Origin of the sequence: Burkholderia sp. Ac-20384 (assembly GCF_017104605.1) — a bacterium.
GTDB classification, from domain to species: domain Bacteria; phylum Pseudomonadota; class Gammaproteobacteria; order Burkholderiales; family Burkholderiaceae; genus Burkholderia; species Burkholderia lata.
The window spans coordinates 1-48,328 of the sequence record NZ_JAAGPE010000045.1 but is presented as its reverse complement, the minus strand read 5'-3'; the positions used below and the strand labels follow the sequence as shown (position 1 = coordinate 48,328).

Annotated in this window: 45 protein-coding genes and 1 pseudogene; 33 read left to right on the top strand and 13 right to left on the bottom strand. The window is 65.8% G+C overall.

Features of this window, described 5'->3' with window-relative positions:
• A partial coding sequence (locus G3O00_RS11630; RefSeq protein ID WP_206143041.1) for a lipase secretion chaperone occupies positions 1-850 on the top strand: 850 nt, incomplete at its 5' end.
• A 36-nt stretch (positions 851-886) separates the two neighbouring features.
• Here the strand turns inward: G3O00_RS11630 and G3O00_RS11625 are convergent.
• The gene (locus G3O00_RS11625) at positions 887-2,410 is read right to left on the bottom strand and encodes a PLP-dependent aminotransferase family protein (RefSeq protein WP_206143040.1); all 1,524 of its coding nucleotides are present in this window, start codon (positions 2,408-2,410) and stop codon (positions 887-889) included.
• Between the two features lie 108 nt (positions 2,411-2,518).
• Between G3O00_RS11625 and G3O00_RS11620 the strand changes: the two genes are divergently transcribed.
• The 6 genes from G3O00_RS11620 (at position 2,519) to G3O00_RS11595 (ending at position 9,649) form a co-directional block, all read left to right on the top strand.
• Positions 2,519-3,625 (top strand): ABC transporter ATP-binding protein, encoded by a 1,107-nt coding sequence (locus tag G3O00_RS11620; protein ID WP_011355764.1) that lies wholly within the window; start codon positions 2,519-2,521, stop codon positions 3,623-3,625.
• A 77-nt stretch (positions 3,626-3,702) separates the two neighbouring features.
• Entirely contained in the window at positions 3,703-4,749 is a 1,047-nt protein-coding gene (locus G3O00_RS11615; protein WP_206143039.1) for an ABC transporter substrate-binding protein, read from the top strand.
• Between the two features lie 93 nt (positions 4,750-4,842).
• Entirely contained in the window at positions 4,843-6,117 is a 1,275-nt protein-coding gene (locus tag G3O00_RS11610; RefSeq protein WP_346778966.1) for an ABC transporter permease, read from the top strand.
• Positions 6,118-6,154: 37 nt separating this feature from the next.
• Positions 6,155-6,991, top strand: a complete 837-nt coding sequence (locus tag G3O00_RS11605) for an ABC transporter permease (RefSeq protein ID WP_011355761.1) — start codon at positions 6,155-6,157, stop codon at positions 6,989-6,991.
• A 221-nt stretch (positions 6,992-7,212) separates the two neighbouring features.
• Entirely contained in the window at positions 7,213-8,631 is a 1,419-nt protein-coding gene (locus G3O00_RS11600) for an MFS transporter (protein ID WP_206143038.1), read from the top strand.
• A gap of 85 nt (positions 8,632-8,716) precedes the next feature.
• Positions 8,717-9,649: a LysR family transcriptional regulator gene (locus G3O00_RS11595; RefSeq protein WP_206143037.1), complete on the top strand. Its 933-nt coding sequence runs from the start codon at positions 8,717-8,719 to the stop codon at positions 9,647-9,649.
• A gap of 14 nt (positions 9,650-9,663) precedes the next feature.
• Here G3O00_RS11595 and G3O00_RS11590 read toward each other — a convergent pair whose 3' ends face one another.
• Both G3O00_RS11590 and G3O00_RS11585 read right to left on the bottom strand, forming a co-directional pair.
• Positions 9,664-11,055, bottom strand: coding sequence for an MFS transporter (locus G3O00_RS11590; protein ID WP_206143036.1), 1,392 nt, complete (start codon positions 11,053-11,055; stop codon positions 9,664-9,666).
• A gap of 187 nt (positions 11,056-11,242) precedes the next feature.
• Complete coding sequence (locus G3O00_RS11585; RefSeq protein ID WP_206143035.1) at positions 11,243-12,976, bottom strand: S53 family peptidase; 1,734 nt, start codon at positions 12,974-12,976, stop codon at positions 11,243-11,245.
• A 642-nt stretch (positions 12,977-13,618) separates the two neighbouring features.
• Here G3O00_RS11585 and G3O00_RS11580 point away from each other — a divergent pair.
• From G3O00_RS11580 to G3O00_RS11570, 3 genes are read left to right on the top strand one after another with little or no spacing between them, the layout of a single operon-like run.
• Complete coding sequence (locus tag G3O00_RS11580; protein ID WP_041493622.1) at positions 13,619-13,942, top strand: metalloregulator ArsR/SmtB family transcription factor; 324 nt, start codon at positions 13,619-13,621, stop codon at positions 13,940-13,942.
• A complete protein-coding gene (locus G3O00_RS11575; RefSeq protein WP_011355754.1) occupies positions 13,942-14,373 on the top strand; it encodes an SRPBCC domain-containing protein in 432 nt (143 codons plus the stop codon). Before G3O00_RS11580 ends, G3O00_RS11575 begins: the two co-directional genes overlap by 1 nt.
• Positions 14,370-14,804: a DUF1801 domain-containing protein gene (locus tag G3O00_RS11570; RefSeq protein WP_206143034.1), complete on the top strand. Its 435-nt coding sequence runs from the start codon at positions 14,370-14,372 to the stop codon at positions 14,802-14,804. Before G3O00_RS11575 ends, G3O00_RS11570 begins: the two co-directional genes overlap by 4 nt.
• Before the next feature lie 104 nt (positions 14,805-14,908).
• Here the strand turns inward: G3O00_RS11570 and acnA are convergent, their stop codons facing one another.
• From acnA to G3O00_RS11545, 5 genes are all read right to left on the bottom strand, one after another.
• Positions 14,909-17,626, bottom strand: a complete 2,718-nt coding sequence (gene acnA / locus G3O00_RS11565) for an aconitate hydratase AcnA (RefSeq protein WP_174930549.1) — start codon at positions 17,624-17,626, stop codon at positions 14,909-14,911.
• 52 nt (positions 17,627-17,678) lie between these two features.
• A complete protein-coding gene (locus G3O00_RS11560) occupies positions 17,679-19,130 on the bottom strand; it encodes a bifunctional 2-methylcitrate dehydratase/aconitate hydratase (protein WP_206143033.1) in 1,452 nt (483 codons plus the stop codon).
• 22 nt (positions 19,131-19,152) lie between these two features.
• A complete protein-coding gene (locus tag G3O00_RS11555) occupies positions 19,153-19,668 on the bottom strand; it encodes a hypothetical protein (RefSeq protein ID WP_011355750.1) in 516 nt (171 codons plus the stop codon).
• 230 nt (positions 19,669-19,898) lie between these two features.
• Positions 19,899-20,906, bottom strand: a complete 1,008-nt coding sequence (locus G3O00_RS11550) for an aldolase/citrate lyase family protein (RefSeq protein WP_206143043.1) — start codon at positions 20,904-20,906, stop codon at positions 19,899-19,901.
• A gap of 184 nt (positions 20,907-21,090) precedes the next feature.
• The gene (locus tag G3O00_RS11545) at positions 21,091-22,077 is read right to left on the bottom strand and encodes a malate dehydrogenase (RefSeq protein ID WP_206143032.1); all 987 of its coding nucleotides are present in this window, start codon (positions 22,075-22,077) and stop codon (positions 21,091-21,093) included.
• Between the two features lie 288 nt (positions 22,078-22,365).
• On the opposite strand from G3O00_RS11545, the gene G3O00_RS11540 reads away from it, so the two are divergent.
• The 7 genes from G3O00_RS11540 (at position 22,366) to gltA (ending at position 28,290) form a co-directional block, all read left to right on the top strand.
• Positions 22,366-23,190 carry a GntR family transcriptional regulator gene (locus G3O00_RS11540; RefSeq protein ID WP_174930611.1) on the top strand — a complete coding sequence of 275 codons (825 nt, stop codon included), beginning with the start codon at positions 22,366-22,368 and terminating at the stop codon, positions 23,188-23,190.
• Positions 23,191-23,360: 170 nt separating this feature from the next.
• On the top strand, positions 23,361-23,777 hold the full coding sequence (gene sdhC, locus G3O00_RS11535; RefSeq protein ID WP_011355746.1) for a succinate dehydrogenase, cytochrome b556 subunit: 417 nt from the start codon (positions 23,361-23,363) through the stop codon (positions 23,775-23,777).
• A 4-nt stretch (positions 23,778-23,781) separates the two neighbouring features.
• Positions 23,782-24,150: a succinate dehydrogenase, hydrophobic membrane anchor protein gene (gene sdhD, locus G3O00_RS11530; protein WP_011355745.1), complete on the top strand. Its 369-nt coding sequence runs from the start codon at positions 23,782-23,784 to the stop codon at positions 24,148-24,150.
• A gap of 3 nt (positions 24,151-24,153) precedes the next feature.
• A complete protein-coding gene (sdhA, locus tag G3O00_RS11525; protein WP_011355744.1) occupies positions 24,154-25,932 on the top strand; it encodes a succinate dehydrogenase flavoprotein subunit in 1,779 nt (592 codons plus the stop codon).
• Between the two features lie 21 nt (positions 25,933-25,953).
• On the top strand, positions 25,954-26,655 hold the full coding sequence (locus tag G3O00_RS11520; protein ID WP_011355743.1) for a succinate dehydrogenase iron-sulfur subunit: 702 nt from the start codon (positions 25,954-25,956) through the stop codon (positions 26,653-26,655).
• Between the two features lie 7 nt (positions 26,656-26,662).
• Positions 26,663-26,935 (top strand): succinate dehydrogenase assembly factor 2, encoded by a 273-nt coding sequence (locus tag G3O00_RS11515; protein ID WP_011355742.1) that lies wholly within the window; start codon positions 26,663-26,665, stop codon positions 26,933-26,935.
• A 53-nt stretch (positions 26,936-26,988) separates the two neighbouring features.
• On the top strand, positions 26,989-28,290 hold the full coding sequence (gene gltA, locus G3O00_RS11510) for a citrate synthase (protein WP_011355741.1): 1,302 nt from the start codon (positions 26,989-26,991) through the stop codon (positions 28,288-28,290).
• Positions 28,291-28,379: 89 nt separating this feature from the next.
• On the opposite strand, the gene G3O00_RS11505 is transcribed toward gltA, so the two are convergent.
• The gene (locus G3O00_RS11505) at positions 28,380-29,357 is read right to left on the bottom strand and encodes an AraC family transcriptional regulator (RefSeq protein ID WP_206143031.1); all 978 of its coding nucleotides are present in this window, start codon (positions 29,355-29,357) and stop codon (positions 28,380-28,382) included.
• Positions 29,358-29,429: 72 nt separating this feature from the next.
• Between G3O00_RS11505 and G3O00_RS11500 the strand changes: the two genes are divergently transcribed.
• The 5 genes from G3O00_RS11500 (at position 29,430) to G3O00_RS11480 (ending at position 34,346) form a co-directional block, all read left to right on the top strand.
• Positions 29,430-29,819 (top strand): VOC family protein, encoded by a 390-nt coding sequence (locus G3O00_RS11500; RefSeq protein ID WP_206143030.1) that lies wholly within the window; start codon positions 29,430-29,432, stop codon positions 29,817-29,819.
• A 110-nt stretch (positions 29,820-29,929) separates the two neighbouring features.
• Entirely contained in the window at positions 29,930-31,180 is a 1,251-nt protein-coding gene (locus tag G3O00_RS11495) for a DUF1479 domain-containing protein (RefSeq protein ID WP_206143029.1), read from the top strand.
• 209 nt (positions 31,181-31,389) lie between these two features.
• Positions 31,390-32,148 (top strand): arginine deiminase family protein, encoded by a 759-nt coding sequence (locus tag G3O00_RS11490; protein ID WP_174930544.1) that lies wholly within the window; start codon positions 31,390-31,392, stop codon positions 32,146-32,148.
• 98 nt (positions 32,149-32,246) lie between these two features.
• The gene (locus tag G3O00_RS11485; protein WP_011355736.1) at positions 32,247-32,711 is read left to right on the top strand and encodes an Lrp/AsnC family transcriptional regulator; all 465 of its coding nucleotides are present in this window, start codon (positions 32,247-32,249) and stop codon (positions 32,709-32,711) included.
• Between the two features lie 102 nt (positions 32,712-32,813).
• Entirely contained in the window at positions 32,814-34,346 is a 1,533-nt protein-coding gene (locus tag G3O00_RS11480) for an amino acid permease (RefSeq protein ID WP_206143028.1), read from the top strand.
• A 98-nt stretch (positions 34,347-34,444) separates the two neighbouring features.
• On the opposite strand, the gene G3O00_RS11475 is transcribed toward G3O00_RS11480, so the two are convergent.
• Positions 34,445-35,359, bottom strand: coding sequence for a LysR family transcriptional regulator (locus G3O00_RS11475; protein ID WP_206143027.1), 915 nt, complete (start codon positions 35,357-35,359; stop codon positions 34,445-34,447).
• 215 nt (positions 35,360-35,574) lie between these two features.
• On the opposite strand from G3O00_RS11475, the gene G3O00_RS11470 reads away from it, so the two are divergent.
• Both G3O00_RS11470 and G3O00_RS11465 read left to right on the top strand, forming a co-directional pair.
• Positions 35,575-36,960, top strand: coding sequence for an MFS transporter (locus G3O00_RS11470; RefSeq protein WP_206143026.1), 1,386 nt, complete (start codon positions 35,575-35,577; stop codon positions 36,958-36,960).
• A 15-nt stretch (positions 36,961-36,975) separates the two neighbouring features.
• Positions 36,976-37,374 carry a DUF4440 domain-containing protein gene (locus G3O00_RS11465; protein ID WP_206143025.1) on the top strand — a complete coding sequence of 133 codons (399 nt, stop codon included), beginning with the start codon at positions 36,976-36,978 and terminating at the stop codon, positions 37,372-37,374.
• A gap of 50 nt (positions 37,375-37,424) precedes the next feature.
• On the opposite strand, the gene G3O00_RS11460 is transcribed toward G3O00_RS11465, so the two are convergent.
• Entirely contained in the window at positions 37,425-38,150 is a 726-nt protein-coding gene (locus tag G3O00_RS11460; RefSeq protein ID WP_206143024.1) for a glutathione S-transferase, read from the bottom strand.
• A gap of 119 nt (positions 38,151-38,269) precedes the next feature.
• Positions 38,270-38,593 carry a cupin domain-containing protein gene (locus G3O00_RS11455; protein ID WP_206143023.1) on the bottom strand — a complete coding sequence of 108 codons (324 nt, stop codon included), beginning with the start codon at positions 38,591-38,593 and terminating at the stop codon, positions 38,270-38,272.
• Positions 38,594-38,993: 400 nt separating this feature from the next.
• Here G3O00_RS11455 and G3O00_RS11450 point away from each other — a divergent pair, with 400 nt between their 5' ends.
• The 8 genes from G3O00_RS11450 to asd all read left to right on the top strand — a co-directional run bounded on the left by G3O00_RS11450 (position 38,994) and on the right by asd (position 45,673).
• On the top strand, positions 38,994-39,815 hold the full coding sequence (locus G3O00_RS11450) for a hypothetical protein (RefSeq protein ID WP_206143022.1): 822 nt from the start codon (positions 38,994-38,996) through the stop codon (positions 39,813-39,815).
• A gap of 32 nt (positions 39,816-39,847) precedes the next feature.
• Entirely contained in the window at positions 39,848-40,606 is a 759-nt protein-coding gene (locus G3O00_RS11445) for a Tat pathway signal protein (protein ID WP_206143042.1), read from the top strand.
• 221 nt (positions 40,607-40,827) lie between these two features.
• Complete coding sequence (gene leuC / locus G3O00_RS11440; protein WP_174930537.1) at positions 40,828-42,237, top strand: 3-isopropylmalate dehydratase large subunit; 1,410 nt, start codon at positions 40,828-40,830, stop codon at positions 42,235-42,237.
• Between the two features lie 3 nt (positions 42,238-42,240).
• Positions 42,241-42,387 carry an entericidin A/B family lipoprotein gene (locus tag G3O00_RS11435; protein WP_041493348.1) on the top strand — a complete coding sequence of 49 codons (147 nt, stop codon included), beginning with the start codon at positions 42,241-42,243 and terminating at the stop codon, positions 42,385-42,387.
• A gap of 67 nt (positions 42,388-42,454) precedes the next feature.
• The gene (gene leuD / locus G3O00_RS11430; protein ID WP_011355726.1) at positions 42,455-43,105 is read left to right on the top strand and encodes a 3-isopropylmalate dehydratase small subunit; all 651 of its coding nucleotides are present in this window, start codon (positions 42,455-42,457) and stop codon (positions 43,103-43,105) included.
• Between the two features lie 79 nt (positions 43,106-43,184).
• Complete coding sequence (gene leuB / locus G3O00_RS11425) at positions 43,185-44,252, top strand: 3-isopropylmalate dehydrogenase (protein WP_011355725.1); 1,068 nt, start codon at positions 43,185-43,187, stop codon at positions 44,250-44,252.
• Between the two features lie 98 nt (positions 44,253-44,350).
• A complete protein-coding gene (locus G3O00_RS44120) occupies positions 44,351-44,470 on the top strand; it encodes a hypothetical protein (protein ID WP_041493347.1) in 120 nt (39 codons plus the stop codon).
• An 81-nt stretch (positions 44,471-44,551) separates the two neighbouring features.
• Positions 44,552-45,673, top strand: a complete 1,122-nt coding sequence (gene asd / locus G3O00_RS11420; protein WP_175011822.1) for an aspartate-semialdehyde dehydrogenase — start codon at positions 44,552-44,554, stop codon at positions 45,671-45,673.
• Positions 45,674-45,777: 104 nt separating this feature from the next.
• Here asd and flgE read toward each other — a convergent pair whose 3' ends face one another.
• Positions 45,778-47,022: a flagellar hook protein FlgE gene (gene flgE / locus G3O00_RS11415; RefSeq protein ID WP_206143021.1), complete on the bottom strand. Its 1,245-nt coding sequence runs from the start codon at positions 47,020-47,022 to the stop codon at positions 45,778-45,780.
• Between the two features lie 846 nt (positions 47,023-47,868).
• Here flgE and G3O00_RS11410 point away from each other — a divergent pair.
• Positions 47,869-48,328, top strand: a pseudogene (locus G3O00_RS11410) (pilus assembly protein FimV); the annotation flags it as partial.

Here is a 48,328-nt window from a genome sequence, read left to right as displayed (position 1 = left end):
CGCCCTGCCGGCAAGCGCGGGCCTGCCGCCGTCGCTCGCCGGCTCCAGCGCGCCCCGGTTGCCGCTCGATGCCGGCGGCCATCTCGCGAAGTCGCGCGCAGTGCGCGACTTTTTCGACTACTGCCTGACCGCGCAGAGCGACCTGAGTGCGGCCGCGCTCGATGCGTTCGTCGTGCGCGAGATTGCCGCGCAACTCGACGGCACAGTCGCGCAGGTCGAGGCGCTCGACGTATGGCACCGCTATCGCGCGTATCTCGACGCACTTGCGAAGCTGCGCGATGCCGGCGCGGTCGACAAGTCCGATCTCGGCGCGCTGCAGCTCGCGCTCGACCAGCGCGCGTCGATCGCCTACCGTACGCTCGGCGACTGGAGCCAGCCGTTCTTCGGGGCGGAGCAGTGGCGGCAGCGCTACGACCTCGCGCGGCTGAAGATCACGCGGGATCCCACGCTGACGGATGCGCAGAAGGCCGAGCGGCTCGCAGCGCTCGAACAGCAGATGCCGGCCGACGAACGCGCTGCGCAGCAGCGTATCGACAAACAGCGGGCGGCGATCGACCAGATCGCGCAATTGCAGAAGAGCGGGGCGACGCCCGATGCGATGCGCGCACAACTGACGCAGACGCTCGGCCCCGAAGCCGCCGCGCGGGTCGCACAGATGCAGCAGGACGACGCATCGTGGCAGAGCCGCTACACGGACTACACGGCGCAACGGGTGCAGATCGAGTCGGCGGGCCTGTCGCCGCAGGATCGCGAGGCGCAGATCGCCGCGCTGCGTCAACGCGTGTTCACGAAGCCCGGCGAAGCCGTGCGCGCGGCATCGCTCGATCGCGGGGCGGGCAGCGCGCGGTAAGGTGGCCAGCGCGGGCGGCGCGGCGCATGCCCGCCGCTATGCCGCGCGCGTGAGGTCCCGCGGCAGGTGTTGCTCGATCGTATTCGCGAGCGTGTCGAACGCGGGCCCGATGCCTTCGTGCGCAACGCACGCATAGCCGAGCAGCAGGCCGCGCCGCGCGGTGTCGAGGCTGCTGTAGTAACTGGTGAGCGGGCGCACGATCACGCCCGCATCGAACGCGCTCTGCGTGACCGCGCGATCGTCGCAGGCATCGGGCAGGCCGAGCACGAGATGCAGGCCTGCCTCGTCGCCCATCACGGGCAGCGCGTCGCCGAAGCGCGCGCGGATCGCGTCGATCATCAGTTGCCGGCGCTCGCCGTACAGCGTGCGCATCCGCCTGACGTGCGAAGTCAGGTGGCCATCCATGATGAATTCGGCAAGCACGGCCTGCTGCATCAGCTGGCCTTCCCGATACAGCTCCGACAGCCCGGTGCGGAACGTGTCGACCAGATGCTCGGGCACGACCATGTAGCCCATCCGGAGCCCCGGGAACAGCATCTTGCCGAGGCTGCCGACATAGATCACGCGGCCGCCGTCGTCGAGCCCCTGCAGTGACGCGAGCGGGCGGCTGCCGTAGCGGAATTCGCTGTCGTAGTCGTCCTCGATGATCCAGCAGCGGTGCTGGCGCGCATATTCGAGCAACATCCGGCGTCGCGCGAGGCTCATCACCATCCCGAGCGGGTACTGATGCGACGGCGTGACGAGCACGAGCCGCGGCGGATGCTGCATGTCGCTGGCGCGCGGGTCGAGCCCTTCCTGGTCGACGGGCACCGGCGTCAGCGTGAGCCCGGTCGCCTGCAATACGCTGCGCACGCCCCAATAGCACGGCTCCTCGACCCAGGCGCGATCGCCGATGTCGGACAGCAGCCGCACCGCGAGATCGATCGACTGGTGGATGCCCGTCGTGATGATGACCTGGTCCGGCGAGCATTTGACCGAGCGCGCGACGCGCAGGTAATCGGCAAGCGCGCGCCGCAACGGCCGGTAGCCGCCGCCCGGCGCGTAGGTCAACAGCTCGGGGTTCGCTTCCTTCCACAGCCGCGCCTGCAGGCGGCTCCACGTCCGGCTCGGGAATTCCGACACGTCCGGCACGCCCGGCATGAACGCCCCCCACTGGCGCCGCGATACGCCCGCATGTTCGATCAGTTGCCGGCCGCGCATCGACAGGCCGCCCTGCACGTCCGGTAGCGGCGGTTCATCGGCGCTCGACACGGGCGATGTAGCGCCCGGTACGTGGATCACGGCGGCGTCCGGCCGTGTGTCGGCCACATAGGTGCCGCTGCCGGTGGTCGTCAGCACGTAGCCTTCGGCCGTCAGCTGGTCATACACGTGCAGCACGGTATTGCGCGCGATCGACAGGTCGGCCGCCAGCGTGCGCGAACTCGGCAGCTTGGTACCTGGCCCCAATTCGCCGGTCAGGATGGCCTGCTGCATCTGCTGCAGCAACTGGCGGTACATCGGCTCCGGCGAGCTGCGGTCGAGGCGGGCGGAGAGCCAGTCGGCGAGGATCACGGTATCCAAAGTGGTCCTACTTGGAATATTGAAATGGTTCCCTAGTATAGAACCGTGCGCGCCGTATAGTGGCTCGCATCTCAAAATCAATTGTCGCGAAGCAAGGGGACAGCCACGATGAAGTCCGATGATGTGATCGTCAGCTTTCGCGGCGTGCGGAAGACCTACGACGGCGAAACGCTGGTCGTCAAATCGCTCGACCTCGATATCCACCGCGGGGAATTCCTGACGCTGCTCGGGCCGTCGGGCTCGGGCAAGACCACCTGCCTGATGATGCTGGCCGGCTTCGAATTCCCGACCGGCGGCGAGATCCGCCTCGACGGCGAGCTGCTGAACAACGTGCCGCCGCACAAGCGCAACATCGGCATGGTGTTCCAGAACTACGCGCTGTTTCCGCACCTGACGGTCGAGCAGAACGTCGCGTATCCGCTGACCGTGCGCAAGCTGCCGGCCGGCGAGCGCGCGGAACGCGTCGCGCATGCGCTGAAGATGGTGCAGATGGAGCGCTTCGCGAAACGCTACCCGGCCCAGTTGTCGGGCGGCCAGCAGCAGCGCATCGCGCTGGCGCGCGCGCTCGTGTTCGAGCCGAAGCTGGTGCTGATGGACGAGCCGCTCGGCGCGCTCGACAAGCAACTGCGCGAACACATGCAGTACGAACTGAAGGCGCTGCACGAAAAGCTCGGCGTGACTTTCGTGTACGTGACGCACGACCAGGGCGAGGCGCTGACGATGTCCGATCGCGTTGCCGTGTTCGACAAGGGCATCGTGCAGCAGCTCGACACCGTCGACCGCCTGTACGAATCGCCCTGCAACGAATTCGTCGCGAACTTCATCGGCGACAGCAACCGGCTGCGCGGCACCATCGCGCGCGTCGACGGCGAATTCTGCGAATTCCGGCTCGACGACGGCACGAAGCTCGTCGGCCGCCGCATCGGCGATGCGGCCGAGGGGGCGCCGGCCGTCGCGTGCATCCGCCCCGAACGCATGAGCCTCGCCGCGCACGGCGCGAACGGGCACGCGAACGGCTCGGCCGCCAACCGGTTGAGCGGCGAGGCGCGCAGCCTCATCTATTTCGGCGATCACGTGCGCATGCGCTGCGCGCTGCCCGGCCAGGACGAATGCTTCGTGAAGGTGCCGCTCGGCACCGGCGCGATCGATGCATTCTCGCCCGGCGCACCGGTCGCGCTCGCATTTGCACCCGAACACCTGCGCGTGTTCGCTTGAGCAGGGTTTTCCCGATTTTCCGTAGCACGTCGTCAACAACAACTGCCCACTTCCACCACGAGAGGAGAGGAACCACCATGAACCGAGCAAGCTTTACCGCACGGCGCACCGCGCTGGCACTGGCGCTCGCCGTCGTCGGCGCATCGGCATCGGCTGCCGAACTCACGGTCGTCAACTTCGGCGGCGCGAACGGCGACGCACAGAAGGCCGCGTTCAACCAGCCGTTCGAGAAGGCGACCGGCAACAAGGTCACGGCCGTCGAATACAACGGCGAGCAGGCGAAAGTGAAGGCGATGGTCGAGGCGAAGCACGTCAACTGGGACGTGGTCGAAGTCGAATCGGGCGACCTGAACCGCGGCTGCGACGAAGGGCTGTACGAGAAGCTCGACTGGTCGAAGATCGCGAAGAAGTCCGACCTGATTCCGGAATCGCCGCAGGTGTGCGGCGTCGGCTTCTTCGTGTGGTCGACGGCGCTGTCGTACAACGCGGACAAGCTGAAGTCGGCACCGACCGGCTGGGCCGATTTCTGGAACGTGAAGAAATTCCCCGGCAAGCGTGGCATGCGCAAGGGCGCGCGCTATAACCTCGAATTCGCGCTGATGGCCGACGGCGTCGCGCCGAAGGATGTGTACAAGGTGCTCGGCACGAAGGCTGGCCAGGACCGCGCGTTCAAGAAGCTCGACGAGCTGAAGCCGAACATCCAGTGGTGGGAAGCGGGCGCGCAGCCGCCGCAGTTCCTCGTCGCCGGCGACGTCGTGATGTCGACCGCGTACAACGGCCGCATCGACGCAGCACAGAAGGAAGGCAAGAACCTGAAGGTCGTGTGGAACGGCAGCATCTACGACCTCGACTACTGGGCGATTCCGAAGGGTTCGCCGAACAAGGCGCTGGCCGAGCAGTACATCGCGTACACGCTGACGCCGAAGCCGCAGCAGGGCTACGCGCAGCACATTGCGTACGGCCCGGCGAACATCGCGGCGATCAAGGCGCTCGACGCGAAGACGCTCGCGAACCTGCCGAACTCGCCGGCCAACGGCAAGAACGCGGTGCTGGAAGACATCGGCTTCTGGACCGACCACAGCGACGAGCTCGAGCAGCGCTTCACTGCGTGGGCGACGAAGTAACCGCCGTTCAGGTGTCCTGATGCAACCGGCCGCGCGACACGTCGATCGTGTCGCGCGGCATTCCGCCGGAACGTGCCCGGCCGGAGAGAAACGTTGAATACGATGACGATCGCGCCTTCCTCGCCGTCGAACGCCGCACTCAAGCGCGAGCTGAAGGCCGCCGAGGCCCGCAAGCGCACGATGGCACTGTTGCTGGTCGCGCCGCTCGCGATTTTCCTGCTGCTGATTTTCGTCGTGCCAATCGGCACGCTGCTCACGCGCGCGGTGCAGAACCCGGAGATCGCGACCGCGTTGCCGAACACGGTCAGGGCGCTGTCGGGCTGGGACCGCAAGACACCGCCGGCCGACGCCGCGTATGTCGCACTCGCGGCCGACATGACGAAGGTGGCCGACAGCGAGGCGATGGGTGCGCTCGCGCGACGGCTGAACACCGAGATTCCCGGCTATCGCTCGCTCGTCGCGAAGACGGCGCGCGCGATGCCGCTGAAGGGCGAGGGCGGGGCTGGCGACGCGGCGCTGACGCCCGCGCAGACGCGCGAAAAAATCGTCGAACTCGATTCGCGCTGGGGCGACGTCGCGTACTGGCAGTCGATCGCGAAGAACGGCAGCCAGGTGTCGCCGTTCTACCTGCTCGCCGCGCTCGACCACAAGCAGGACGGCTTCGGCCACATCGTGCCGGCCGATCCCGACCAGTCGATCTATCTCGCGATCTTCGGCCGCACGTTCGTGATCGGCGTCGCCGTCACGCTGTTCGCGCTGCTGCTCGGCTATCCGCTCGCGTACTGGATCTCGACGCTGTCGGAGCGTCGTGCAAACCTCGTGATGATCCTCGTGCTGATTCCGTTCTGGACGTCGGTGCTCGTGCGGGTCGCCGCGTGGATCGTGCTGCTGCAGAGCGAAGGGCTCGTCAACAAGGCGCTGATCGGCAGCGGGCTGATCTCGCATCCGCTGACGCTGCTGTTCAACCGCGTCGGCGTGTACATCTCGATGACGCACATCCTGCTGCCGTTCATGATCCTGCCGCTCTACAGCGTGATGAAGTCGATCCCGCCGACCTACCAGCGTGCGGCCGTGTCGCTCGGCAGCCATCCGTTCGCCGCGTTCTGGCGCGTATACGTGCCGCAGACCTACCCGGGCGTCGGCGCGGGCGCGCTGCTCGTGTTCATCCTCGCGATCGGCTACTACATCACGCCCGCGCTGCTCGGCGGGCCGAACGACCAGATGGTCAGCTACTACGTCGCGTACTTCACGAACGTGACGATCAACTGGGGCATGGCGTGTGCGCTCGGCGGGTTGCTGCTCGCGGCAACGCTGGTGCTGTACGCGGTGTACGGGCGCTTCACGCGCACCAACGTGAGCCTCGGTTGAGCGCCGCGCACTACGAAACGGGAAGGGGATTCGGATCATGAAACTCGCCAGGCCGCTGTTTGCGCCGCACATGTCGTTCGTCGAGCGCGCGTGGTACGTCGCGCTGCGCGTGCTCGTCGTACTGACGCTGCTGTACCTGATCCTGCCGGTGCTCGCGATCGTGCCGTTGTCGTTTTCGTCGAGCACGTTCCTCGTCTATCCGATCCCGGGCTTCTCGACGCGCTGGTACGAGAACCTGATTGCATCGGACGAGTGGCGGATGGCCGCGAAGAACAGCTTCATCGTCGCCCCGTCGGCGACCGTCGTCGCAACCGTGCTCGGCACGCTCGCCGCGATCGGTCTCACGAAGGCCGATTTCCGCGGCAAGGGGCTGCTGATGGCCGTGCTGCTGTCGCCGATGATCGTGCCGGTCGTCGTGGTCGGCGTCGGCATGTACCTGTTCTTCGCGCCGCTCGGGCTCGCGAACACCTACACGGGGCTGATTGCCGCGCACGCGGCGCTCGGCGTGCCGTTCGTCGTGACGACGGTTGCCGCGACATTGCAGGGCTTCAACCAGAACCTCGTGCGCGCGAGCCTGTCGCTCGGCGCGAATCCGGTGTCGACGTTCTTCCGCGTGACGCTGCCGGTGATCGCGCCGGGTGTGATGTCGGGCGCGCTGTTCGCGTTTGCGACGTCGTTCGACGAAGTCGTCGTCACGCTGTTTCTCGCGGGCGCCGACCAGACGACGCTGCCGCGCCAGATGTTCACGGGCATCCGCGAGAACATCAGCCCGACGATCGCTGCGCTCGCAACGATCCTGATCATCTTCTCGACGAGCCTGCTGCTTGCGCTCGAATGGCTGCGCGGACGCAATGCGCGGCGCGCGGTGACCTGACGCGGGGCGCCTGCCTGTTGCACCTGCGTGGCCGCGCGTCCTGCACGGCCACGCATTTTCTTTCATTTTGCTGACTGACGAAGCGGCCGCCTGCACGTTCGATGCGGCTCTGCAACAATACGGGGCGCGGCGGCGCGCGTTCCATGCGGTGCGACCGGAACGCCGCCGCGAGTCCAATCCGCGACGTGGCGCAACGCGTCGCTCGTCAGCCGAGCCTCATCTTGTCCGAATTCGCTTCCCCCGCCGGCGCCCATGAGCCGGCCGTCAACTGGCGCGCGATGTCCGCCGTGCTGCTGGCCGTCGCGCTCGCGACGCTCGACACCGCGATCGCGAACACCGCGCTGCCCGCGATCGCCACCGACCTGCATGCATCGCCGGCCGCGTCCGTATGGATCATCAACGCGTACCAGCTCGCGATGGTCGCGACGCTGCTGCCGTTCGCGTCGCTCGGCGATATCGTCGGCCACAAGCGCGTGTATATCGCCGGGCTCGCGGTGTTCACGCTTGCGTCGCTCGGCTGTTCGCTCGCGTCGACGCTGCCGATGCTGACGGCCGCGCGGATCGTGCAGGGCTTCGGCGCGAGCGCGATCATGAGCGTCAACGTCGCGCTGATCCGCGGCCTGTTCCCCGCGCACCGGCTCGGGCGCGGCGTCGGCTTCAACGCGCTCGTGGTCGGCGTGTCGTTCGCGGTGGGGCCGACCATCGCGTCGCTGATCCTGTCGGTCGCCGCATGGCCGTGGCTGTTCGCGGTGAACGTGCCGCTCGGCGTGTTCGCGCTTGCAGTGGCGATTCCGTCGCTGCCGCAGACGGCACGCGGCAAGCATGCGTTCGATCCGGTTGCGGCATTGTTCAACGTGATCACGTTCGCGTCGCTGATCTTCGCGCTCGGCGAATTCGCGCAGCGCGGGCCGCTTTCCATCGTGTTCGCGGCGGCCGCGGTCGCGCTCACATTCGGCTGGCTGCTGATCCGCCGCCAGGCCGGGCACCCCGCGCCGATGCTGCCGGTCGACCTGTTTCGCCGGCCCGTGTTCACGCTCTCCGCGCTGACCGCCGTGTGCGCGTTCGCTGCACAGGGGCTCGCGTTCGTATCGCTGCCGTTCTATTTCGAAACCGTCCTGCATCGCAACGCGGTCGAGACGGGGTTCCTGATGACGCCGTGGTCGGTGATCGTCGCGCTTGCCGCGCCGATCGCGGGGCGCTTGTCGGATCGCTATCCGCCGGGCCTGCTCGGCGCGATCGGTCTTGCCTTGCTGAGCGCGGGCATGGTGTCGCTCGCCGCGTTGCCGGCGGCGCCGGGCGTCATCGACATCGGCTGGCGGATGATGCTGTGCGGCGCGGGCTTCGGTTTCTTCCAGTCGCCGAACCTGAAGGCGCTGATGTCGAGTGCGCCGCCCGAGCGCAGCGGCGGCGCGAGCGGGATCATCGCGACTGCGCGGCTGATCGGGCAGGCGACGGGCGCGGCGCTCGTCGCGCTGTCGTTCGGGATCGCGGGACGCCACGGGCCGACACTCGCGCTGATGCTGGGCGCGGGCTTCGCCGGAGCCGCAAGTGTCGCGAGCGGGTTGCGGCTCTTTGCGCCGTCGCATCGGGCTGGCGTGCCGGCCGCGTCGGAGCGCGTGAGCGAGCGCGCGACGGAGTAGCGGGCGGGGCGCGGCATGCCGTCGTCATTGACCGAACGCACGGCTCGGTGCAACGTGGACGTTCACATCGAATTCGCGAGCCCCTATGAATCTGCGCAGCGTTGACCTGAATCTGCTGGTTGCACTCGATGCGTTGCTGACCGAGAAGCACGTGACGCGTGCCGCGACGAAGGTGGGGTTGAGTCAATCGGCGATGAGCAGCGCGCTGGGACGTTTGCGAATCCTGATGCGCGACGAGTTGCTGATACGCAATGCAACCGGCATGGAGCCGACGCCGCGTGCGCTGGAACTGGAAGAGCCGCTGAGGCAACTGCTGCGCCAGGCGGAGCGGCTCCTCGAGTCGGATGGCGCGTTCGATCCGGCAACGACGGCCGGGCACTTCCGGCTGAGAATGTCCGACGTGCTCGAGTACCTGCTGATGCCGCCATTGCTCGCGCAGCTCGAGCAGGAAGCGCCGGGCGTGACGCTCGACGTGGTGCACCTGTCGCCGGGGCAGACCGTGACCGCGCTCGAAGCCGACGATATCGACGTCGCGGTGAGCATGGATCTGGAGCATGCGGGCGCGGTGCAGGCGATGCCGCTGTTCGACGACCGCATGGTCTGCGTGATGGCGCGGGACCATCCGTGTGCTGCTGAAGCATTGACGCTCGACCTGTTTCTTTCGCTGCCGCATCTCAAGGTGTCCATCAGTTCGACCGACGGGCGTTATGTCGACGCAAAGCTCGCCGGGATGCGCCGCGCGCGGAACGTGGTGCTGAATGTGCCGCACTGGCTGGTCGTACCGCATCTGTTGCGCCATTCGTCGATGGTCGCGGTGATGTCCGCGCGCCTGGCCGAACGTTTCGCGGCAGACGGGCTGGTGCTCAAGGCGCTCCCGTTCGAGTCAGCGGGGTTCCATTGGTCGATGTATTGGCACCGGCGCCACGACAGCGTGCCGGCGCAGACCTGGCTGAGAGAGAAGATTCGCGAGGCGGCAAAGCCGATGCGGTTGCCCGACGCGCAGCGCACGGCGGGCTGAACGCAGTCGATGCATCATGGGTGTCGCCAGCGTGGCAATTGCCGAAGGCAGCTGATCGCTGTACCCGTCAGCGCAAAGGCGCTGCCGATCCACAACGCGGCGATCGGGCCGCTTGGCCCGGAGACGTGAAAGGACAGGGCGACCAACGCTGCACCGAGCGTCTGTCCGAGCAGGCGGGCCGTCGCGACGATGCCGCTGGCGCCGCCGCTGCGCTCGGCCGGCGCACTGCCCATCAGCGCCTTGAGGTTCGGTGCCTGGAAGAAGCCGAACCCGGCGCCGCACATCATCATGCGCCACACGATATCGAGCGTCGAAGGCGCGGGCGGCAGCATGGCCAGCGACGCCATGCCGATGCACAGGATGAAGAGGCCGACGGTGCCGAGGATACCCGCCGGGTATCGGTCGGCCAGTCGTCCGGCAACGGGTGCCATGATGGCCACCACGACAGGCCACGGCGTCATGAGGAAGCCGGTGTCGACCTGACTGTTGCCGAGGCCGGCTTGCAGGAAGAACGGCAGCGACACGAACGCGAGGCCTTGCGTCGCAAACGAGCAGACCGACGTGGCGGCAGAAAGGGAGAAGACCGGCCGCCGAAACAGGTCGGCGGCGAGCAGCGGAGCGGGGTGATGTGCCTGGCGCTTCAGCAGCGCGTAGCCGAACCCTGCCGCGACGATCCATTCAGCCATGACCGTCGGCGACAAGCCATCATGCGACACCGTCCCCAGTCCGAGTATCAGTAATGCGAAGCAACCGGCGCACAGCAGTGCGGCGATGACGTCGAAGTCATGCCGGGCGCGATCGGTGATCGGCAGCGTGCGGACGGCCAATGCGACGGAAAGCAGCCCAATGGGAACGTTGATCAGGAACAGCCAATGCCATGACGTGATCGAGAGAATGGCCGACGCAACGGTCGGCCCCACGGTGAACGAAACGGCGACGACGATTGCATTCAATCCGACACCCCGCCCGAGCAACCGGGCCGGATAGGCGAAACGAATCAACGCGGTGTTGACGCTCATGATCGCGGCCGCGCCGATGCCTTGCAACGCACGTGCGGCGGCAAGCGCGGCAAGGGACCCGGCGACGCCACACGCAAGCGAGCTTGCGGTGAACAGGACCAGCCCGGCGATATAAATGCGCCGATGGCCCACGATCTCGCCGAGCGACGCAAACGGCAGCAAGGTCGCGACCATCGCAAGCTGATACGCATTGACGACCCAGATCACCGACGCAGGATCGGCACCGATGCTTCTGCCGATGGTCGGCAGCGCGGTATTGGTGATGGCCGTATCGAGGTTGGCCATTGCGACCGCGAGCGAGAGGGCGATCAACGCCGCGATTCGCTGTCGCGTCGGCAGGCCGTCGTGAACGGGCGGGCTGAGGGAGGGCAGGTTGGTGGTCGACATCGCGGGCAGCACGGGTTGTGTGAATGCCCACTGTCGCATCCGTTCGGAAATTGATCCAACGGATGTTTGTCATGTCGATATTGACGCGGTGGATAGTGGTGACGCCGCGCATCGAGCGGGGCTCTTGCTGCTGTTCGTCAGCCGGCGCGCGGCCCACCACCGCTGCGCGCCGGCCTTCACGCTTCGCTTAGAACCCGCCCGACTTGATCAGCTGGTTGAGGTTCGCGATGTTCAGGCTGCCGAAGCCGGTCGTGTAATCCCAGCCGGTGCCTGCGTTATAGCCATACCCCTGATAGCCGTTGTTCCCCGACACCACGTCGTAGCGCACGAGCGACGGGTTCGACGGAATGTCGGCGTAGAACTTGCCGGCCGGGAAGCCGAGGCCCGTGCCGTTCGCTGCGAGCAGACGCGCCCAGAGGCCCGTGAAGATCGGCGCGGCGAGGCTCGTGCCGCCGATCTGCTGCAACTGGCCGTAGTTGTAGATGTACGCCCCCGTGCTTTGCGCGGCGTCGAACGACACGTCCGGCAGCTGGCGGTTGCTGCCCGACTGCCAAGACGGCGCGGGCAGGATCGTGCTGACGCCGCCGCCCGTCGCCCACAGCTTGCCGTTGCCGTCGAGCCCTTCGTTCCACACCGTTTCATTCGAGAACGCGCCCGACGACGACGTGTAGAGCGTCGTGCCGCCGATCGCGACCACGTGCGGCGACGAGGCCGGCCACGACACCGTGTAGTTCGAGCCGTCCGGATAGCCGCGGTTGTTGCACTCGTACACGCCTTCGTCGCCCGACGAGACCGAGAACGTCTGGCCTTGCGCTGCGGCGGTCGTGAAGATCTGTTCCTCTGCGTCGATCGTGCCGTCCGCGTTCGCGTCGGTCTCGCACCAGCCGAGCGACACGTTGATCACCTTCGCGGTGTTGTCCGACACGGCCTGGTTGAACGCCTGCGTGAGGCCCGTGTTGCCGCTGGCGTTGAGGTCGGCCATATAGAACACGAGCTTGCCGACCTGGCCGCCGGCCGAGCCGACGATCGACTGGCTGTCGAGATCCCACTCGCCCTGGCCGTCCTGGTCGTCGGTGTAGGTGCCGCCCGAGCCGTTGGTCTGGACGGTCTGCGTCGAGACGGTGCCGTAACCGTTGCTCGACGTGAACTGCTTCAGGTCCGTCAGCGTCTGCGACACGCCGCCGATCGTGATGATGCCGACGGTGACACCGGCCGCGGTCGGCACGCCGGTCGCGTTGTAGAGGCCCGGGAATTCTTTCGGATAGTGGCCGGTCGCCGTGCCGGCCGCGAGCGCCTGCGGCTTCGCCACGTTTCCGATGCGCAGCAGCGGCCGCGCGTGTGCGACGCTCTGCAGCCCGAGCACCGAGCCGACGACGTCGCCGAGTGCGCGCGGCACCTGTGCGGTCGACGTGTTCGCGAAGCCCGAGCGGCCCGCGTATTCGAAGTGCACGAGCGACGTGTTGAATGCGGTCTTCACGGTGCCGGCCGTGCCGCGTGCGGATACCAGCAACCGGTTCGGTGCGACCTCGACGTTCACGAAGCCGCTCTTGTGCAGATAGTCGACGACCGACTTCACCTGCGCTTCGGTCGGCGCGTAGCTGGCGAGGAACTGCGCATGCGTGAGGTACTGGTGGTAATGCGCGCTGCCCGGCCGGTTCACGTCGCGCGCCAGTTGCTTGAGTTGCGCGGCATTGCGCAGCTTCAGGCTGACGACGACGTTGGTTGTTTCGCCGGCCGCAAGTTCGAGCGACGGCGCCGCGCTGCGCGCCATCAACTGCGGGCCGGTCAGAAAGGCCTTCGTATGGGTGTCGACCCAGTCCGTCGCCGCATGCGCCGCAGCGGCGGCGAACACGAGCGGTGCCACGCACGCAAGGCGGCGGGGCGACGGCAGGGGCAGGGCAAACCAGGCGTTCCTTTTCATCGGGAGTCCTTTTTAGGAGAGACGACGTTGCTGGAGCCCTCGACCCTTGTGGGATCGCGAGCGGTGACGAGCGTAGGGCGTCACCGCCGTTCAGGTAGCTGCCATTTTCCATAGCTGTCAGTTCTGACATCGGCGCGTGCGCGCGCACGCGTTGCGTCATCCGCGCAAGCGATCGCGGCAGGGGCGATCGGAACCGGTTCGCGATACAACGGCGCGCAAGGCGCGACGTTCGCACGCGCGAGTCGCTCGTCGCGGCGTCGGAACGTGCGTGATCGCGAAGCGGATCGATGCATGAACGCATCGCGCGAGACCGGTCGTTGCCGCGTGCTGCGTCGCACTATGTGGTCAAACGAAGCGACGCGGCAGGTACGGGTTCGGGTGTGCACAAAAAAGGGGGGGGTCGATCGCAAACGTTTCCCGAACTGTGGAACGGCGCTTGCGACAGTCTTGCGGGCTGCTTTCGGATCGCATGCTGCAGTCGCAAATTAGAGGAAATGCTCGAATCCCGCGGCGTGTGCGCGCCGACGCGGCGGACGGCGGGCCCGCGCAAGATCGCACGACGTCGTTCGTGAAATTCCGCCTTGACGCGCGTCGAGCAGCGGATATGCTTCGATTCATAACCATCGGGTTATGGATTTGAACATGCAGAACGCACACGACATGCTTTTCAGGACACTTGCCGATCCCACGCGCCGCGCGCTCTTCGAGCGGCTGTGCGCGGACGGCGAGCTGACGGTTGCCGCGCTGACGGCCCATGCGGGCGTTTCGCAGCCTGCCGTCTCGAAGCATCTGGGCGTCCTGAAGCAGGCCGGGCTCGTGAGCGATCGTCACGAAGGCCGGCAGACGCACTACAGCGCGCAGCCTCAAGCGCTGGCCCCGTTGATCGACTGGACGAGCCAGATGGCCGGCTTCTGGCAGAACCGGTTCGATGCCCTCGAAGATCTTCTGAAAAGGATGGACCAATAATGAACCAGGCCACCACCGAAACGCGCTCCGTCGTCGTCGACCGGGAGCTGCCTCATCCGCCGGAGAAGATCTGGCGCGCGCTCACGCAACCGCACCTGATCGAGGCGTGGCTGATGAAGAGCGATTTCGAGCCCGTCGCGGGCCGCGCCTTCAGCTTCCGCGCCGACTGGGGCTCGGTCGACTGCACGGTCCTGACGATCGAGCCGCCGCATGCGTTGTCCTATACGTGGGCCGCGTACGGTCTCGAAAGCGTCGTCACGTGGACGCTCACGCCGACGCCTGCCGGCACGCACCTGCGGATGGAGCAGGTCGGCTTCCGTACGGATCAGGAGCAGGCGTACCGCGGGGCGCAGCACGGCTGGGTGCGGTTCTTCGACTCGCTCGAACAGGTGCTGGCTCGCCCGGACGAAGGCACGGAGGCCCGCGCATGAGCACAACCGACCTCACGCCGTCGGAGCGCATCGACGCGCTGATCGCCGGCATCGACGACTGGCGCGGCAAGACCTTCGCCGACCTGCGCCAGACGATCCTCGACGCGCAAGCGGGCATCGTCGAGGAATGGAAATGGATGGGCAGCCCCGTATGGTCGTGCGACGGGATGATCGCGGTGGCGAACGCGCACAAGGGCAAGGTGAAGGTGACCTTCATGCACGGCGCGCAGCTGCCCGATCCCGACAAGCTGTTCAACGACGGCCTCGACGGCAATGCGCGGCGCGCGATCGATTTCTTCGAAGGCGACAAGCTCGACAAGCGGGCGCTGAAGAACCTCGTCCGCGCGGCGATCGACTACAACCGCACGCATCTGAAGAAGAACGCGCGGCCCGGCGCGGGTGCGAAGCCGCGCAGCAGCAAGGCCGCATGATGCGCGCCTGACGCGCGGGCAAAAAAATGCCCGACACGAGGTCGGGCATCCAAATCGGCCGCAACCGCCGCGAGGCGGCTGCGGCACCTGCAAAAGCCGCGCGCTTACGCTGCGAGCAGCGAGCGCAGCACGAACGGCAGGATACCGCCGTGCTTGTAGTAGTCGACTTCGATCGGCGTATCGATGCGCAGCAGCACCTGCACGCGCTGCGACTCACCGTTCTTGCGGTTGATCACCAGCGTGACGTCCTGCTGCGGCTTGAAGTCGTCGCCGAGGCCTTCGATGTCATACGTTTCGTCGCCGGTGATGCCGAGCGACTGGATGCTGTCCGAGCCCTTGAACTGCAGCGGCAGCACGCCCATGCCGACCAGGTTCGAGCGGTGGATGCGCTCGAAGCTGCGTGCGATCACGGCCTTCACGCCGAGCAGTTGCGTGCCCTTCGCGGCCCAGTCGCGCGACGAGCCCGTGCCGTACTCTTCGCCCGCGAACACGACCGTCGGCGTATCGGCGCCGACATACTGCATGGCCGCGTCGTAGATCGACTGCTGTTCGCCGCTCGGCTGGTGGATCGTCAGGCCGCCTTCGACGCGCGTGCCGTCTGCCTTCGCCGGGATCATCAGGTTCTTGATCCGGACGTTCGCGAACGTGCCGCGCATCATCACGTCGTGGTTGCCGCGGCGCGAGCCGTAGCTGTTGAAGTCGGCCTTCTGCACGCCGTTTTCCTTCAGCCACTTGCCTGCCGGCGAATCTTCCTTGATCGAGCCTGCCGGGCTGATGTGGTCGGTCGTGACCGAGTCACCGAAGATGCCCAGTGCGCGTGCGCCCTTGACCGTCGGGATCGACGCAGCCGGTTCCATCGAGAAGTCGTTGCCGAAGAACGGCGGCTCCGCGATGTAGGTCGACTTCGGCCAGTCGTAGACCTGGCCCGATTCGCCCTCGATCTTGCTCCAGAGGTCGCCCTTCTTGGTCAGCTTCGAGTAGTTGTCCTCGAACTTCTTCGGGTCGAGCGCGAACTTGAGCAGCGCGTGGATTTCTTCGCTCGTCGGCCAGATGTCGCCGAGGTAGATGTCGCGGCCGCCCTTGCCCTTGCCGACCGGTTCGGTCATCAGGTCGCGCGTGATGTTGCCGGCGATCGCGTAGGCGACGACCAGCGGCGGCGACGCGAGGAAGTTCGCGCGGATGTTCGGGTGGATACGCGCTTCGAAGTTACGGTTGCCCGACAGCACGGCTGCCGCGACGATGTCGTTCTTCGTGATCGCTTCGTTCAGCTCCGGCGTGAGGTCGCCCGCGTTGCCGATACAGGTCGTGCAGCCGTAGGCCGCGACTTCGAAGCCGAGCTTCGACAGGTAGGGCAGCAGGCCCGTCTTCGTCAGGTACTCGGTGACGATGCGCGATCCCGGCGCGAGCGAGGTCTTGATCTTCGGATCGACCGTGAGGCCGGCCTCGACCGCTTTCTTCGCGAGCAGGCCTGCAGCCAGCAGCACGCTCGGGTTCGACGTGTTCGTGCACGACGTGATCGCGGCGATCAGCACGTCGCCGTTCTTCACGTCGACGCCGTTGCTCGTCGTGTATTGCGTGGCCAGGTCGTCCGCCTTCTTCGCGAAGCCGTTGTCTGCCACCGGCTTCGAGAACAGGTCGGTGAACGTCGACTTGACGTTGCCGATCTCGATGCGGTCCTGCGGGCGCTTCGGGCCGGCCAGCGACGGTGCGACCGTCGCCAGGTCGAGCGTCACGACCTTCGTGTAGTCGATGTCGCCGGCCTTCGGGATGCCGAACAGCTTCTGCGCCTTGAAGTAGTTTTCGAACGCGGCGATTTCTGCCTTCGTGCGGCCCGTGCCTTCGAAGTAGTCGATCGTCTTTTCGTCGACCGGGAAGAAGCCCATCGTCGCGCCGTATTCCGGCGCCATGTTGCCGATCGTCGCGCGATCCGGCAGCGACAGCGACTTCGTGCCTTCGCCGAAGAATTCGACGAACTTGCCGACGACCTTCTCCTTGCGCAGCATTTCGGTGATCGTCAGCACCAGGTCGGTGGCTGTCACGCCTTCGCGCAGCTTGCCCTTCAGCTCGACGCCGACGACGTCCGGCGTCAGGAAGTACACCGGCTGGCCGAGCATGCCGGCTTCCGCCTCGATGCCGCCCACGCCCCAGCCGACCACGCCGATGCCGTTGATCATCGTCGTGTGGCTGTCGGTGCCGACCAGCGTATCCGGGTAGTACACGGTGTCGCCGCCGTCCGCCTTCTTGTGGACGCCGCGCGCGAGGTACTCGAGGTTCACCTGGTGGACGATGCCGACGCCCGGCGGCACGACCTTGAACGTGTCGAATGCCTGCATGCCCCACTTCATGAACTGGTAGCGCTCGTTGTTGCGCTGGAATTCCAGTTTCATGTTCAGGTCGAGCGCGTCCTTCTGGCGGAAGTAATCGATCTGCACCGAGTGATCGACGACGAGATCGACCGGGACCAGCGGCTCGATCTTCTTCGGGTTCTTGCCCGTACGCTCGGCGACGCCGCGCATGGCCGCGATGTCGGCGAGCAGCGGCACGCCCGTGAAATCCTGCAGCACGACGCGCGACACCACGAACGGAATCTCGTCGACGCGCTTCTCGGTCGGCTTCCAGTTCGCGAGCTGCTCGATGTGCGCTTCGGTGATTTTCTTGCCGTCGTAGTTGCGCAGCACGGACTCGAGCACGATACGGATCGACACCGGCAGGCGTTCGATCTTCGTCTTCAGTTCCTTGCCGAGCTGCGGCAGCGAGTAGAACTTGCCTTTGCCGGAACCGCTGTCGAATTCCTTGAGGGTCTTGTGGAGATTGTGGGCCATGGTGATTTTCCTGGGTTTAAGGCTAGGAAACAAAGTGTCCTGTAGATGACGGCTATATCACATACAGATCGACGTACTCATCGACCGGCATTGCTTCGAGCTTTGCCTGGTCCAGCGACACGTCGAGAATCGCTTGTTGCTGCTTTGCCGGGAAGCGGCGGGCAAGGTTGGTCCTGAACTTCTCGACCAGGAGCGGGACGCCTTCGGCCCGGCGCCGCCGGTGACCGAGCGGGTATTCGACCGCCACCTCGGCAAGCGTCGACCCGTCCGCGAACTCGATCGTCAGTGCATTCGCGATCGAGCGCTTGTCCGGGTCGTGGTAATCCTTCGTGAACTGCGGATCCTCGACGCACACGGTTTTCGCGCGCAGCGCGTCGATGCGGGGATCGGCGGCGGCCGAATCTTCGTAGTCGGCCGCGGTCAGCCGGCCAAACAGCAGCGGCACGGCGACCATGTACTGGATGCAGTGGTCGCGGTCGGCCGGATTGGCGAGCGGGCCCTGCTTGTCGATGATGCGGATCGCGGCCGCGTGCGTGCGGATCGTGATCCGGCTGATGTCGTCGGTCGTGCGGCCCGCGGCGGCGAGCTGCGCGTGCAGCTGCAGCGCGGCCTCGGCGGCCGTTTGCGCGTGGAATTCGGCGGGGAACGCGATCTTGAACAGCACGTTTTCCATCACGTACGTGCCATACGGGCGCTGGAAGCGGAACGGCTTGCCGTCGAACAGCACGTCGTAGAAGCCCCAGGTTTTTGCGGTGAGCGCCGACGGGTAGCCCATTTCACCCGTTTTCGCGATCAGCGCGAGGCGCACCGCGCGGGACGTGGCGTCGCCCGCCGCCCATGATTTGCGCGAGCCGGTATTCGGCGCGTGGCGGTAGGTGCGCAGCGCCTGGCCGTCGACGAACGCGTTGGACACCGCGTTGATCAGCTCGTCGCGCGTGAGCCCGAGCAGCCGGCCGACGACGGCCGTCGATGCGACCTTAACGAGCAGCACGTGGTCGAGCCCGACCGCATTGAACGAATTCTCGAGAGCGAGGCAGCCCTGGATCTCGTGGGCCTGGATCATCGCGACCAGCACGTCGCGCATCGTGAGCGGCTTCCGGCCGGCCGCGACGGCCGTGCGGGAAAGCCAGTCGGCCGTCGCCAGGATCCCGCCGAGATTGTCGGACGGATGACCCCATTCGGCGGCGAGCCAGGTGTCGTTGAAGTCCAGCCAGCGGATCATCGCGCCGATGCCGAAGGCGGCCTGGACGGGATCGAGCTGGAAGGACGTGCCGGGCACCTTCGCGCCGTTCGGCACGATCGTGCCCGGCACGACGGGGCCAAGCAGCTTGGTGCAGGCAGGGTAGGACAGCGCCTCGAGTCCACATCCGAGCGTGTCGATCAGGCAATGACGCGCCGTCTCCAGCGCGAGCGCGCTGTCGATGCCGGCATTCAGCACGTAGTCGACGATATCGACGAGTACCGTATCCGGAGCAGGGCGGACGTTGGAGACCGGGGCGGACATCGAGGGGCCGATGGGAACGCGCTTAGTTCGTTGCCGGCTTCAGCTCGTTCGACTGCGTCGGTGCCGGCGTGCCTTGCGTCATTTCCGGCGTCACGCATTCGTCCGCGAGGCGTTCGCCGCCGTTTGCGTCGGAGAACAGCATCGCCTTGGTCGGGATCACGATCAGCTTGAAGCCTGCTGCCGGATCGTAGAACGTGTCGGCACCCGTCGTCGTGGCCTGACGCGGCAGCTTGTAGTTCTTCTTCGCCCAGTGAACCGTGACGACCTGGTCGCGCTTCATGTCGCCGGCGAGGTCGAACGACAGACCTTCCTTGCAGGACCACTTGACCGCGCCGTCCGGTACCGGATCAACCTTCGCTGCGGCACGTGCCTGTGCCTTCTTGCTGCGCGGGATGATGCGCTTGGCCGGCGCCGGGCGCTTGGCCGTTGCCTTCTTCGCGGTCGTCGTGGTCGTACCCTGGGCAAACGCGCTCGGAGCCGACACCAGCATCGTGGCGGACAAGGCGCCGATGGCGGTAGCGATCAGGAGTTTCTTCATGGAGTCAGAACCTTTCGATAATCAGTTGACAAGGGCCGGCAATCGAAACTGCCGGCCGGTTTGAAACTGCACGCGCCCCGAAAGCGCGCAGCGGCCGCTATTTTCACCTATTTGGCCGCGCATATATCAGGTTTTCGGGCTCCGTTACGTTTTTTGTCGTTTCGCAAACCTCTATCCGGTTCGCGCCTCGTCGAATGCATGAAACTCGTGTATCGGCCGGCGGCGCGCGCTTACGGCGCGCTGCCCGCGGCGGCCGGGCCGAACAGCGGCGCGGCCTCGGCCGGTAAGGGCTGGCCGGTGGCCCGCGCGCGGCGCAGCACCGACCAGTAATACCGGTAACTCGCGCGATCGTGCAGCGTATCACCGTGGCGCGTCGGGCCCCAGTCGGCGGCCTGCGCGGCCAGCAGGATCTCGGCGGCCAGCGCGACCTCGTCGGTGCGCGGCGCGAATGCGTCGACGATCGGGCGGATCTGTGCGGGGTGGATACTCCACATCCGCGTGAAGGCGAATTCGTCGCGCGCGCGGCGTGCATCGGCGGCGACGACGCTCATGTCGCGCACCTCGGTCGTCACGTTGTGCGACGGCGTCTTGCCGTGCGCGTGGCAGGCCGCGGCGATTTCCAGCTTCGCGCGGCGCACGAGCGGGTGCTCGAACTGGCCGGGCGAGCGCATCGCGGAATCGGGAATCGCGCCGTGGTGCGCGGAGACGAAATCCATCAGCCCGAAGCTCAGCGTGCCGACCGTCGGCAGCGCGGCGAGGGCGGCCGCGTGCGCGAGCGCGCCGTGCGTCTCGACCAGCACGTCGACCGGAATCGGCTGCGCGATGCCCAGCTCGCGGCGCGTGCCTTCGATGAACGCGGTCATTTCGGCGGCGTCGGCGGCACTCGCGATCTTCGGGAGCGTAATGTAGGCGGGGGCGCGCGCCGCACGCAGCACGATGCGTACGTCGTCGCGCCAGTGCGGGTGGGAAAAGTCGTGGATGCGGACGCCGACGCGGCCGAAGCGGTTCTCGTCGCTGCCGAGGAGGTCGGTGACGAGTGCCGCATGCGCGGCTTCCTGGCCGACGGCCGCGCCGTCTTCGCAGTCGAGCGTGATGTCGAACACGGGGCCCAGCTCGGCCTGCAGCGCGAGCGACTTGCGCATCAGCTTTTCGCTGCCCGCGTAGTGATCACAGCAGGGCAGGATCGCGGGCGGGGACGCCCCGTCGTACAACACTTGTGCGGGAGTGAGCGCGGCCATCTCGTCTACGTCAGGGAAGCGGGTCAACGTGGAGAAAATCGGATTCGGGCGCGTTCTGGGCCGGTGCGCGGCAAGCGCGGGGCGGCAAAACGTGCGCGGATCGGATCGGGCGGCCGGGCCGGCGGCATGCCGGCCCGGGCCGAAACCGGGCTGCCCGAGGGTAGCCCGGCAATACGCGTGATGCTTAGTTCTTCAGCAGGTGGGCGACGCCATCGCGCTCTTCGAGCAGCTCGGCCAGCGTACCGTCCATCTTCTCGCGCGAGAACGCGTCGATTTCCAGGCCTTCGATGCGCTTGTACTCGCCGTTTTCGCAAACGACCGGCACGCCGTAGATGATGTCTTCGGGGATGCCGTACGAGCCGTCCGACGGGATGCCCATCGTGACCCACTTGCCGTTCGTGCCGAGGACCCAGTCACGCACGTGGTCGATCGCTGCGTTCGCTGCCGACGCTGCCGACGACAGGCCGCGCGCTTCGATGATCGCCGCGCCGCGCTTGCCGACGGTCGGGATGAACGTGTCGCGGTTCCACGCGTCGTCGTTGATCAGCTTCAGCAGCGATTCGCCTTCGGCGGTCGCGAAGCGGAAGTCGGGGTACATCGTCGGCGAGTGGTTGCCCCACACGGCGAGCTTCTCGATCGAGGCGACCGGCTTGCCCGACTTCGCGGCGAGCTGCGACAGCGCGCGGTTGTGGTCGAGGCGCAGCATGGCCGTGAAGTTCTTCTTCGGCAGATCCGGTGCCGACTTCATCGCGATGTAGGCGTTCGTGTTCGCCGGGTTGCCGACGACCAGCACCTTCACGTCGCGGCTGGCGACTTCGTTCAGCGCAGCGCCCTGAACCGTGAAGATTTCGGCGTTTGCCGACAGCAGGTCCTTGCGCTCCATGCCCTTCGAGCGCGGACGTGCGCCGACCAGCAGTGCGACGTCGGCATCCTTGAATGCGACCTTCGGATCATCGGTGATCACGACGCCCGACAGCAGCGGGAACGCGCAATCGTCGAGTTCCATCACGACGCCTTTGACGGCACCTTGGGCTTGCGGGAGGTCGAGCAGTTGCAGGATGACCGGCTGGTCCTTGCCGAGCAGGTCGCCGTTCGCGATGCGGAACAGCAGGGAGTAAGCGATTTGACCTGCGGCGCCGGTGACGGCAACACGCTTTGCGGGCTTAGCCATTGAAAATCTCCAGGACGGGTGAAGCGTTGGACACTCGCGAAAACGCCATTCTATGCGCGTTGTGCGGAGTGTTGCATTGAAGCAGGGCGGAGGACTCGCGATGGCAGACGCGGTGAACCTGGAGACGGCCGTGGCACGTAGCCGGGGACGCGCTTTTGCACCCGCGAACCCTTGCTCGACCCGGAGTGTAGGAGCCGTCTCGCTCAAAGTCAAACGGTATCATATGTCTTATATAAGACAGATGTTTTGCGGAAATTGAGTGGACTTAAAAGTGCGGTTTGTGATGAAATGCGCGCCATGACATCGAACCAGGCGAATACCGCGAATCAGACCGGCGCAGGCGGCCCAGGGCAGCCGGGCGCGAGCGATCCCGCATCTTCGCCTGCGGTTGCGCCGTCGCCGACGTTCAGCCCGTTATACCAGCAGATTAAGTCATTAATCACGCAAAGTCTCGAAACCGGTGAGTGGAAGCCGGGCGAGATCATCCCGAGCGAAGTGGAGCTCGCGGCCCGGTACAAGGTCAGCCAGGGCACCGTCCGCAAGGCGATCGACGAGCTGGCTGCCGAAAATCTCGTGGTCCGGCGGCAGGGCAAGGGCACTTTTGTTGCGACGCACAATGAAGATCGCGCGCAGTTCCGCTTCCTGCGGCTGCTGGCCGATGACGGTGCCGAGCATCCGCACGTGAGCCGCCTGCTCGAATGCCGGCGCCTGCGCGCGCCGGCCGAGATCGCGCGGCAGCTCGACCTGAAGCCGGCCGATCCCGTCGTGCAGGTGCGCCGCCTGCTGGAGTTCGAGAACGAAGTGACCGTGCTCGACGAGATCTGGCTGCCGGGCGCGATGTTCCGCGGGCTCACGTTCGAGCGGTTGAGCGAGTACAAGGGGCCGCTCTACGCGATGTTCGAGACGGAGTTCGGCACGCGGATGATCCGCGCGACGGAGAAGATCCGCGCGGTGGCGGCAGAGCCGGCGGTGGCCGACCTGCTGCACGTGCCGGCAGGTTTTCCTTTGCTGTCGGTCGAGCGCGTGTCCTATACATACGGAGACCGGCCGGTGGAAGTGCGTCGCGGCTGGTATGTCACAACCGGGTACTACTATCAGAATGACTTGAGTTGACGGTGTATCGGCTCAAGCCGAGTGCGTTCGCGATCCCCACGTTCGCGAAGCACGTTTCGGGCCGCCTTTGTTCTTGTTCGCGCAACTATCCAGAGCAGACTTTCGCTGCAGCGCGATATAAAAAGGCGCTAAAATCGCGGATTAGTGTGACAACATAGTAGGGGTCTAGCATGACTGATGCAGTAAGAAAGCCGAGACCGGAATACCGGAACATCGGATTCGGCGATATCACGATGAAATATCGCATGCCGCTGGCAGCGATATTGTCGATTCTCCATCGAGTCAGCGGCGCGCTGCTGTTCTTGTTCCTGCCGTTCCTGCTGTTCCTCTTCGACCAGAGTCTCACGTCCGAACTCAGCTTCGAAGGCTTCAAGCAATTCCTCTCCAACATCATCGTCAAGCTGATCGTCCTCGCACTGTCGTGGGCCTTCTTCCACCATTTCTGCGCCGGCATTCGCCACCTGCTGATGGACGTCAACCACGACGCCGTCACGAAGGAAGGCGGCAAGCGGACGGCAGTCGTCGTCTTTGTCGTCTCGATCGCCCTGACGATCGCCATGGCACTCAAACTGTTCGGAGCATTCTAAGAAAATGGCAGCCAATAACCGAATCGGCTCGAAGCGCCTCGTCGTCGGCGCTCACTACGGCCTGCGCGACTGGCTTGCGCAGCGCATCACCGCCACGATCATGGCGGTCTACACGGTCATTCTGCTCGTCCTGTTCTTCGGCGCGCACGATTTCTCGTACGAAGGCTGGGCATCGATCTTCGCCGCGCAATGGATGAAGCTCGCCACCTTCGTGATGCTGCTTTCCCTCTTCTACCACGCATGGGTCGGCGTGCGCGACATCTGGATGGACTACGTGAAGCCCGTCGGTGTGCGCCTGCTGCTGCAATCGCTGACCATCGTCTGGCTGCTCGCATGTGCGGGCTATGCCGCGCAGATTCTCTGGAGAGTGTAAAGAATGGCTGCAATCAAATCTAACCTCCCGCGTCGCAAGTTCGACGTGGTGATCGTCGGCGCGGGCGGCTCCGGCTTGCGCGCAGCGCTGCAACTGTCGCGCGCGGGCCTGTCGGTCGGCGTGCTGTCGAAGGTGTTCCCGACGCGTTCGCACACGGTGGCCGCGCAGGGCGGTATCGGTGCGTCGCTCGGCAACATGAGCGAAGACAACTGGCACTTCCACTTCTACGACACGATCAAGGGCTCCGACTGGCTCGGCGACCAGGACGCGATCGAATTCATGTGCCGTGAAGCGCCGAACGTCGTGTACGAACTCGAGCACTTCGGCATGCCGTTCGACCGTAACGCGGACGGCACGATCTACCAGCGTCCGTTCGGCGGCCACACCGCGAACTACGGCGAGAAGCCGGTCCAGCGCGCATGCGCGGCCGCCGACCGTACCGGTCACGCGCTGCTACACACGCTGTACCAGCAGAACGTCGAAGCGAAGACGCAGTTCTTCGTCGAATGGATGGCGCTCGACCTGATCCGCGACGCGGAAGGCGACGTGCTCGGCGTGACGGCCCTCGAGATGGAGACGGGTGACGTCTACATCATGGAAGGCAAGACCACGCTGTTCGCGACGGGCGGCGCAGGCCGGATCTTCGCGGCATCGACCAACGCGTTCATCAACACCGGCGACGGCCTCGGCATGGCTGCGCGTTCGGGCATCGCGCTGCAGGACATGGAGTTCTGGCAGTTCCACCCGACCGGCGTGGCCGGCGCGGGCGTGCTGATCACCGAAGGCGTGCGCGGCGAAGGCGGTATCCTGCGCAATGCGAACGGCGAGCGTTTCATGGAGCGCTACGCGCCGACGCTGAAGGATCTGGCGCCGCGTGACTTCGTGTCGCGTTCGATGGACCAGGAAATCAAGGAAGGTCGTGGCGTGGGTCCGAACAAGGATCACGTGCTGCTCGACCTGTCGCACATCGGCGCCGAGACGATCATGAAGCGTCTGCCGTCGATCCGCGAAATCGCGCTGAAGTTCGCGAACGTCGACGCGATCAAGGAACCGATCCCGGTCGTCCCGACGATCCACTACCAGATGGGCGGCATCCCGACCAACATCCACGGTCAGGTCGTCGGCACGACGCGCGGCGGTCACAAGGATCCGGTCAACGGCTTCTACGCAGTGGGCGAATGCTCGTGCGTGTCCGTGCACGGCGCGAACCGCCTCGGCACGAACTCGCTGCTGGACCTCGTGGTGTTCGGCCGTGCGGCCGGCAACCACATCGTCGAGCACGTGAAGAACCAGAAGGAACACAAGCCGCTGCCGGCCGATGCAGGCGAATTCTCGCTGGCACGCCTGGCGAAGCTCGACAAGTCGACCTCGGGTGAATACACGCAGGACGTCGCGAACGACATCCGCGCAACGATGCAGAAGCATGCAGGCGTGTTCCGCACGTCGAAACTGCTGAAGGAAGGCGTCGACGAGATGGCCGGCCTGGCGGCGCGCGTGCAAAACATCCACCTGAAGGACAAGTCGAAGGTGTTCAACACCGCGCGCGTCGAAGCGCTCGAGCTGGAGAACCTGATCGAAGTTGCTCGCGCAACGATGGTGTCGGCAGAAGCACGCAAGGAAAGCCGCGGCGCACACGCCCACAGCGACTACGAACACCGCGACGACGAGAACTGGCTGCGCCACACGCTGTGGTACAGCGAAGGCGATCGCCTCGACTACAAGCCGGTTCAAATGAAGCCGCTGACGGTCGAATCCGTGCCGCCGAAGCCGCGCACGTTCTAAGCCGAGTCAAAGGAATCCGAAATGGCAAAACGCATTTTTGAAGTCTACCGCTACGATCCGGACAAGGACGCAGCGCCGCGCATGCAGACGTACGAGCTGGAGCTCGAGCACGAGCGCATGCTGCTCGACGCACTGGTCAAACTGAAGGCCGTGGACGAGACGCTGTCGTTCCGCCGTTCGTGCCGTGAAGGCGTGTGCGGTTCGGACGCGATGAACATCAACGGCAAGAACGGTCTCGCGTGTCTCACGAACCTGAACGACCTGCCGCAGAAGATCGTGCTGCGTCCGCTGCCGGGCCTGCCCGTCGTGCGTGACCTGATCGTCGACATGACGCACTTCTTCAACCAGTACCACTCGATCAAGCCGTACCTGATCAACGACGCGCCGCCGCCGGAGAAGGAACGTCTCCAGTCGCCGGAAGAGCGCGACGAGCTCGACGGCGTGTACGAGTGCATTCTGTGCGCGAGCTGCTCGACGTCGTGCCCGAGCTTCTGGTGGAACCCGGACAAGTTCGTCGGCCCGGCCGGCCTGCTGCAGGCTTACCGCTTCATCGCGGATAGCCGCGACACCGCCACCGGCGAGCGTCTCGACAACCTGGAAGACCCGTACCGTCTGTTCCGTTGCCACACGATCATGAACTGCGTCGACGTTTGCCCGAAGGGCCTGAACCCGACGAAGGCGATCGGCAAGATCAAGGAACTGATGGTCCGCCGCGCGGTTTAAGGTCGGCATGAGCGACGATTCGCATCAATCCGACCCGCACCGTCGCGCGCGCCTTCGCTGGCGCGCGCGGCGGGGTCTGCTGGAGAACGACATCATTTTCGAGCGTTTCTTCAGCAGATACGAGCATGACCTCACCGATGCAGACGTAGGCGCGTTGTCGCGCCTGCTCGATCTGAGCGACAACGACCTGATGGACTTGCTCCTCGCGCGCAAGGAACCAGAAGGCGACCTAGACAGCCCGGACATTCACCGGCTGTTGGAGATGCTGCGCAACGTGTAACGCGTTACGCCCGTTATCGAATCCCGTTTCTTTATTTCGATTGAGGATGTGCCATGACTCCGTCTGATGTTAAAGCCACGCTATCGTTCAGCGACAACTCGCCGAGCGTCGAACTGCCGATCTACAAGGGCACGATGGGCCCGGACGTAATCGACATCCGCAAGCTGTACGGCCAGACCGGCAAGTTCACGTACGACCCGGGCTTCATGTCGACGGCAGCTTGTAATTCGGCGATCACGTACATCGACGGCGACAAGGGCGAGCTGCTGTACCGCGGCTACCCGATCGACAACCTCGCGCAAAACGCGGACTTCCTCGAAAGCTGCTACCTGCTGCTGAAGGGCGAGCTGCCGAACGCCGCGCAGAAGAAGGAATTCGTCGACACCGTCACGAAGCACACGATGGTGCACGAGCAGATGCACTTCTTCTTCCGTGGCTTCCGTCGCGACGCGCACCCGATGGCGATCCTGGTCGCTGCAGTCGGCGCGCTGTCGGCGTTCTACCACGACTCGCTCGACATCAACGATCCGCGTCACCGTGAAGTGTCGGCGATCCGCATGATCGCGAAGCTGCCGACGCTCGTCGCAATGGCGTACAAGTACAGCATCGGCCAGCCGTTCGTGTACCCGAAGAACTCGCTGTCGTACAGCGCGAACTTCATGCACATGATGTTCTCGAACCCGTGCGAAGAGTACAAGGTCAACGACGTGCTCGTTCGCGCACTCGACCGTATCCTGATCCTGCACGCAGACCACGAGCAGAACGCATCGACGTCGACCGTCCGTCTGGCCGGCTCGTCGGGCGCGAACCCGTTCGCCTGTATCGCTGCCGGTATCGCCTGTCTGTGGGGCCCGGCGCACGGTGGTGCGAACGAAGCCGCGCTGAACATGCTCGAGCAGATCGGTTCGCCGGACAACATCCCCGAATTCATCAAGCAGGTGAAGGACAAGAATTCGGGCGTGAAGCTGATGGGCTTCGGTCACCGCGTGTACAAGAACTACGACCCGCGTGCGAAGCTGATGCGCGAAACGTGCTACGAAGTGCTGAACGAACTGGGCCTGCACGACGACCCGCTGTTCAAGCTCGCGATGCAGCTCGAGAAGATCGCGCTGGAAGACGAATACTTCGTGTCGCGCAAGCTGTACCCGAACGTCGACTTCTACTCGGGCATCGTCCAGCGCGCGCTGGGCATCCCGACGTCGATGTTCACGTGTATCTTCGCGATGGCACGTACGGTCGGCTGGATCGCACAGTGGAACGAAATGATCGGCGATCCGGAACAGAAGATCGGCCGTCCGCGTCAGCTGTTCATCGGCGATACGCCGCGCGAAGCGAAGCCGCTCAACGCACGTTAAGTCGTGCGCCGCGCGAACGGCCGGCAGGCTGCTCGCGTGGGCGATCGCAACGCCACGACACCCCGACGGGTCACCCCGTCGGGGTGTTTTCATTTGTGCGGCCGCGGTTCGTTCGGGACGGTGCGACGTTCCAGCGATGGCGGGCGCGTGTCGAGTGCAGGTGCGTCGCCGTCGGGCGCGTGGCCGTGCTGCACGAAGAACTGCCGGTATGCGCCGGGTGTCATCCCGCGCGCGGCGAGGAACTGGCGGTTGAAGTTCGCGGCATTCGGAATGCCGCAGCGCGCGGCCACGGTCGCGATCGGCCAGTCGGTGCCGACGAGATGGCGACACGCGTGCGCGAGCCGCAGCCGCTGCACGTAGCGGCCGACACTTTCGCCGAGATGCCGGACGAACAGGCGCTGCAAAGTGCGTTCGGACATATGCGCAGCGTCGGCGAGCGCGTCGATGCGCAGCGGTTCGTGGAAGTGCCGGTCGATCGCGTCGAGCACGCGGTCGAGTCGTTCGGCTTCCGGTGCGGCCACGTTGGCGCGCGGTGTCGTGCCGTCGGCCCGGTCGTACGCGTGCGCGGTGGCGAGCGGTTCGCCGCCGGCTTCCGCGAGATCGGCGAGCGTGTCGAGCGCGGCCGCGAGCCGTGTGCGTGCCGACGGATCGAGCAACTGCGGCAACCGCGCGCGCATCGCGCGGGCCGTGTCCGTATTGAAGCGCAGGCCCGGTGCGGCACGTCTCAGCAGCGAGCGCAGCGGCGCGTATTCGGGGCAACAGTCGGCCAGACGCCGCGCCCAGTCGCCGTCGAACCAGATGACAAGCGCGACTTCGGGGGCATCGCGATCGATGCGTGCGTTCGACGACCAGGTGTGCGGCAGGTTGGGCGGCACGAGCACCAGGTCGTCGTCCGCGTAGTGCGCGACGTGATCGCCGATGAAGCGCCGGCCACGGCTGTTGAGCGTCAGCGTCAGTTCGTACTCGGGATGGCGATGCCACTCGAACGGGATGCGCGCGAGCTGGCGGTGATAGACGCGGATCGAACAGCCGGGGGCGAACGTCACGTGTTCGTACTGCGGCTTCATCGCGGCCTCCGGGTGAGGGCAGGCATCGCGCCGTGGCATGATCGTGAGCGATCACGACGACGGAGCGATGCCATGTTTTCACATGTTTGCGTGGGTGTGACCGACACCGCGCGCGCCTTCGATTTCTACGCGCCGCTGTTTGCGGAACTCGGGCTGCGCCTGAAATTCCGCGAACCGGACGGCTGGTCGGGCTGGATGCCGGCCGACACCGACCGGCCGTTGTTCTTCTTCGGCCAGCCGCTCGACGGCCGCGCGCCCGAACCGGGCAATGGCCACACGATCGCGTTCGTTGCGCCGACCCGTGCGCACGTCGATCGCTGCCACACGCTTGCGCTGCGTCACGGCGGCACCTGCGAAGGGCCGCCGGGCCTGCGGCCGGACTATCACCGCGACTACTACGGCGCCTATTTCCGCGATCCGGACGGCAACAAGCTGTGCGTGGTCTGCCATCGTCCGGAGTGACACACGGTTGTCAGAATTGTATCGATAGTTGACCGGATAGTGGTGATGACGACCGGGTATCGGCCGTACGCTGACAGCACATCACGACACCTGTCAGCGAGGAGACCACGATGCAACTGACGATTGACGACCTGCCTGCCGCCATTCTCGACACGAAAAGGGCACTGCGCGCCGACCTGCCCAATTACGCGGTCACGTTTCGCGAACTGGAGGGCGATATCGCGCGCCAGGTCGACGCGATCCGGCGTGCGCATGCGCAGGGCCATGACGTGATTCCGGTGGTACCGTTCGCGGACATCGCGGGCGGAGCCGTCGATCCGCAAGCGATTGCTGCGATCCGCACGCATGGCGCGGTCGTGATCCGTGGCGTATTCGATGCGCAGCAGGCGCGCGACTGGAACGACGAGATCGGCGCCTACCTGGACGCGAACCGCTTCGCCGAACGGTTGCACGCACGTGCCGAGGACCGCTATTTCGGCAATCTCGCGTCGGGCAAGCCGCAGATCTACGGTGTCTACTGGTCGAAGCCGCAGGTAGCTGCGCGCCAGTCGCCCGCACTGACCCAGGCGCGCGTGTTCCTGAACCGCCTGTGGCGGCATGCGGACGGCGGGCGCACGCACTTCGATCCCGACCAGGTGCCGGCCTACGCGGACCGGATTCGTCGCCGCCCGCCGGGCTCGACGTCGCTCGGGCTGTCGCCGCACGTCGATGGCGGTTCCGTCGAACGCTGGCTCGGTGCGAATTTTCGCCAGGTCTACCGACACGTGCTGGCCGGCCGCTGGCGCGATTACGACCCGTTCGATGCGGCGTTCCGGCCGGACGTCGAGGAGATTCCGTCGCCGGCCGTGTGCTCGATGTTCCGCACGTTCCAGGGCTGGACCGCGCTGACGCCGCAGGGGCCCGGCGACGGCACGCTGCAGTTGATCCCGGTCGCGAACGCGATGGCCTACGTCGTGCTGCGTGCGCTGCAGGACGACGTGGCCGACGACGACCTGTGCGGTGCGCGTCCGGGCCGCGCGCTGTCGATCCGGCCCGAATGGCACGCGCTGCTGCTCGACGCGCTGGTGCCGATCCCGCACATGGAGCCGGGCGACGCGGTGTTCTGGCACGGCGACGTCGTGCACGCGGTCGAGGATGCGCACCGCGGCAGCGGCGACAGCAACGTGATGTACATCGCGGCTGCGCCCGGTTGCGCGAAGAACGACGCATACCTGCAGCGCCAGCGGGCCGCGTTCCAGCGTGGCGAGAGCCCGCCCGATTTCCCGGCCGATCATTTCGAGGTCGAATTCGACGGGCGCGGCGGGGAGGGTGATCTCACGGCGCTCGGCCGTTCGCAGATGGGGTTCGGGGCGGGCGTGTAGCCGGCGTAACGCATGCGAACGCGGCCGTTCGCCAGGCGATGAACGGCCGTCTGCCGAAACCGCTGCGTGCCGTGCGCAATTCGACGTAATCGGCTGTCTGCGCAGCCGAAATCGACGCGAATTGCGCAATTTGGCTTCCGATAATGGTCCAGACACAACGCCGCTGCCCCGTGCGTCGCACGGGTGTGGCGCTGACCATGGAGGAGTCGATGCAATTCACGCAAGCGATCGTTCGCCGCCCCGCGCCGTCCTGTGGCGCGGGCCTGACCACCGCCGAACTCGGCGCGCCCGATTACGACAAGACGCTCACGCAGTTCCACGCTTACTGCGAAGCGCTGCGCACGCTCGGCGTCGAGCTGACCGAACTGCCGCCGCTGGACGCGTTCCCCGATTCGCACTTCGTCGAGGACACCGCGGTCGTGACGCCGGAATTCGCGGTGATCACGCGCCCGGGGGCACCCGCACGGCGTGGCGAGACGGTGCATATCGAAGCGGCGCTGGCCGCGCATCGCGACCTGCTGCCGATGCAGGACGGCCGTCTCGACGGCGGTGACGTGATGCAGGTCGGCAAGCGCTTCTACATCGGCCTGACGGGCCGTACCGATGCCGAAGGCATCGCCGCATTCGACTCGCTGGTGTCGCGCTACGGCTATTCGGTCGTCGCGGTGCCGGTGGGTGCCGGCCTGCATCTCAAGTCGGTCGTCAACGCGCTCGGCGACGACACGCTGCTCGTGACCGAAGCGCTGGCCGCGCATCCGGCATTCGCCGACTATCGCCGGATCGCGATTTCGGCCGCCGATGAATACGCGGGCAACACGCTGCGCGTGAACGGCACGTTGATCACGCCGGCCGGCTACCCGCGCGTGCACGATGCGATCGCGTCGCTCGGGCTGCCGCTGCACGTGATCGATACGAGCGAGTTCCGCAAGATGGACGGCGGCCTGACCTGCCTGTCGCTGCGGTTCTAGCCGATTGGCGCGCGGCCGCTTCGGCCGGATAATGTGGCCCCCGCGCGGAACAGGAGACGTTTCGCGCACCAGCCACGACCCGACCGGAGCGAACGCCGATGACCGACAAGAAGATGCAGCTCGACAAGATCGATCTCCGGATCCTCGACATCCTGCGCACCGACGGGCGGATTTCCTACCGGAAGCTGTCGGAGCTCGTGAACCTCACGCCGCGGCCGTGCCAGGCGCGCGTGGAGCGGCTCGAGGCGCTCGGTGTGATCGAAGGGTACCGCGCGGTGATCAAGGCGCCGCGCGCGACCAAGCCGATCGTCGTGATCGCGCAGATCACGCTGGCTGACCACGGTCGTTCGCAGGCGCCGTTCGAGGACGAAATGCGTGCGAATCCGGCCGTGCTCGATTGCTGGCTCGTCAGCGGCACGTTCGATTTTCTCGTGCGGCTCGCGTGCGAGGATCTCGACGAGTACCGGCGGATCGCGAACGTGTGGCTGGAAAGCCCGCGGTTCCGGATCGAGAAGATCGTGACGACGGCCGAACTGCAGGCGATCAAGCGCAGCGTCGTGTGATGCGGCCGGCCGGGAAGGGCCGGTTTCGACGCGAATGACCCGGCCTGACGATTTGCATTCCGAATCAAATCGCCAGGCCAGAATCCAATCAGGGTGAACACTATGGATGCATTGCAAGCGGCAGCGGAGACGGCCGCACCGTCCGGAACGGCGCTGAAGCGCCGACTGCAGGGCCGCCACATTGCGATGATCGCGATCGGCGGCTCGATCGGCACGGGGCTGTTCGTCGCGTCGGGGGCGTCGGTCGCGCAGGCGGGGCCGGGCGGAGCGATCGCCGCGTATATCGCGATCGGGCTGATGGTGTACTTCGTCGTCACGGGCCTCGGCGAAATGGCCGCGCTGATGCCGGTATCGGGCTCGTTTGCGATCTACGGCGAGAAGTACGTCGACGAAGGCTTCGGCGTCGCGCTCGGCTGGACCTACTGGTACAGCTGGGCCGTGACGATCGCGATCGAGCTGGTCGCCGCGCAGATCGTGATGCGCTACTGGTTTCCAACCATACCCGGCATCTGGTGGGGGGCGGGCTTCCTCGTGCTGATCTTCCTGCTGAACACGCTGTCGGTGCGCGGCTTCGGCGAATCGGAATACTGGTTCTCGCTGATCAAGGTCGTCACCGTGGTCGCGTTCATCGCAGCCGGGCTGCTGATCGCGGCCGGCCTGATCGGGAACGGGCATCCGGTCGGCTTGCGCAACTTCACGACGGGTGACGCGCCGTTCGTCGGCGGTGTGCACGCGATGATGAGCGTTGCGCTGATCGCGGGCTTCTCGTTTCTCGGCACCGAGCTGGTCGGGATCACCGCCGGTGAATCGGAAAACCCGCGCAAGACGATCCCGCGCGCGGTGAAGCAGATCTTCTGGCGGATCATGCTGTTCTACGTGTTCGCGATCTTCGTGATCGGCCTGCTGGTGCCGTACACCGACCCGAACCTGCTGAAGAGCGACGTGACCGACATCGGCGTGAGCCCGTTCACGCTGGTGTTCAGCCATGCGGGTTTCCGGCTCGCGGCCGGCGCAATGAATCTCGTGATCCTGACGGCCGTGCTGTCGGCCGGCAATTCCGGCACCTACGCGGCCACGCGGATGCTGTACAACCTCGCGGCGGAAGGGCGCGCGCCGGCGATGTTCGCGACGCTGTCGCCGGGCGGCGTGCCGCGCAATGCGCTGTACGCGACGATGGCCGTCGGCGGGCTGTGCTTCCTCACGTCGCTGACCAACAACCAGAGCATCTATCTGTGGCTGCTGAATACGGTCGGTATCACGGGCTTCATCGCGTGGCTCGGCATCGCCGTTTGCCATTACCGGTTCCGCAAGGGGTTCCTGAAGCAGGGCTACCGGCTCGATCAACTGCCGTACCGCGCGAAATGGTTTCCGTTCGGGCCGCTGTTCGCGATCGCGATCTGCATCGTGATCTCGCTCGGGCAGGATTGCCAGGCGTTCTTCGCGGCCCGCATCGACTGGATGGAGGTGCTGTCGATCTACGTGTGGATTCCGCTGTTCGTCGCGATCTGGTGGGCGTATCGCCGTGCGCGCAAGAGCCGGCTCGTGCGCTACGAGGAGATGGACATCGGGCCGTGGCTGACGCGTTCGGTCGAGGCCGTCGATGCGACGGTCACGCAGCACGGGCAGCCGCACTGATTGCCGGATACCGAAAGCGCGGTAACAGGAGCCGGCACGTTTCGTACGGCCGGCTCCGATGCGTGTCGCTGGCGTGCGGTGACGCACGCAAACCGCACTTAGCGCCCGTGCTGCAACTGCGCCTTCATGAAATCCACCCACGCGCGCACTTTCTGCGGCACGTGTCGCGTCGCGACGTACAGCGCGTAGACGTTCTGCTGCGGAAACCGGTACGCGGGCAGTGCATCGACCAGTGCGCCGCTGTCGAGATCGTCGCGCACCAGCCATTCCGGCAGTAGCGCGACGCCGCTGCCCTGGCGCGCCAGTTCGCTCAACACCGATGCGTTGTCGACGACGACGTGAGGCTTCGTCGCCGGTCGAAATGCATGTTCGTTGCCTGCGCGATCGGTGAGCGTCCATTCGGCGATTCGCTCGAGCCGGCTGTGGCCGAGCTGGGGCAGGCGGGCCAGGTCGCCGGGCGACGCCGGCGGCGGGAGCCCGGCCTTGGCAGGCAGGTCGGGCGCCATCACGGCGAGCACGTCATAGGTGGCAAGGCAGGCGCCGCGATAGGGCAGGTCGCGAAAATGCTCGTGGCGTCCGAGCCGGATCGCGACGTCGAAGCGGTCGCGCACGAGATCGGCCTGCGACGTATGGGTTTCGAGCCGCACGCGCAACGCGGGATGCCGCGCGGTGAACGCATGCAGCATCGGTGCGAGGACGCGCGCTGCATATTCGACCGTCGACGTCACGCGCAGGATGCCCTGCATTCCGCCGTGCTCGCCGCGCGCTTCGTCGATCGCGCCTTCGGCTTCTTCAAGCACGCGCAGGCAGCGCTGGTAGAAGCGCTCGCCGGCGTCGGTCAGTTCGACGCGCCGGGTCGTCCGGGTGAGCAGCGTGACGCCGAGCTCGGCTTCGAGTTGCTTCACGTTGAAACTGACGGCTGCCCGCGCCTGGTTCAGCGCGGTTGCGGCGGCCGTGAACGAACCGGCCTCGACCACGGCACGGAAGACGGCGAAACGATCGAGGCTCACCATGGTTGGGGCGTGGGTCCTGTCTAAGCGTTGGATCGCTCGAAGGGTACCCGAATGTGCGGCACGCGTGCGGCGTGCGGTGCGTTGCAATGGACGCGCGGCGTTGCGGCGGCCTGGACCGATTGTCAAAAAATTTCGACGGGACTCGTCGAATCCGGCCGCTTACCGATGTGCGTGCCGGCTTCTACACTGCGGCGTTTCATGATGTTCCCGCCGCCATGCCCGACCGCTCCAGAATCGCCGCCGTCTACCTGCTCGGCTTCGCGATCGATCTCGCGAACATGTTCATGCTGAACGCCGCGTATCCGGCGCTGCAGCGCGAACTGCATGCGTCGGTCGCGCAGCTTGCGTGGGTCGGCAACATGTACGTGCTCGGCCTGACCGTCGTGATTCCGTTCGGCACGTGGCTCGCGCGCCGCTGCGGTGAGCGGCGCGTGTTCGCCGCATCGTTGCTGCTGTTCGGGCTCGGCAGTGCCGGCGTCGGCGCGTCACCGTCGATCGAAGCGCTGCTCGCGTGGCGGCTGGTTCAGGGGCTCGGCGGCGGATTGCTGATTCCGGTCGGGCAGACGATGGCCTATCGCGCGTATCCGCCTCAGGCGCGGGCACGGCTCACGTCGATCGTGATGATGGTTGCGCTGCTCGTGCCCGCGTTGTCGCCTGCGATCGGCGGGGCCATCGTCGATCGCGGGTCGTGGCGCGCGATCTTCTTCGCGATGTTGCCGATCGCGGCTGCGACCTGCGCGCTCGCGTTCGCGTGGCTACCGGGCGACGGCGCGCGTGACCGGCCGCCGCGGCTCGACTGGCCGGGGCTCGGGCTGAGTGCGGTGGCGCTCGTCACGTTGCTCCTCGGGCTGACTGCGGCAGGGCAGCACGGCGGCGCGGCATTCCCGCTGGCGATGCTGGCTGTCGCCGTCGCGGCAGGCGCCGGCTATGCGGCGCATGCGCGTCGGGTCATGGCGCCGGTGGTCGACCTGCGCCTGCTCGCACAGCCGCTGCTGCGGACCGGCGTGGTGGTCTATCTGTGCGTGCCGGGCATCTTTACGGGCGTCAACCTCGTCGCGTCGCTCTATCTGCAGAACGCGCTCGGATTGAGCGCCGCGCATGCCGGTGCGCTGATGCTGCCGTGGGCGATCGCGGCGTTCTTCGCGATCGCGACTACGCGCCGATGCTTTCCGCGCTACGGCGCGAAGCCGTTGTTCGCGAGCGGGATCGCGATCGATTGCATCGGCATCGCACTGCTCGCGACGCCGTGGGCCGGCGTCGACGCCGTGCGCATCGCGGCGTTCGCGGCGATGGGGTTCGGCGCGAGCCTGTGCACGAGCACGTCGCAGAGCGCGGCATTCGTCGACGTGCCGGCCGACCGGATGGGCGATGCGAGCGCGCTGTGGAACATCAACCGCCAGTTGAGCTTTTGCGTCGGCGTGGCCGCGCTCGGCAGCGCGCTCAACGCGTTGCTGGCGCTCGATGCGGGCGGCCCGTCGCTCGCGCCGTACCGCTGGTGCTTCGGGCTGGCGGTCCTGCTGACGTTGCTGCCGCTCGGCCTGATCGCGCGGCTTCCCGCACACCCTGCGCCGGTCACGCAACCTGCTTCATCCCATTCCTGAGAACCTGAGAGCCTTATGAATCTGCCGAATCCGTATTTCAAGGAAGTCGTCGACACCGTAGCCGACATCGAGTGCTGGTTGTCCGGCCGTGCCGGCCCCGAGCGGCTCGCGACGCTGATGGCGCGCTTCTCGCCGGGATTTTCGATGATCACGATGTCGGGTACGGTGCTCGATTACGCGGGCGTCGATGCGCTGTTTTCACACGGGCACGGCGCGCGGCCGGGGCTCGCGATCGACATCGACGAATTGCGCGGGCTGGCCGTGTGGTCCGATGGCGCGACGATCGGCTATCGCGAGACGCAGACCGACGCGCAAGGGCGGCGCACGGAGCGGCGCGCGACGGTCGTGTTCCGGCGCGAGGCGGATGGGCTGATCGTGTGGCGTCATCTGCACGAGACACCGGTCGCCGCGTGAGCGAGGGCATCCGCCGCCTTGCATGAAGTGGTGCGGATACCGTGCCGACGCTACTTGTCCAGCTCCGGATAGTGCCGGAAGATGCCCATGTCGTTGAACGGGATACGGCGCTCCGACTCGAGATAGAGCGCCACAGGCGGATGCAGTGCGACGCGGTCGTGCAGCGCGACGAGCGTCGCGATCTTCCGCTCCGCACGCTTCATCGCTTTCGGAAAGGCGTAGCGCAGGCCCTCGATCAACTGGAACATCGACAGGTCCGCATAGCTGAGTGCGTTGCCGGCGAGGTAACCGCTCTTGTGCGGATTCTGGTCGAGTACGCGCTCGAAGTAGCCGAGGAATTTCGGCAACCGGTTTTCCAGAAAATCGGCCGCGCGTTCGGCGGCTTCCGCCTGCTGATCCTCGTAGTAGAGGCCGCTTGCGATCGGATGGTGCGTGTCGTGGATCTCGGTGACGAAATCGGCGACGGTCAACTGCAACTGGTGCACCCACAGCCGGCCGGCTTCGTCGCCGGGCGCGAGCCCCAGCCGCGCGCCGAGAAACTGCAGGATGTTCGCGGTCTGCCCGATGACGACGTCACCGGCTTTCAGGAACGGCGGCGCGAACGGCACGCATTCGGCCTTCGTGCTGTCCATCATGCGCATCATCGCCGGCACGCCCATGCCGCGCCCCGATTCGCGCGCGACGTCGACATAGTCGGCTTCGGCCGCTTCGAGTGCGAGCCGCACATACTCGCCCCGGCCCTGGATCTCGGGCCAGTAATACAGTTCGTATCGCATGCTGTCTTCCCGTTCGTTGAACCGGCTGCCACCGGCATCGTGACGACCGGGCGGCCGCGTGTCGCGCGCCGCCCGCTGCGAATAGACAGTCTAGGCGATCGCAGGAAAAGTGCCGCGCGCTACGCGTTGCGCTCGCCGCCTTCGGGGCCGTAGAAGAACACCCACGTCGAGAAGTCGTCGGAGAAGCCGACGAAGCGGTGCTCGGCGTGGGCGGGGACGAACAGGACGTCGCCGGCCGCGACTTCGCATTCGCGCCCGTCGACGACGAAGCGCGACGTGCCCGTGGCGATCACGTAGACCTCGTCGCGCGTATGCGGTTTCTGCTTGTCCTCGATGCGCGGCCGGTACAGCTCGACGTCGAGCGTACCGTGGCGAAACAGCGTCGTGAACAGCGTGCCTTCTTCATCGAGACGGGCGAGCGATTCGTTCAGACCGAGCTTCATGGCGGGGGGCTCCGGATCTTGGGGCTGAGCATGCGCGTTTCGCCATCGTATCTCGAAATAGGGAGCGCGATGTTCCGTGCCCGGCGAAGCAGGCGAATCGCGTTGCTCGCCACCAATGAAACGACGACCGCATACGCTCGCCACGGATGAAACGCGTGCGTCCATCGATGAAACAGCGTGACGATCGTCCGCATTCGATCGACAGGTTCACCGCGATTTAATAAACGCCCACTACGATCCCGCATCGTCAATCGACCGATGCGCAGCGATTCGATTCGAGCGTCGACCCTGCCATCCATCGCCCAACCGCGCGACGCGTCAGGTTGTCATTTCCCGTGAACCCGCGACTTGCAATGCCGCGACCGGCTGCCGGCGTTGCTCGCATCATTTCGTATTTCTCATGAATCTGAATCCGTCGGCTTCTTTACGCAGAAAATTCCTGGCTGCCGCGCCCGCGGTTGCCGTGGCCCCGTTGTTGAGCGCATGCGGCGGTGACGACGTCACGTCGGCACCCGTGACCGATGCGGCGCTGGCTGCCCAGATGTCCGCGAAGCTCAACGCGCAGCTTGGCGACGCGGCGACGGTCAATGCGATCGTGCCGGCGCTGACCGATGTCGGCTTCACGTGGGATCTGCCGACGGTGCCGGCCGCGCAGATCGGTGCGATCGTCGCGTACAGCTTCGGCAATCGCCCGAACGCGGCAAGCGGCAACACGTCGAGCACCGGCAGCAACCAGTCCGCGCTGCCCGACCCGGGGCCCGTCAACGAAGCGCTCGCGGATGCCGTGTACCGGATTCGCCAGTTGAAACCGGTGAAGGTCTACGCGCAGTGGGAGATCGCGCGCTTTCTCGTGTCGAAGTACGGAATGGGGGCCGACGTGCTGTCGTCGGTCGAGCCGGTGATCGCGAGCGACGGCTCGATCGTGTACCTGAGCACGGCCGGTGTCGCGGCCGTGGCCGTGTCGCGCGCGGGCGGCGCGGCCGCGATGGGCACCGTTGCCGTGGTCGGCCATCGCGACCATGCGAAGCGCTGCATCCAGACCTCGCAGCAGGCGGGCATGAAAGCCGCCGCGGTGGCCGAGGTGTCGCTGCCGACGATGTACGACCCGCAATCGGGCCAGCCGTGGACGCGCAACCGCAGCCTCTATCTCGTGCACGACATGTATGCGCAGATGCTTGGCCGCGCGGTGACCGCGACAATGCAGGCGTTCCCGAAGGGCTGACGCCTTCCGCTCCTCACCCGATTCTCATGACCATGACGACCCGCCGCCATTTCCTGGCTTCCACTTCGCTGCTCGCCGCTTCGTGTGCATCCGTTGCTCCTGCCTTCGCGAGTGACGCCCCTGTTTCCGATGCGGAATTGCAGCGCCAGATGCTCGGCAAGCTGACGAACGAACTGAACGATCGCGCGACCGCTACCGACGAAACCGGCTATCTGTTCGACACGTTTTTCTCGTGGACGCCGCCGGCCGTCGACGCTGCCGGCATCAATACGATTGTCGCGTTCAGCTTCGGCAGTCGTGCCGCAACATCCGGCACCACGCCCGTGCCTGGCCCCGTGAACGAGGCGATCGCCGACGCCGTGTTCCAGCTTCGGCAGAAGGTCCCGGCCCCGATCTACGCGCAGCAGGAAGTCGCGAGCGTGCTCGCATCGAAGTACGGTCTCACGGCCGGCGTCACGTCGATCGCGACCCCGGCCCTGGCTGCCGGCAGCCCGATCCCGACGCCCGACGGCGTGGCCGCCGCGATCGTCAAGCAGGCCGGCTCGGCCGCGGCGCTCGGCAAGGCCGGCGTGGTCACGCATGCGGATCAGGCATCGATCGCCGTTCGCGTGTCGACTGCGGCAGGGATGCAGGCAGCCGTGCCGGCCGGCCTCGCGCTGCCGTCGCTCTACGACACGTCGGCAGTGATGCCGGCTTTGCGGCGGCGCGATCTCTACCTGCTGAGCAACGCGGGCGTGCAGCTCGGCATGCTGCGGCTGGATCTGATCAATCGCGAGTACCCGAACGGCTGAAGCCGCGACGCATCGGCGCGCGCGATGCGCGATCCGCGATCGCGCTGCGCCGGATTCTGCGTGCCCCGTTTGCCGGGTAATGCCGATACAGGTATTGGCACTACCAGCCAAACCACTGTTTTTAATGGGTTTTTTCGCATCCGGCCTGCGCCGTGACGCGTTCTGCGTGGCATAATCGACCGCATCCGCAAGGCTTGTAGTCACAACGACCCCGCATACCCATGGCACAGACTCTCTACGACAAACTGTGGAACACCCACGTGGTCCACACCGAGGAAGACGGCACGACCCTGCTCTACATCGACCGTCAGCTGCTGCATGAAGTCACGAGCCCGCAGGCATTCGAAGGGCTGAAGATCGCGCAGCGTCCGGTGTGGCGCATCAGCGCGAACCTGGCCGTGTCGGACCACAACGTGCCGACCACCGATCGCAGCCACGGCATCGCCGATCCCGTCTCGAAGCTCCAGGTCGACACGCTCGACGCGAACTGCGATGCGTTCGGCATCACGCAGTTCAAGATGAACGACGTGCGCCAGGGCATCGTCCACATCATCGGGCCGGAGCAGGGCGCGACGCTGCCGGGCATGACGATCGTGTGCGGCGATTCGCATACGTCGACGCACGGCGCATTCGGCGCGCTCGCACACGGCATCGGCACGTCGGAAGTCGAGCACGTGCTCGCGACGCAAACCCTGCTGCAGAAGAAGAGCAAGAACATGCTCGTGAAGGTCGAAGGCACGCTGCCGCGCGGTTGTACCGCGAAGGACATCGTGCTCGCGATCATCGGCAAGATCGGCACGGCCGGCGGCACGGGCTACGCGATCGAATTCGGCGGCTCGACGATTCGCGCGCTGACGATGGAAGGCCGCATGACCGTCTGCAACATGGCGATCGAAGCCGGTGCGCGCGCAGGCATGGTCGCGGTCGACGACACGACGATCGACTACCTGAAAGGCCGCCCGTTCGTGCCGACCGGCGCGGAATGGGCGCAGGCCGTCGAATACTGGCGCCAGTTCAAGTCGGACGACGGCGCGCAGTTCGATCGCGTGGTCGAGCTGAACGCAGCCGAAATCGTCCCGCAGGTCACGTGGGGCACGTCGCCGGAAATGGTCACGTCGATCGACGGTCGCGTGCCCGATCCCGAGCGCGAGAAGGATCCGGTCAAGCGCGATGCGATGGAGCGTGCGCTGGCCTACATGGCGCTCGAGCCGAACACGCCGATCGAATCGATCAAGGTCGACAAGATCTTCATCGGCTCGTGCACGAACGCGCGAATCGAAGACATCCGCGCAGCCGCCTATGTCGTGAAGAAGCTGAACCGTCGCGTCGCGTCGAACGTGCGGCTCGCGATGGTCGTGCCGGGCTCGGGTCTCGTGAAGGCACAGGCCGAGCGCGAAGGGCTCGACAAGGTGTTCACGGACGCGGGCTTCGAATGGCGCGAGCCGGGCTGCTCGATGTGCCTCGCGATGAACGCCGACCGGCTCGATCCGGGCGAACGCTGCGCGTCGACGTCGAACCGCAACTTCGAAGGCCGGCAGGGCGCGGGCGGTCGCACGCACCTCGTGAGCCCCGCGATGGCGGCAGCCGCGGCGATCGAAGGCCACTTCGTCGACATTCGCCAGCTGGGGTAACGCGTGACGGCATCGAAGGTCATTGCGCGGCTGGTTGCCGTGCTGGCGCTGGCGGGGCTGGGTTTCGGCCTCGCGGGCTGCAATACCGTCCGAGGCTTCGGTGAGGACGTCAATGCGGCTGGCAACGCGCTTCAGCGCGCCGCGGACTGACGCCACCGACCGAGAATTTGCGATGGGCGCCGGCTGGATGCCGGCCCCTCAACCGGATAGACGGATCATGGAAAAATTCACTGTGCATACCGGCGTCGTGGCGCCGCTCGATCGCGAGAACGTCGACACCGACGCGATCATCCCGAAGCAGTTCCTGAAGTCGATCAAGCGCACGGGCTTCGGTCCGAACGCGTTCGACGAATGGCGTTACCTCGATCACGGCGAGCCGGGCCAGGACAACTCGAAGCGTCCGCTGAATCCCGACTTCGTGCTGAACCAGCCGCGCTACCAGGGCGCATCGGTACTGCTCGCACGCAAGAACTTCGGGTGCGGCAGCTCGCGCGAGCACGCGCCGTGGGCACTGCAGCAGTACGGCTTCCGCGCGATCATCGCGCCGAGCTTCGCTGATATCTTCTTCAACAACTGCTACAAGAACGGCTTGCTGCCGATCGTGCTGACCGAGCAGCAGGTCGATCACCTGTTCAACGAGACGGTCGCGTTCAACGGCTTCGAGGTGACGGTCGACCTCGACGCGCAAGTGGTGCGCACGGGCGACGGCCGCGAGTATCCGTTCGAGATCACCGCGTTCCGCAAGTACTGCCTGCTGAACGGCTTCGACGACATCGGCCTTACGCTGCGCCACGCGGACAAGATCCGCCAGTTCGAGGCCGAGCGCCTCGTGAAGCAGCCGTGGCTCAACACCAAGCTGGTCGGCTGACAGCACCTTTCGGGCGGGCGCGCCGGCGGCGCGTTCGCCGGCCTGCCTCCATAAAAATCTACCCAGTCAGGAATTTCGCATGAAGATTGCAGTGCTGCCCGGCGACGGCATCGGTCCGGAAATCGTCAATGAAGCCGTGAAGGTGCTGAACGCACTCGACGAGAAGTTCGAACTCGAACAGGCGCCGGTCGGCGGCGCGGGCTACGAGGCAAGCGGCCATCCGCTGCCGGATGCGACGCTGAAGCTCGCGAAGGAAGCCGACGCGATCCTCTTCGGCGCCGTCGGCGACTGGAAATACGACTCGCTCGAGCGCGCGCTGCGCCCCGAGCAGGCGATCCTCGGGCTGCGCAAGCACCTCGAGCTGTTCGCGAACTTCCGCCCGGCGATCTGCTATCCGCAGCTCGTCGATGCATCGCCGCTGAAGCCCGAGCTGGTCGCGGGCCTCGACATCCTGATCGTGCGCGAACTGAACGGCGACATCTACTTCGGCCAGCCGCGCGGCGTGCGCACTGCACCTGATGGTCTGTTCGCCGGCGAACGCGAAGGCTTCGACACGATGCGCTACTCGGAGCCGGAAGTGCGCCGCATCGCGCACGTCGCGTTCCAGGCGGCCCGCAAGCGCGCGAAGAAGCTGCTGTCGGTCGACAAGGCGAACGTGCTCGAGACGTCGCAGTTCTGGCGCGACATCATGATCGACGTGTCGAAGGAATACGCGGACGTCGAGCTGTCGCACATGTACGTCGACAACGCGGCGATGCAGCTCGCGAAGGCGCCGAAGCAGTTCGACGTGATCGTCACGGGCAACATGTTCGGCGACATCCTGTCGGATGAAGCGTCGATGCTGACGGGCTCGATCGGCATGCTGCCGTCGGCGTCGCTCGACAAGAACAACAAGGGCCTGTACGAGCCGTCGCACGGTTCGGCGCCGGACATCGCGGGCAAGGGCATCGCGAACCCGCTCGCGACGATCCTGTCGGCCGCGATGATGCTGCGCTACTCGCTGAATCGCGCCGAGCAGGCCGATCGCATCGAGCGCGCGGTGAAAACGGTGCTCGAACAAGGGTACCGGACGGGCGACATCGCGACGCCGGGCGGCCAGCAGGTCGGCACGACGGCGATGGGCGACGCGGTGGTCGCGGCGCTGTAACGCAATCATGTAGAAAGGGTGCGAACGGGCCGCGAAATCGGCCGGTTCGCATACGGTTGGCCGTTGTGCGGGCCACCGGCTTTGTGTAGACTCGAACGATGGCGCATTTTTCCCTGATCTCCCCGGTCTTGAAACTCCACGGCAACATTGCCCGTGCGGGTGCGCGCGCCATCGTCATCACGAAAACCATTACCACGAAAACGATCATTAAACGCTGATCGTCCGTCGTGCCCGCCTATTTCCCCGCGCGGTCACACCGGGGACGGAAATGGCGGGGAAGCTCCATCAAAGGGTTAGTCATGAACGTAGGTCTCGTAGGTTGGCGCGGCATGGTCGGCAGCGTCCTGATGCAGCGCATGCAGGAAGAGGGCGATTTCGACCTGATCGAACCGGTGTTTTTCAGCACCAGCAACACGGGCGGCAAAGCGCCGTCGTTCGCGAAAAACGAGACTACGCTCAAGGACGCGACCAACGTCGACGAGCTGAAGAAGTGCGACGTGATCATCACGTGCCAGGGCGGCGACTACACGAACGACGTGTTCCCGAAGCTGCGCGCGGCGGGCTGGAACGGCTACTGGATCGATGCGGCATCGTCGCTGCGGATGAAGGACGACGCGGTCATCATTCTCGATCCGGTCAACCTCGACGTGATCAAGGACGCGCTCGTCAAGGGCACGAAGAACTTCATCGGCGGCAACTGCACGGTCAGCCTGATGCTGATGGCACTCGGCGGCCTGTTCCGCGAGAACCTCGTCGACTGGATGACGGCGATGACCTACCAGGCCGCATCGGGCGCGGGCGCGCAGAACATGCGCGAGCTGCTGTCGCAGATGGGCACGCTGAACGGCGCGGTGAAGGAGCAACTCGCCGATCCGGCTTCCGCGATCCTCGACATCGACCGCCGTGTGCTGGCCGCGATGAACAGCGATGCGATGCCGACGAGCAACTTCGGCGTGCCGCTCGCCGGTTCGCTGATCCCGTGGATCGACAAGGATCTCGGCAACGGGATGTCGAAGGAAGAGTGGAAGGGCGGCGCGGAAACCAACAAGATCCTCGGCAAGCCTGGCATGGGCGAGCCGGGGTCGATCCCGGTCGACGGTCTGTGCGTGCGGATCGGCGCGATGCGCTGCCACTCGCAGGCGCTGACGATCAAGCTGAACAAGGACGTGCCGCTCGACGAGATCAACGGCATCCTCGCATCCGCGAACGACTGGGTGAAGGTTGTGCCGAACGAGCGTGAAGCGTCGATGCGCGACCTGTCGCCGGCGAACGTCACGGGCACGCTGACGGTGCCGGTCGGTCGCCTGCGCAAGCTCGCGATGGGCGGTGAATACCTGTCGGCGTTCACGGTCGGCGACCAGCTGCTGTGGGGCGCGGCCGAGCCGCTGCGCCGCATGCTGCGCATCCTGCTCGACAAGTAAGTTGCGTGTCCGGCCCGCGAGACGCGGGCCGTGGTGCACAAGATGGCGCGCCGCGTCGGCCTCGACGATATCGAGGCTGGCGCGGCGCGTTTTTCATGTGCGGGTCAGCGCATGTTCAGGAGCGTCTGGTCGACGGTCTGTTGCGTCTTGATCGTCTGCGCGTTGGCCTGGTAGTCGCGCTGCGCCTTGATCAGGTTCACAAGCTCGGTCGTCAGGTCGACGTTCGAGTTTTCCAGCGCGCTCCCCTGCAGCGTGCCGTGGTTCGTGCTGCCCGGCGCGGAGATCTGCGGCACGCCCGACGCGGCGGTTTCCACATACTGGTTGCCGCCGATGTTCTCGAGCCCGTTCGGGTTGTTGAAGTTCGCGAGCGCGATCAGGCCGAGCACCGCACTCTGGCCGTTCGAGTAATTGCCGGTCAGCTTGCCGTCGGTGCCGATCGAGAACGTCGTCAGCGTGCCGCTCGCGAAGCCGTCCTGTGCGAGATTGTTCACGCCGCTCTTTCCGCCGAACTGCGTCGTGCCGCCCAGGTCGAGCGTCAGGTTTTGCGGATTGGCGCCGCCCGACGCGTTGGGGATCGAGAACGCGAATTGGCCGAGGCTCGGCGTCGGTTGGCCGGTGGCGGCCGACGTCGTCGAGCTGATCCGGCCCGATGCGTCGAACGTGACGGTGCCGAGATTCGTCGGCGTCTGGCCTTGCACGCCCGCATAGGCCTGCCAGGTGCCGGCTGCGTTCTTCGTGAAATACATCGAGACCTGTTGCGCGCCGCCGAGCGAGTCGTACACCTGGATCGACGAATTGTAGTTGTACGTGGTGTTGTCGCCCGCGTTGAACGGCGTCTTGGCCGGCACCTTGTCCTGCGAGTTCAGGTTGAACTGGCCGGTGATCTTCGTCGTCGCCTGCGGCGAGATGTTGCTGGTCGGCGCCTGCAGCGGCACGGTCGCCGCGGTGTTGATCGCGCCGCCCGGGCCTGCCGCATAGCCCATCAGGTTGCGGTTTTGTGCGTCGACGATGGCGCCGCTCTTGTCGCGGTGAAATACACCGTCACGCGAGTACGTCGTCACGCCGTTGTTCGACATCTGGAAGAAGCCGTTGCCGTTGATCGCGATGTCGAGCGACGACTTCGTCGAGTTGATCGTCCCCTGGCCAAATTGTTGCTGCACCGACGTGAGCCGCGTGCCGATGCCGATCTGCGTGTTGGTCGACGTCGCGACCGAATTCGCGTACATGTCGGCGAAGTTCGCGCGACCCTGCTTGAAGCCAACCGTGTTTGCGTTCGCGATGTTGTTGCCGATCACGTCGAGATGGTTCGCCGCGCCGGCCAACCCGCTCAAACCCTGTTGATAGCCCATGTTCGATCCCCGTAACGAGCTGGTGAATAAATGCAGTCGTGCGACTGCGCGATGCCTCCCTGGCACCTCACGGCGTCAACCCGGCCGACCGCGTGCCCGCTTTTACGGCGGTTGCGAGTGCGATGGTCGAACTGCGCCGATTCTTGTTTGAAGACGATCCTAGCGACGGCAATTATTTGGTCTGTGTAATTTTGTGTAATGTAATTGAATTGCTGTCGAAATGATTGATTTCGTATGACCAATGAGGCGGTGGTCAGACTTGGAAGCCTTGTGTGGCGGGGGTTTCGAGGCGGAAATGTTCAATTCGACGATCAGAGAGGGGAATTGGCCTCTTATCGATCAATTGAAATTTATTTGAATGGGATTGGCGGGTGGCGGGATTTATTTTTATTGTCGGTTGTTAATCCATTAACGGCGGGCGGCGCGAATTATTGAGCAAATGTGCACGATTTTCCGGTCGTGGCGCGGCATCGCGCCTCCGGTTGTGCAGCCACCCGGCGAGCGAGCAAACGCCGCGGCCATCGTTCCGGATGCGATGCGTCGGGCTTTTTTTCAACTGCGGGAGGCGTGCTTCCGATCGATCGCGGGCGCTGGTCTCGGCGTGCGCACCGGGGCATCGGCGCGGCCCGGTCGCAGGGTGCGCCGATGTGCGAGAGCGGCAGGTTGCACCCATCGGCGATGAATTCGGCCCGAACCCGATCGCGTGAAGTAAACTACGCGGTTACGACGCACAGACCCGCCGAAAGCGTCGCGTTCCACGCGACGCTTTTGCATTTCTGCGGCAACTTTATTGACGCTTTCAACCGCGAATCCGAGCCGCGCCCGCGCGCGGCGATAGAGCCAACGATGTCCCGAATTTCCTTGTTTCCGCGTCAGTCCCGTCTGTCGCGCGCCGTGCGTGGCGCGCTGGCGATCCTGGCGCTCGGCGCAACCGCATCGGCCTGGGCGGCCGGCACCGGCGAAACGCCGGCGTCCGCTACCGGCGACGCAGTGCCGCTTACCGTGACGGTCCAGCCGGGCCAGTCGCTGAACGACATCGCGAAAGCGGCCACGCAGTCGCGCGATCCCGGTGTGCTCGCGCGCGCCGGCCGCGCACTGTTCGACGCCAATCCGCAGGCGTTCATGAAGCACGACGCGAGCCGCCTGAAGGTCGGCGCGACGCTGACCGTGCCGGCGCTCGATGCGACAGGCGCGGCACTCGTGCCGGCCGGTGCATCCGCTGCATCGGCAGCGTCCGGTGCGGCGGCAGCGTCCGCGCCCGCCGCTGCATCGGGCGGTGCGGCAGTCGCGCAGCATGGTGCGTCCG

Coding starts and splice junctions, on each gene's coding strand:
- G3O00_RS11620 (WP_011355764.1), top strand. CDS start 2,519: ATGAAGTCCGATGATGTGATCGTCAGCTTTCGCGGCGTGCGGAAGACC.
- G3O00_RS11615 (WP_206143039.1), top strand. CDS start 3,703: ATGAACCGAGCAAGCTTTACCGCACGGCGCACCGCGCTGGCACTGGCG.
- G3O00_RS11605 (WP_011355761.1), top strand. CDS start 6,155: ATGAAACTCGCCAGGCCGCTGTTTGCGCCGCACATGTCGTTCGTCGAG.
- G3O00_RS11595 (WP_206143037.1), top strand. CDS start 8,717: ATGAATCTGCGCAGCGTTGACCTGAATCTGCTGGTTGCACTCGATGCG.
- G3O00_RS11590 (WP_206143036.1), bottom strand. CDS start 11,055: ATGTCGACCACCAACCTGCCCTCCCTCAGCCCGCCCGTTCACGACGGC.
- G3O00_RS11585 (WP_206143035.1), bottom strand. CDS start 12,976: ATGAAAAGGAACGCCTGGTTTGCCCTGCCCCTGCCGTCGCCCCGCCGC.
- G3O00_RS11580 (WP_041493622.1), top strand. CDS start 13,619: ATGCAGAACGCACACGACATGCTTTTCAGGACACTTGCCGATCCCACG.
- G3O00_RS11575 (WP_011355754.1), top strand. CDS start 13,942: ATGAACCAGGCCACCACCGAAACGCGCTCCGTCGTCGTCGACCGGGAG.
- G3O00_RS11570 (WP_206143034.1), top strand. CDS start 14,370: ATGAGCACAACCGACCTCACGCCGTCGGAGCGCATCGACGCGCTGATC.
- acnA (WP_174930549.1), bottom strand. CDS start 17,626: ATGGCCCACAATCTCCACAAGACCCTCAAGGAATTCGACAGCGGTTCC.
- G3O00_RS11560 (WP_206143033.1), bottom strand. CDS start 19,130: ATGTCCGCCCCGGTCTCCAACGTCCGCCCTGCTCCGGATACGGTACTC.
- G3O00_RS11555 (WP_011355750.1), bottom strand. CDS start 19,668: ATGAAGAAACTCCTGATCGCTACCGCCATCGGCGCCTTGTCCGCCACG.
- G3O00_RS11550 (WP_206143043.1), bottom strand. CDS start 20,906: ATGGCCGCGCTCACTCCCGCACAAGTGTTGTACGACGGGGCGTCCCCG.
- G3O00_RS11545 (WP_206143032.1), bottom strand. CDS start 22,077: ATGGCTAAGCCCGCAAAGCGTGTTGCCGTCACCGGCGCCGCAGGTCAA.
- G3O00_RS11540 (WP_174930611.1), top strand. CDS start 22,366: ATGCGCGCCATGACATCGAACCAGGCGAATACCGCGAATCAGACCGGC.
- sdhC (WP_011355746.1), top strand. CDS start 23,361: ATGACTGATGCAGTAAGAAAGCCGAGACCGGAATACCGGAACATCGGA.
- sdhD (WP_011355745.1), top strand. CDS start 23,782: ATGGCAGCCAATAACCGAATCGGCTCGAAGCGCCTCGTCGTCGGCGCT.
- sdhA (WP_011355744.1), top strand. CDS start 24,154: ATGGCTGCAATCAAATCTAACCTCCCGCGTCGCAAGTTCGACGTGGTG.
- G3O00_RS11520 (WP_011355743.1), top strand. CDS start 25,954: ATGGCAAAACGCATTTTTGAAGTCTACCGCTACGATCCGGACAAGGAC.
- G3O00_RS11515 (WP_011355742.1), top strand. CDS start 26,663: ATGAGCGACGATTCGCATCAATCCGACCCGCACCGTCGCGCGCGCCTT.
- gltA (WP_011355741.1), top strand. CDS start 26,989: ATGACTCCGTCTGATGTTAAAGCCACGCTATCGTTCAGCGACAACTCG.
- G3O00_RS11505 (WP_206143031.1), bottom strand. CDS start 29,357: ATGAAGCCGCAGTACGAACACGTGACGTTCGCCCCCGGCTGTTCGATC.
- G3O00_RS11500 (WP_206143030.1), top strand. CDS start 29,430: ATGTTTTCACATGTTTGCGTGGGTGTGACCGACACCGCGCGCGCCTTC.
- G3O00_RS11495 (WP_206143029.1), top strand. CDS start 29,930: ATGCAACTGACGATTGACGACCTGCCTGCCGCCATTCTCGACACGAAA.
- G3O00_RS11490 (WP_174930544.1), top strand. CDS start 31,390: ATGCAATTCACGCAAGCGATCGTTCGCCGCCCCGCGCCGTCCTGTGGC.
- G3O00_RS11485 (WP_011355736.1), top strand. CDS start 32,247: ATGACCGACAAGAAGATGCAGCTCGACAAGATCGATCTCCGGATCCTC.
- G3O00_RS11480 (WP_206143028.1), top strand. CDS start 32,814: ATGGATGCATTGCAAGCGGCAGCGGAGACGGCCGCACCGTCCGGAACG.
- G3O00_RS11475 (WP_206143027.1), bottom strand. CDS start 35,359: ATGGTGAGCCTCGATCGTTTCGCCGTCTTCCGTGCCGTGGTCGAGGCC.
- G3O00_RS11470 (WP_206143026.1), top strand. CDS start 35,575: ATGCCCGACCGCTCCAGAATCGCCGCCGTCTACCTGCTCGGCTTCGCG.
- G3O00_RS11465 (WP_206143025.1), top strand. CDS start 36,976: ATGAATCTGCCGAATCCGTATTTCAAGGAAGTCGTCGACACCGTAGCC.
- G3O00_RS11460 (WP_206143024.1), bottom strand. CDS start 38,150: ATGCGATACGAACTGTATTACTGGCCCGAGATCCAGGGCCGGGGCGAG.
- G3O00_RS11455 (WP_206143023.1), bottom strand. CDS start 38,593: ATGAAGCTCGGTCTGAACGAATCGCTCGCCCGTCTCGATGAAGAAGGC.
- G3O00_RS11450 (WP_206143022.1), top strand. CDS start 38,994: ATGAATCTGAATCCGTCGGCTTCTTTACGCAGAAAATTCCTGGCTGCC.
- G3O00_RS11445 (WP_206143042.1), top strand. CDS start 39,848: ATGACGACCCGCCGCCATTTCCTGGCTTCCACTTCGCTGCTCGCCGCT.
- leuC (WP_174930537.1), top strand. CDS start 40,828: ATGGCACAGACTCTCTACGACAAACTGTGGAACACCCACGTGGTCCAC.
- leuD (WP_011355726.1), top strand. CDS start 42,455: ATGGAAAAATTCACTGTGCATACCGGCGTCGTGGCGCCGCTCGATCGC.
- leuB (WP_011355725.1), top strand. CDS start 43,185: ATGAAGATTGCAGTGCTGCCCGGCGACGGCATCGGTCCGGAAATCGTC.
- G3O00_RS44120 (WP_041493347.1), top strand. CDS start 44,351: ATGGCGCATTTTTCCCTGATCTCCCCGGTCTTGAAACTCCACGGCAAC.
- asd (WP_175011822.1), top strand. CDS start 44,552: ATGAACGTAGGTCTCGTAGGTTGGCGCGGCATGGTCGGCAGCGTCCTG.
- flgE (WP_206143021.1), bottom strand. CDS start 47,022: ATGGGCTATCAACAGGGTTTGAGCGGGTTGGCCGGCGCGGCGAACCAT.